This is a genomic window from Paenibacillus zeisoli, from assembly GCF_003994465.1.
GTDB classification, from domain to species: domain Bacteria; phylum Bacillota; class Bacilli; order Paenibacillales; family Paenibacillaceae; genus Fontibacillus; species Fontibacillus zeisoli.
Genome location: NZ_RZNX01000007.1, coordinates 1 through 57671 on the forward strand (window position 1 = coordinate 1; position 57671 = coordinate 57671).

Sequence of the window (57671 nt, forward strand, 5' to 3'; positions counted from 1 at the left end):
CGCACCGGTCTGTGGCTCCGGCATTCGTGGGTTCAAGTCCCATCGATCGCCCCATTTTACTTTAAATTGTTATGATTAATGTTGGGGGTTAGCCAAGCGGTAAGGCAACGGACTTTGACTCCGTCACGCATAGGTTCAAATCCTATACCCCCAGCCATTAATATGCGGACGTGGCTCAGCGGTAGAGCATCGCCTTGCCAAGGCGAGGGTCGCGGGTTCGATTCCCGTCGTCCGCTCCATCTTATGGCGCCATAGCCAAGTGGTAAGGCACAGCTCTGCAAAAGCTTTATCCCCAGTTCAAATCTGGGTGGCGCCTCCATCTTTTAAATTAGGTAGACAGCAACACAGTATTAATACTTGCGCCCTTAGCTCAGCTGGATAGAGCGTTTGACTACGAATCAAAAGGTCAGGAGTTCGAATCTCTTAGGGCGCGCCATAATTTCCTCTGTTATAGCGGAAGAATTATCACACCATGCCGGTGTGGCGGAACTGGCAGACGCGCGCGACTCAAAATCGTGAGGGAAACCGTGGGGGTTCGAGTCCCTTCACCGGCATAGAAGTTATAGAAACCATGAACATTATGTTCATGGTTTTTTTATTTTATTTATTCAAAACGACCAAACTTTTCCATTTCCAAATTGTTCTTTATTATATGATTCATTTATCACCTGGAGGGAAAGGGGAAGTACTAATGAATGAAAAGCACAACAGCAACGACGGCCTAACTCAGAAATCAGAAGAGAACACATATGGAGGTAAGAATAGACCTCTTGTATTTGCGGCGTGTACTCTAGTACTGCTTATGTTAAGTGGTCCCACCGCTGCGTGGGCAGATAGCAATGTAACTGTAACTGCGAACGGCGATACGAAGCCTATAAGCAGCACAGTAGTTGCCCCTACTGCTGTTAGTATAACAGGAGACAAACTTCCAAAAGGGGCTAAGATCTCTTCCGCCCAAGCTGAAAAAATACTTAAGGAAATGTTTCCTCTGCTGTCTAAGGCGACGTTGAACTCAGCGGGCTTTGGAATACAGAATAGTTACCCTGAGGATTATGATAAGAAATGGGAGCTTCAGTATAATTTCCAAGTAGGAAATTGGGGGACCTCGTTCGGCGCTCAAGTGGATGGTGTGACTGGTGAAGTAATATCTATTAATCTGCCGGATCGTCTGGTTCAACTGTATACCAAAGAAGGAGCTGCCAAAGTTGATCAAGACAAGGCCAAGAAGATTGCCTTAGAATGGTTAAGTTCTAAAGTTAAGGGTCTTGATGTAACGAGCTTGAAAGATAGCTATGAGTTTAAAGGGCAGAACGGACCCTTATTGGTAGCTCAAGATTATTATTTTAACTTCAAGGTGCCTATTAATGGCCTTTATTCCGATTCGGAGACGGTTCAAGTCGGGGTTAATAATTACGGTGAGGTGACGGCATACAGCCGGAATAAGGCATACACTGAGTATCCTTCCTCTAAACCAGCTATTACGCTGGAAACTGCGGAACAGAAGTTCAAGGATGGCTTTGATGTGGAGCTGGCTTATATCCCTGAGAGACTTAACCCCAGAGAATCACCCAAGTATTTCTTGGGATATGCACCGGTTGATAGCAGCATGTACAGCATTGATGCTGGTACGGGGAAGAAGACCGATCCTCAAGCAGGGATGGTTCAGAGCGTCCAAAAAGTTGAAGTAATTCCTTCGGGAGGTAGCAACTTCACTCCATCCAAGGAAACAATCCAGAATGGCGATGAAGCTGTAGAGCGAGTTAAATCGTTGATCTCTATTCCTTCTGAGTTCACAGTTGAGTATAAGCAGTTATCTAGAAACTGGAACAATCCTACCCAGAAAGCATGGAATATTTCATTAAGAAGCAAACAAGCAAACGGCGCCCCGGATGAGGGCCTTAATGCAGAAGTAGAGGCAAGATCAGGTCGAATTCTTTCATTCAGTTATAATACTTACTATCCTTCAGTGAAGGAAGAATACAAGCCAAAAGGTAAAGTTTTAAGCTCCAAAGAAGCTAAAGAAAAGGCTTTTCAGATCGTGAAAAAATTAGTCCCTAACGCAGCAAGTGAATATAGACTTACCTCTGTTCGTGATAGGGATATGAAGATCTCCTCATCGACATATCAATACAGCTTCAAGAGATACATGAATGGAATTCCTGTTATGAATGACTCTGTTGATCTGAGCCTTAGCTCTGATGGTGTGATTCGTTCATTTTATGCTTGGGGGTATACGGACGGTTCCGTTCTCCCGGAGAACAAGCCTGTGATTTCTAAAGAGCAGGCCAAAAGTCTTTACCTGAAAGATTTGAAATTGGAGCTGAAATATGAGCGCTTTGGCGGCATGTACCAGCCTGATGGAAGAACGGTCCCTGTAAATGTTAAACTGGTATATTCGCCAGTACCTGATCCAGTACTTGGCAGTATTTATCAATCATTTAGTCCCATTGATGCTATAACGGGGAAAAATCGTGAAATTTATGCTCCATATGGAGTTGGAACTACTAAAGAAGCTACTGATATTAAAGGTCATCCCTTAGAAAAAGCTTTAGCCGAAGCTGTTCAATATCGGGTACTTCTCCCGGATAACAATGGGCTTGTCCTTCCTAATGAGCAAATAACCCAAGGTGAGTGGATTAACATGGCGGCTAGAGCTGTGAATCCGGATCTCGGAAATTTCTATGGTAGTCTCGACGATAGTTCAATTGCTGGAGTTAGCGAGGATAGTCCGTATTATCAAGGGTTGCAGACCTTTATTAGTAACAATTGGATCACTGTGAATCCAGAACGCACGTTAGCACTGGATGCTAAGTTAACCCGTGATCAGCTAGCCAAATATTTAGTGGAAATGCTGCAGTATAATAAGCTGGCTCAGTATTACAATCAACCGGCAGACCTTTCTGGAGCAGCAGATGCAAGCAGTGTTACCAATAAAGGAGCAGCAGCAATTGTGCTGAAGCTGAAGCTGCTTGATCTGAAGAATGGTATGTTCGCACCTGATGCGGTGGTTACACGGGCCGAAGCCGCAGATGTTCTGGTTCGCCTCAAAGATTTAAATGGTCAAACAGATAATTTCCTCAAGCAGTACGGCTTTTAATTCATTTAGAAGAAAATGAAGATTTAGCATCCCTGGTCCTCGCTGATCAGGGATTTTTTGATTACGCCGGACTCGGTATCAATGAAAGAAAAAGTTATGAGAGATATGACTGTTATGAGAGGCATGAGAGTAGGGGGAGTTATGAGGGGGACTGTTTATCAACGTTAGAAAAGATTCGATGACGAACTTTATATTTGGAGGCCGCCGCAATACAAGAAGTGGTCATGCAGGGTGCCTATAGTATGCAGTGGTGGTCACGCAAGATGCCTGCAGCAAGCGACTGGTGTCAGAAGACGGCAGTCGGAGATATCGAATACTTATATCAGATTACCAGGCACGGGTAACCCCGAGTTGTCACCTGAAGGTTAAGCTAGCCACAGAGTCCCCTTCGTAGCTGCAGAGCACGGCCAGTGCGCGCTCTATCTGAAGCCCCGGCTTATCCTCGACCTAAGTCCAGTATGAAAAACCGTCCACGGTCCGTTTTGGGAAATCGCGTTAAGGCCTAGAATAAAGACATAAGGTTGAACTTAAAGAGAGGCGGTGAAAGAAATGAGAACAAATAACAAACCAAGCGGATTTGCAATTGTACTTATTGCACTTGGGGTACTGATCTTGTTAGGCAAGCTGACGCCTTTCTTCGGCAGTCTGTTCGGTATTCTGATAGCCATCGTAATGATTGCCCTTGGATATTATGGTATTCGTAGAGGTAACGCATTCTTCGGATGGATCGTATTGTTTATCGGTGTGGTTTCCCTGATCTCCAAGCTGGCTTGGATCATCGTGCCACTGCTCGGTATCGGGCTGATTGTATACGGTATTTCCTCACTTAGAAATAAACGGAGTTACTAATACACAGTACTATTAAGGTTAGGAGGGAATTGAACAATCATGAGTGTATTTAGACGGGTAAGAGATATTACGGTAGCTACTTTGAATGAACGTCTGGAGCAAGCACAAAATCCTGTTCAGCTTATCGATCAATTCCTGGTTGAGACCCGGCAGGAGATTGCAGAGGCTGAGAAGCTGCATCATCAATACTCCGGGCATACCAGACAATTGAAGCAGCAGGTCGATCATGCAAGCACCATGCTCAGCAAGAGAGAAGAGCAGGCATTACTGGCTCTGAAAGCAGGCGAGGAGCACTTAGCCAAGCTAGCTCTTCAGGAGAAACTGCTGTATGAAGAAAAGCTTGAGCAGTACTCGGATCTTTACAGCCAAAGTCTTGAAGCACTTAACCAGCTTGAAGCTCAAATGAATGAGCTTAAGACAGAATATCAAGCTGTATATAACAAAAGACAGTATTACTATGCGAGAATGGAAACCCTTCGTCTCCAGCAAAGAATGAATCAGCGCATGGGCAGCTATGGCACACAGGATGTACCTAAGATGTTCAATCGTCTAGAAGATCGGGTCTCCGATATGGAATGGGAAGCCCGCAGCCTGCGAGATCTTCGCAAGGCAGGGCAGGATCTGTTCAATCAGGCGGGAACAGCGATTCAATCTACTCTGGAACAGGAGCTGGCGCGTCTTAAACAGAAGCTGAACAAACGAGGAGAGGAGTAATTGCGATGGGCACATTATATCGTTCCCGGCGCGACCGATGGATTACGGGTCTGTGCGGGGGACTTGCAGAGACCTTTGGCGTAAACGTCGGTGTGCTTAGACTGCTGACAGTCGTAAGTATTCCTTTTTCCGGTGGCACCACGATTCTGATCTACTTGATCGCGTCGCTTGTTATATCTAAAGAGCCGTATGTTCCTTATGATCCTTACCACCAGGGTGGATGGCCGGGCGGCGGACAATATGGACCAGGGCCTGGCGGCTATGATCCCAGAGATCCACGCTACAATCAGCGGCCTCCTTACGGAAATGGCCAATATGGTGGTAACGGACAGTATGGGAATAACCCGTTCGGCGGAAATCCATTTGGAGGTAACCCTTTTGGGGGCAACCCGTTTCAAGGGAACCCTTCTCATGGGGGGCGGCCAGCCAGCTCTTCTTTTAAAGGACAGGATGAGGCTTCAAATTTAGATTCCATGATGGATGACATCGAGAAAAAGGCACTGAAAAAAGAATTGGATGAGCTTCGCCGTAAGCTTTCCAAATATGAGAAGGGAGATTTGTAATTATGGGAGTATTTAAAAGAATTAAAGACATCACTAAAGCGTCGGTTAATGAAATGCTCGATAAAGTGGAAGATCCAATTGTTATGCTTAACCAATATCTTCGGGATATGGAAGCCGAGATTCGTGATGCTGAGGTAACGGTTGCGAAACAAATGGCGAATGAGCGCCGCATGAAACAGCGCCTGGAAGAAGCTTATCGTGTATCTTCACAGCGTGAAGCCCAAGCTGAAGCTGCTCTCAAGAACGGCCAGGAAGAGATTGCCCGCCGTCTGCTCGAAGAGAAAATTCATTTTGATCAAAAACAAACTGAATTCAGAGATCTTCACGCTCAAGCGGAAATTCATGCATCGGATCTGCAGCAGCAGCTCCATGATATGAAGGATGAGTTCTACAAGCTGCGCAACAAGCGTAATGAGCTTGTAGCCCGTGCACAAATGGCTAAAGCCAAAAAGCAGTTGTCCCAGGCTAACCCGCTGAACACCATTGAAAGTGGAGGTGCAGCACTAGGCTTCAGTCGCATGGAAGAGAAAATTCTTCAAATGGAAGCCGAAGCAGATGTACTGGGTACGCCTTACCGTCCATCGGCGAGTGCTGGTTCTTATATCAGCCCTGCGGATGCAGAGAAGCAGCTTCGGGTAGAAGAGCAGTTGAATGCACTTAAATCCAAGCTGAATCCAACTGCCAAGACAGAAACAACAACATCTAAAGAATAACTACCGTCCATTAGTGGAATATGATATTCTAGTTGAGGTGAAGCCATACGGTATGCAGATACCGTCATGGCTTTTCCGAGCTTTTGGAGCCTAGACCCTATATGTGGACGGATGGATCTTTTATACTTAGACAGGAGGTGCAGCATGGATAAAAGGAAATCTTTTGTGGCCATTATGCTTATCGGATTCGGACTTCTTCTGTTCTTTGGTCAAGGCATCAACTTCCTTACCATTGCAGCCCTGCTATTTCTTGTCTACGGAGTCTACAAAATCCGTCAGGGAGAAGAGGTCAAGACCGGCTATATACTGCTGGCCATAGGCAGTGGACTTATTTTACTTGAACATTTGATGCTCGTTGTAGCTGTAATTTTGATATCGCTTGGGTTGTTCTATGCCAAAGTTAAAAAGATGCTCCCCCGGGGAGACCATATTCAGAAGCAGAATTTCATTGCAGGTGTTCACTGGGACAGCGACCCTTGGGCGCTTCGGAGTATCAGTATGTGGCATGTGCTTGGTGAGCATGACATTGATCTGTCCCTGGCCATAGTGGAAGAGCCTGAGAATATCATCATGTTTCAGGGAGTAGTTGGAGACATTGATCTCGTGATCTCGGAGGATTACGGGGTTGAAATCGAGGCCTTTGTCATGTTCGGGCAGATTGAGTTCGGACCAGATAAAGAGACCGGCATGGTGAACCGATTGTACTGGCGTTCGCCTAATTACGAATTGCGGGAGAAAAAAGTGAAAATTATGATTTCTTACCTCGTAGGAGATATTGATATACGTTTATCATAGAGAGGAGGGGAGTCCCTGATGAGACGAAAAAAACCAGTGAACATGATTTCTCGCAGTATGCGTGACGGGATTCTCCTGTCTTTCTTTTTATGCGGCGCTATTCTGTACCTGCTTAATACATATGGTTATTTAAGTCCTACCTCCTCATGGACCAAAGTCATCCAGGCATCTTTAACAGGAGGTTTGTTGTTGGTTGGTACCGGAGCAGCTTATGGACTCTATCAAATCTATAGCGTGAAAAGAAGGATGGATCTGCTCCGAGATTCTCTGCTGCAATGGGAGAAGGGGAATCTGTCCAGGTCAGTACCGGAGCTTGGCGAAGACGAGATCGGGCGGCTGGGAGAGCAATTAGAACGTATCGGTAAAAGATGGGAAGAGCAGGTCAATTCCCTGCAGCGGCTGTCCACCCATAATGCCCAACTGGCGGAGCAGGCTAGAATATCCGCGATTGTGGAGGAACGCCAGAGGCTTGCACGGGAACTCCATGATGCGGTATCCCAGCAGCTGTTCGCGATTTCGATGACGGCAACCGCGGTGGGGCGAACGCTAGAGAAGGATTTTGACAAGGCACAGAGACAAGTGGAGTTGATTGAGGAGATGTCGTCTGTGGCTCAGTCGGAGATGAGGGCACTGCTGCTGCATTTACGGCCGGTATACCTGGAAGGTAAGGCGCTATCGGAAGGGGTAGCGGAGTTGGTTAGAGAGCTGAAGAGTAAAGTGCCTATGGATATTACACTGGAAATGGATCCTGATATCAAGCTTGTCAAAGGGATTGAGAATCACTTGTTCCGGATCATTCAAGAGGCGCTCTCCAATACGCTTCGGCATTCCAAGGCCGACAAGATGGAGATTCGTATCCACCAGCGTCCTGAAGCTGTTAAAGTTATTCTCAGAGACAATGGAATCGGCTTTCAAATGGATGAGAAGAAGCAGACATCTTACGGGTTATCGACGATGCAGGAGCGCATCCATGAAATTGGCGGCTCCATTCAATTCATTACTTCACCGGGAGCTGGAACCCGAATTGAAATTACAGTACCTTTAATGATAGAGGAAGGCGGGTGGAATGAGAACGATGGAGACGGAGATTCCAATTAAAGTACTGCTGGTCGATGATCACGAAATGGTGCGCATTGGCCTAGCCGCTGTCCTGGGAACTGAGGATGGCATTGAAGTAGTTGGTGAAGCCAGCAGCGGGCAGGAAGGCATTCGCTTGGCCCAGGAATACAGACCCGATGTGGTTCTGATGGACCTGGTGATGGAAGGGATGGATGGGATTGAGACCACGCGTCAGCTTCTCAAGCTGTATCCGGAATGCAAAGTAATTGTACTTACCAGTTATTTGGACGATGAGAAAATGTATCCTGTTATCGAAGCCGGGGCGTTTAGCTACCTTCTTAAGACTTCAAGAGCATCTGAGGTGGCAGATGCTATACGTGCAGCGGCCAGAGGCCAGTCGGTATTGGAGTCTCAAGTAGCCTCTAAGATGATGAACCGATTCCGTCAACCTAAGGCGGAAGCGGCGGCGCATGAGGAGCTCACGGAGCGGGAGATGGATGTTCTTCGTTTAGTGGCACAAGGGAAATCCAATCAGGATATTGCTGATGAACTTATTATTGGCGTCAAAACCGTGAAATTTCACGTGACCAACATCCTCGCCAAATTGCATGTGGAAGATCGTACACAGGCAGCCATCTATGCCTACAAGAATGGATTGGCCGAGTAAGATATAGAGGCAGAAGCTAACCGGAGACGGAGGTCTCCGGTTTTTTTGTGATCCTATAAGAAGTATAAAGTGAGCGGCGGAAGGACATCCTGATTCATAGATTGATAGATTTGATGCGGAAGGGTGTCATAGGAAATGATTAAACGGTGGGGACTGATCTTTATTGTTATACTGCTCACATTGGGCGTTCTGGGCTTCAAAAACGAGGAGGAGGCCTCCAGCAGCGTAAGCTCGGATTACATAAGAGATGCAGAGAAGCAGCTGGATGCAGTATTAGCGGCAGGAAATTCCATTACCCGTGAGCCGCTAAATATCATCATAAAATGGCAGGGTGTATGGAATACTGCATATGAGCCCAAGGAAGGGGCCAAACTTATTGCGGCAGAATTGAAATTAGCTAAGCCGTCAGCTGCCCGGGTACAGGATCACCTTGTGTATCGTTCTGCGGGGCAAGTCGGACGGGTACCGGTGAAGTTCTCTGTGACGAATAGGGAAGAGGGCTTATATGTAGTGGCACAGATCGAAGGAATCTACCAAGGGGATACTGCAGAGCTGAAGCAGGCCCAGACCGATGTTGGGCGGAAGCTGGGCGGACTTGGTGTGGATATTCAGTGGAATGCGGCGGCGCAAGGGAATGCTAAGGCACTAGGAGCGGGTACAGCGGGTCATCAAGATAAAGATGTCATGAAGCTTCTTGGTGAGGCAGAAAGTAAAGCTGGAGCTTTCTTCAAGCTTCACCGGGTAGAAGGCTTTCAGGATCAGTACACCGCCTCGGAGTCCTATGAAGTTCCAAGCTTTCCGATATCCGTACGAAGCGGGAACACGGAGATCGGGCTGCAAATGGCCATTCATCTGAACACGGGAACAGGGGTAAATGAGTTGTCGATCGGATCGCCCGTTCTGACTGTGGAATATTAATCTATATAAGTTGAATTTAAGAATTACTTATAGGCAAGAGTGTGAAATGATTCTGGAGAAGCGGAGCGTTCGCCTGCAAGCTTTCTGAAAGAAAGCTACATCGGAAGCCTATGCTTTGTGATTAGACTTCTACCTATAATAATTCAATTCAGAAGTCTGAGAACAACAGCGATCGTAGGAACATTTCATACGGCTGACCAGGATGTAAGTCTTTATATAATATCTTTTTATTGAATAGGTAAGTAAGAGTTATCTGATCGCAATGGTTGTGGATAGCATCCTCGACATGAATATGCTAAAATTAATCAACACAAATGAAATTTATGGATGCGAAATACATTATGCCTCGTGCATAAATATACAACTATACTACATAGAAAGAAATGAGGAGCCATGGTAGATCAACAAAATTTAAATGCACTAAAGACCCCTGGAGCAGTATTTTTTATTTTTGGAGCAACTGGTGACCTGGCACGGCGTAAGCTGTTCCCTGCAATCTATTCTTTGTATCGCGAAGGCAAGCTGGCTGAGGATTTCGCAGTTATTGGCGTAGCTCGCAGACCGCGTTCTAGAGAAGAATTCCACGACGATCTATACAACTCGATTCAGGAGTTCTGCCGGTACAAAGTTCTGGACACAGCACACTGGAACAGATTCGCTGAGCACTTCGAGTACAAATCCCTCGATATTAACAATATCGATGGATATCATGAGCTTAGAGAACAAACGGAAGTTCTGGAGAAGCGTTATGGAATTCCTGGCAACCGATTGTTCTATCTAGCACTTGCTCCGGAATTGTTCGGCAGCGTGTCGGTTAATTTGCAAAAAGGTGGCATGCTGGACAGCGCCGGCTGGCACCGTCTCGTGATTGAGAAGCCGTTCGGCTACGATCTCTTGTCCGCTCAAAAGCTGAATGAAGAGCTCAGTCACGTGTTCAAAGAAGAAGAGATCTACCGTATTGACCACTACCTCGGTAAGGAAATGGTGCAGAACATCGAAGTTATCCGGTTCGGTAATGCTTTCTTCGAGCCGCTTTGGAACAACAAGCACATCGCGAATGTGCAAATTACGCTGAGTGAGACTGTCGGTGTAGAAGAGCGTGGAGGCTATTACGACCATGCTGGTGCCCTGCGTGATATGGGTCAGAACCACATGCTGCAAATGCTGACCATGATCGCTATGGAGCCGCCAAGCCGTCTGCTGCCTGAGGATATCCGTGATGAGAAAGTGAAGGTTCTTCGCTCGCTTCGTCCTTATGCTTCCGCAGCGGAAGTTGAGGAGAATGTGGTGCGGGCTCAATATACACAAGGCGAGAGCGGGAATCAGAAGCTTCCTGCTTACCGTGAGGAAGATAAAGTGGATCCTAACTCGAACACCGAGACTTACTTCTCTGCAAAAGTACTTGTGGACAACTTCCGGTGGGCTGGTGTTCCTTTCTACATCCGTACCGGCAAACGCCTACCTGTTAAGACAACCGAGGTTGTAGTTGAATTCAAAAATATGCCTACGAATGTATACCTAGGGCAAAAGCATACATTGGAACCCAACCTGCTCGTCATTCGGGTTAACCCAATGGAAGGTATTTATATCAAAATCAATGCCAAGAAGCCGGGTACCGAATCCCAGATCGAGCCTCTGGCTATGGAATTCTGCCAAAGCTGCCAAGTGGGGATTAACTCACCGGAGGCTTATGAGCGCCTGATTCATGACGCTGCCGAAGGAGACTCTACTTACTTTACTCGCTGGGATGAAGTGGCTACGGCTTGGTCATTTATCGATCGGATCGCACAGGCCTGGAAGCAGAATCCTGGGGATATTAAGCATTATCCGGCCGGGTCATGGGGACCGCAGGAAGCACATGATCTTCTGGCCAAAGACGGCTTCCACTGGTGGCCGGTCAATGGACAGGATGAAGACAATGTAATCTGGATCAAGAACCAGGGATAACCTGCCTAGGCCTTGGGAAATTCCAGTTTGAGCTAACTATAATTTAAGAGAACCAAGCACGTTGTCCTCATGTATGATATGCATGAGGATGATTTGCGTACAGGCGGATAAAATATGTTACAATATAAAACATGACTTGTGGAACGAAGGGATAAGTGAGAAATGAGCAAAGCATTGTCAGAAGTGCTGCAGCAGGAAGTAGACAAACGTAGAACGTTTGCAATTATTTCCCACCCGGATGCCGGGAAAACGACATTGACGGAGAAGCTTCTGCTGTTCGGGGGAGCGATTCGGGCTGCGGGATCTGTAAAGGCCCGTAAAGCAAGCAAGCATGCAACAAGTGACTGGATGGAAATTGAGAAAACGCGGGGGATTTCTGTAACCTCCTCGGTAATGCAATTCGATTATAACGGACACCGCATTAATATATTGGATACGCCCGGTCACCAAGATTTCAGTGAAGACACCTACCGGACGCTTACAGCTGCTGACAGTGCCGTCATGTTGATTGACGTAGCGAAGGGCGTGGAAGCCCAAACGGTAAAGCTGTTCCAGGTCTGCGCCAAACGGGGAATTCCGATCTTCACCTTCATTAATAAGCTGGACCGCGAAGGACGCAGTCCATTTGACTTGATGGAAGAAATCGAAGAAGTGCTGGGAATCCGTTCGGTTCCCATGAACTGGCCGATCGGATCAGGACGTGAGCTCTGCGGCGTATACGATCGGATGAAGAACCAGGTCGAGCTGTTCCAAGGAGACGACCATTCTTCGATTGAAGTCAAGAAGGTTGAAGATTACAATGACCCTGCTATTCGTGAAATGGCGGGAGAGTATCTCCATGATCAGTTGTGCCAGGATATCGAGCTGCTTGATGTGGCAGGAGATCCTTTTGATTACGAGAAAGTAAGACGGGGGGAATTGACACCGGTATTCTTCGGCAGTGCTGTCAATAACTTTGGGGTACAGACCTTCCTTGAGAACTTCCTGGAGCTTGCACCGAAGCCGGAACCGCGTCAAAGCACGGCGGGAATTATCCAACCGACGAACGAGAAATTCAGCGGTTATGTGTTCAAGATTCAGGCTAACATGAATCCGGCACACCGCGACCGGATCGCGTTCCTGCGGATTTGCTCGGGCAAATTTGAGCGGGGAATGTCCGTTAAGCATGTGCGGGCGGGCAAAGAAATTAAGCTTTCCCAGCCGCAGCAGTTCCTGGCTCAAGACCGAGACATTGTATCTGAGGCCTATCCGGGTGATATTATCGGTCTGTTCGATCCGGGTATCTTCCGGATTGGGGACTCACTCAGTCAAGGCAGCGAGGTTGTGTTTGATGAGCTTCCTACGTTCTCGCCGGAGATTTTTGCCAAGGTAACGGTTAAGAATGCACTCAAGCACAAGCAGTACCAGAAGGGAATCGATCAGCTCACCGAGGAAGGTACGATTCAAGTATTTAACACGGTTAGCTTCGACGACACGATTCTGGGCGTAGTTGGACAGCTCCAGTTCGAGGTGTTCGAGTACCGGATGAAAGGGGAATACGGGGTAGATGTGCAGCTTCAGCGCGTCCCTTATCAGTTCGCCCGCTGGATTATTGATGATAAGATCGATCCATCCAAATTCCGGATTAACTCCACTCTTGTGAGAGACAAGAAGGATAACTATGTAGTCCTGTTCGAAAATGAATATGCGATGAGAACCGCGATGGAGAAAAATCCGACAGCTAAGTTCCTGGAGACTGCTCCATAATCGATATTCTATGGGTTAAGTAGCCCCTCCCCTTGTGTGAGCAAGGAGAGGGGTTTTTTTGCAGCTTTGAGAGTTGGAGCCTGGTGGGCTCCGGTTGTCTTTTACTAACGCAGCGGTTTGAGTTCGGTGGTCTTCAGCTGCTGACTAACGAGGCTGATTAGCTCGTCCTGTCTGCTTCTGTCCATCTGTTTCCAGATCATCTCGAACATGACACCAAGACCGGGAAGAGCAGCTTCCGGTCCATCCACAGAACCTTCGATCATGCTTCTAAGGCCGTTCTCATCCTGACCATGAACTTTATGAACGACTGCTTGTCTCAGATCCAGCATGATTCCCACTCGAATTCCTCCTTTAATGTAGACGATGGTGTAAAAGGGCCGCATCTTACTGTTCCCGAACTGGCCTTTGCAAATTCAAGTTCACTTTAGAGTATGGTATACTAATTGCATTATAATTACCGGGCAGGTGGAGATTAAATCGTGGCTAAGAAGCAGTTTGCAGTGATCGGAATGGGCCGATTTGGATATAGTGTAGCGAATTCATTAAGTACGATGGGGTTTGATGTGCTGGCCATTGATTCGGACGAGCAGCGTACCCAGGCAGTGTCTCACATTGTTACGCATGCGGTGTCGGCGGACTCAACTGAGGAAGAGGCGCTACGGGCGCTTGGAATCCGTAATTTCGATGTGGTAGTCGTCGCGATTGGTGAGGATATTCAGGCCAGTATTTTGACCACCTTAATCTTGAAGGACTTGGGTGGACCTGTCATTGTAGTCAAAGCTCAGAATGAACTGCATGGCAAAGTACTTCAGAAGATCGGTGCCGACAAAGTCATCTATCCGGAGAGGGATATGGGACAGCGGGTTGCGCACCATTTGGCTTCGCCTAATATTCTGGATTATATTGAGCTGTCTGATGATTACAGCATACTGGAGATTAGAGCAAATTCGGCTATGATTGGTCAGAATCTTAAGGAACTTAATATTCGTGCCCGGTTCGGCTGCAACGTCATGGCCATAAAGAACGGGACAAAAATGAATATTTCGCCGGATGCGCTATACCGGTTAATTGAAGGCGATATTCTCGTCATCGTCGGTGAGAAGAGTGACTTGACCAAGCTTGAGCTTGCTTATTCCCAAATTTAGAGGCTAGGATGAAGAATATGGACATTATATCGCCGCAGAATGCGCGTGTTAAAGAGTGGGCACAGCTATTAGAGAAGAAGCATCGGGACCGGCAGCAGCGTTATCTCGTGGAAGGAATCCACCTCGTGCAGGAAGCACTCAAAGCGGAAGCCGAGATTGAAGTCATCGCTTACTCGGTAGATCACGGCATCCCTTCAGAGCTGGCTCAGGCCGGGGCTGGAAAGCTGTCAGTAGAGTGGGTTGGGGTGTCTGAAGCCGTTATCGCAAAGTGCAGCGATACCAAATCACCGCAGCCTGTGTTTGCCGTAATCCGCAAGCATCGCAGTTCATGGGAAGCCCTGATTGAGCAGGATAACGGCCTGGTCGTGGTGCTGGATGGAGTGCAGGACCCGGGCAATGTAGGCACGATTATCCGCACCGCGGATGCGGCCGGGGCAAGTGCGGTGATTGTGGGTCCAGGGTGTGCGGATATCTACAACCCGAAGACGCTCAGATCGACTATGGGATCTATATTTCACCTTCCGGTGATTGAAGTGGACTTAACCGAGATCCTTCCCAAGGCGAAGGAGAAGGGGATCCGCCTGGCAGGAACGAGCCTTCAGGCAGCTCGGATATGTTACGAGTATGATTTTAGGGGTCCGACCTGGCTGCTGTTCGGCAGTGAGGCCAGCGGTCTGTCGGCCCCGGTTCAGGCTGAGCTTGACGATGCCTTGATCATCCCGATGAAGGGCCATGCCGAGTCGCTGAATGTGGCCATGGCGGCCTCGATTCTGTTGTATGAGGCGCTCAGGCAGCGGGAGTTCTCGGGGCGGTAGAGGGCTGGAGTTCAGGGAAGAAGCCGATGGGTTGTCGGCTTCTATTTTGTTTTTACTTGTAGAATCAGGCTATTTACATAAGTACGAAAGTAGTTGGGCTTGGCGGAAAACATATTAAATATACCAAAGCAGATCGTAAATATATATTGGGAGTGAATTTTCTAATTGAGGAAAGATCGTAGGTTCTATATGAATGTTGTTTTATGAACATTGGTTGTTTTTGCGCTTATCGCATTTATCTTATTAGTTTTGTTTGTTATGTTTCTTCTAGCAGATCCTAAAGGAATTTAAGGAAATACACACGGAAATTAAAGATAGTTTTCAAATTAATTATAAACAGGCAAAAGAGCAATGGCAGGATTCGATAAAGCTACCTTGTTCAATCCGAGCGGTATGGCGGTTTAATTCCCCATCTGAATCCATACGTGAAGAGGGGCTTATCTCGAACAAGCATCTTATTAAACCCGAAAATTCCAACAAAGAATTGGTTAAAGTAAAGAAGAGGATAGAACACATTTCTCTCCTTCACTTTCACACATAACCAACATGCCAAGTTGATGGCATCAAGAGAAGGAGTCCATCCAGATGCTCCAAGACAAAATCTTTTATCTCATCGCACATTATGGTTATATCGGAATCTTCGGAACACTGGTGCTCGGGATTATTGGTCTGCCCGTACCCGACGAAGTCCTGATGACGTATTCGGGATATCTCATCTCCCAGGGGAGACTGTCGTATATTCTGACCCTGCTGGTCGCGGTGGTGGGCAGCTTTGCGGGAATGAGTGTCAGTTACTTCATTGGACGGAAGTTCGGGTATCCGCTGCTTGAGAAGCATGGCCGGAAAATTCGGATTACCAAGGAGAAGCTTGATCATACCCGGCGCTGGTTCAAGAAATTTGGCAAAATCGGCCTAACTTTGGGCTATTTCATACCTGGTGTTCGGCATCTCACGGCTTATTTTGCCGGGATCAGCGGATGGCGTTACCGTACATTTCTCTCTTATGCTGCACCGGGGGCGATATTATGGGCGTTCACTTTTATCACACTTGGAACTTATCTTGGCAAGCATTGGCTGGCGGTGACCGAAGCCATTCATAAGTATGTGCTGCTTGGCTTTGTGCTGCTTGTTCTGGTTCTCATCCTGATCTGGTATCTGAAAAGAAAACCAAAAACGAACCAAGCCTAAGGCTGTCAGCAGCCTAGTCATCGCATAGGATCACCTTGATCCCATAGGGATATTTTGGTAAAATCAACCTTGTATACAAGACTGTTACCATGTGCTACTGGCGATGAAACGTGGGTCACCACGGGGGAGCTCATGGATATATAAGCCGTTCGCCTGGGCAAAGTGTTTGATCTAATCAAACACTTTTTTTTATTTGCTATGAAAGGGTGAAGGACAAATGGAAGAAATCAAAATGCGGTATGGGATTAACCCGAATCAAGGGAACGCAAGAGTCACATCGCCGGGGAAGCTGCCTTTCAGGATTCTTAATGGTGACCCAAGCTACATTAACTTACTCGATGCACTTAATGCTTATCAGCTTGTAAGAGAGCTCAGATCAGCCATAGGGCAACCTGCGGCAGCCTCCTTTAAGCACGTAAGCCCTGCTGGAGCGGCTGTGTATAGTCCCTTAAATGATGAACTGGCTGAGGCTTATGGGGTTGCTGGTATAGAGCTGTCACCTCTGGCTGTCGCCTATGCGAGGGCAAGGGGAACGGATCGCATCTCCTCCTTCGGGGATTGTGCGGCTCTAAGTGATCCAGTGGATCTTTCTACTGCCAAATTGCTGAAAAAGGAAATTTCCGACATGATTGTGGCGCCTGCGTATGATGATGATGCCCTAGAAATTCTCAAGGCCAAGAAAAAGGGCAAATACCTGATTATTGAGATCGATCCCGATTATGAGCCGGGACTGATAGAGGAGAGGACTTTATTCGGGGTTAACCTGGTTCAAGACAGAAACAATAAGGTAATCACCGAGAAGACTTTAGACAATATAGTAACTGAGAACAGGGACCTTCCAGACTCCGCGAAGAGAGATCTGTTAATTGCTGCAATCACACTGAAATACACACAGTCCAATTCGGTATGTTTTGCGAAGGATGGGCAGACGATTGGCGTGGGAGCAGGGCAGCAATCCCGTATCCACTGCACAAGACTCGCTGCATCGAAGGCAGAGAACTGGTATCTGAGGCAGCATCCAGCTGCTCTAACCATGAAATTTCGCGCGGGGATCTCACCTACGGAGAGAAATAACGCCATAGATAAGTGGCTTTGTGACGATCTTACCGTACCTGAGCGAAAAGCTTGGGAAGAGTGTTACGAGGAAGTACCTCATAGGCTTACTCCTAATGAAAAAAGAGAGTATTTGACTGGACTGCAGGAGGTATCGTTTGCATCAGATGCTTTCCTGCCTTTTCGGGACAATATTGACCGGGCTGCACTAAGTGGGGCCAAATACATTCTGCAGACGGGTGGGTCGTCACGGGATAAGGAAGTTATTGAAGCGGCCAATGAATACAGTATGGTTATGGCTTTCTCAGGAGTGCGGTTATTCCATCATTAAGTTAATCTATCAAGACAATTTCTATCATTAAGCAGTCTTATTTAAAAAATTAACAAGCAACCCCCATCCAATCCCGGATGGGGGTTGCTTGTTACATGTAAGCTATCTCAACAAATACTTATTGTAGTCCTGACAATGCAATCCACTAAGAGGAGAGGAGGGATCTCTTAACCTCGCCTAATTAGCTTGCCTTCGCCAAGATTTTCACTTCTTTTGGTCCCAAGGTTACGTTAATCGAACCGTTATTAACCTGTACCGAATCCGAACCTAATTGATTCTTCAGGCTGGTTCCGTTACCCAGGTTGTCAATCCCTGAAACCGTGCGGGACGCCGTGCTCCAGGAGTTGTTGATGATGACAACCACTTCATCTCCGTTGTTGGAGCGCTGGTAGCTGTAGAATGCACCATCAGCCAGCTTCTCCTTCTGGGAGCCGTTTTGCAGAGCCGGATGGCTGTTGCGAACTGCATTAATCTTGGCAATGTATTTGTACAGATCATGATTTGGATTCTGCACAATATCCTTACGGTTATCCGGATCTTCTCCGCCTTCATATCCAAGTTCAGTTCCCTGGTAGACAATTGGAATTCCACGTGAAGTCAACAGGAAGCCGAGTGCCGCCTTCAGTTGTGGCCATTTATCCGAACGGTTGCTAGGATTGCCGGAAGCCTCATTCAGGAATCGCTTCACGTCATGGTTATCCAGGAATATGCCGTTAAGCTTAGCGTCACGGTAGCTGCCGTCTTGATTGTAACGGTCTCTGATCTTGGTTGTAGAATCATCATGACCGAACACATCTCTAATCGTGTAGTACATAGGGAAGTCGACTACCGCATCCAGATAGTTGGTGTAATCGCCAATTTTATTGGGATCACCGTCCATAACTTCACCCATGGTAAAGGTGTTGGCAGCTGTATCAAAATCCTTCAGGAACCATTTTGGTACGTGCTTGGCCGTGTCTACACGCAGGCCATCGACTTTTGTCTCGCCAATCATCCATTTAATCCAGTTCTTCAGTTCATTCGCGGCAGCTGGGTTCTCTTGGTTAATATCGTCAAGACCAGCAACGTCACCGTTCTCGATTTTCCATTGATTGTTAGTATCGTAATCTGACTTAGTAATTGTTCCGTTGTGGTGATACCAATCAGGATTATTGAATGGAGCCTTAGCTATCCCGTCATACGGTTGGAAGTCACCCGTGTGGTTCGGAACCACATCGAGCATAACCGAGATTTGCTTGCTGTGAGCCGTGTTCACAAGTTCCTTCAGCTTATCCATCGTTCCCAAATGTCCATCTACAGAGTAGAAGTCATAAGTATGGTAGCCGTGGTAGGCATAGGCGCTCTTCTGTGCGGTTACCGGTGTAATCCAGATCGCTGTAAAGCCCATGTTCTTGATGTAATCCAGCTGATTAATAATCCCCTGGAAGTCCCCGCCATGCCATTTCGTAAGATCGTTCTTGTCAGATGCAAAGCCGTCAGCGTTATCGTTCGACGTATCTCCATTACTGAACCGGTCGGTCATGATAAAGTAAATGCTTTGTTTGCTCCAGTCGGTGGTGCCTGTGTTACCGCCCAGATCTGGTGTCCCGGATGTTATTGTGCCTGCGGCCCCGTTAGAGCCTGGTGTGTAGGTGGAGATTCCTTGGCTGAAGAAGTAATTGTTCGTGTTGTTGCTGTCCCAAGTACCGCTGCCGTTATTAAAGGCGGCTTCGATACGGGAAGCTGATCCGAGAGGAAGTGTGATCTTAGCGTAGCCAGGGTAAGCCGCTTCGGCGTCTGCCATTGCGGAACCTGGAGCTGTAGTCCAGGTTCCCCCTTCTTGGCGATAGTGGATGTACGGAGTAGTGAAGCCTTTTTTGTAGTAGATTGTAGCGGTGGTCTTACCATCTGGCGCACCAGGAGTAATTGTTCCAGCGGCTCCGTTAGCACCCGGCGTGTAAGTAGAAGTTCCTTGGCTGAAAAAGTAGTTCTTGGTGTTGTTGCTGTCCCAAGTCCCACTGCCGTTATTAAAGGCAGCCTCGATACGAGTAGCTGATCCGAGAGGAAGTGTGATCTTGGCGTAGCCAGCTACTTCGGAATCCGCCATAGCGGAACCTGGAGCTGTAGTCCAGGTTCCTCCTTCCTGACGGTAGTGGATGTATGGAGTGGTAAAGCCTTTTTTGTAGTAAATAGTAACGCTTGCGTTATCAAGTTTGCCCGGCGCGCCAGGAGTAATAGTTCCAGCGGCTCCATTAGCACCCGGCGTGTAAGTAGAAATTCCCTTGCTGAAGAAGTAATTCTTCGTATTGTTGCTGTCCCATGAACCGCTGCCGTTGTTGAAAGCGGCTTCGATGCGGGTTGCGCTTCCCAGCGGCAGAGTAATCTTGGCATAGCCAGGATAATCCGACTCGGCATCTGCCATTGCAACGCCTGGTGCCGTAGTCCACGTTCCGCCTTCCTGACGGTAATGGATGTATGGAGTAGTGAAGCCTTTCTTATAGTAAATAGTAACGGATGCATCACCTGGATTTATAACAGGTGCCCCAGGAGTAATGGTTCCAGCGGCTCCGTTAGCGCCTGGCGTATACGTGGAAGTACCTGTACCGAAGAAATAATTCTTCGTATTGTTGCTGTCCCATGAACCGCTGCCATTATTGAAAGCGGCTTCCAATTGGGTAGCTGAACCGATATCCACTGTGATCTTACCGTATCCAGGGTAATCTGCTTCAGCATTTGGAATGGCTACGCCCGGAGCCGTAGTCCAAGTTCCGCCAGCTGGGCGGTAGTGCAGGTAAGGCGTAGTGAAGCCTTTTTTGTAATAGATCGTTACTTTATTTCCATTCGGATCAACGATAGGCTTGGCATGACTAATTACGTATTGCTTGAAGCCCGCCATATTGCTTGTAGGAGAACCATCCTGGTTCACGAGATTTGCGAAACGCAGCAGAGTAAAGCCATTGTAATTCCATCTCGTAATCTGTTGTTCGATTTTCTGGAAGTCGCTTGTAGGCAGCGCATTCTCTCCGTTAAGACGAACGCCCTTGGCATTGGCTATGGAAGAGATGGTGTCCACGAGCGTGGATGGCTGTGAGTAATCTGGTGCTATACCGCTATCGTGCATTTCCAGAGCAGTGAAAGTGAGATCGAGATCGCTGTCTTTGAATTTCTGAACAATTTTATTGTAATCGTAGTACCCTGCGGCATGCTCGGCACTGTGCGGAGCCGATGCATTATTCATTTGCCAATGGATACCGGAGATCTTCGCACCGATACGTACACCGAATACAGAATCGAAATTCGTGTGTGCAGCTTTGGCAATCACACCAAGATGATTTTCCAGAACTCCTTGATACCAGGACAGGAAGTCTTTACCGTAAGCCGTGTTATAACCGCCAGTTGAATAGAATGAATCCCCGTCACTTGGAGGGTTAATTTGGCTTGTACTTGTCAATTGAAGACCCCATGCTTGGTTAACTCCACTTAACGAACCGTACTTGCTAATCATTGCGGTTCTGAAAGCATTCTTGGCAGTATCCGTATAGACCTGGAATTTCCCACGTGCCGGATAGCTCCAGCCTGCTGCCTGATAGTAGGACGGGAAGCGAAGCTCACCGGATGGTCCGCCGCTCAGGTAGATCTTGGCGATCAGCCCCTTGTAGCTTGAGAAGTTGGAGGCGAAGGAAGCGTACAGTTCGTTGTACTGCTGGCTGAGTCCGCTCCAGAAAGGGGAGAGGGCTTCGTTGTTCACATAGCCGGTCTCGCTCTTGAATTTCATTTCATCTGCAGTGCCCTTGCTCCAGAGCCAGGATGGAATCGGAATATTGCAATCATCCCCTGGATTTCCGCCGCAAGCATGTGTGGAGAGGATAGGAACCCATTTGAGGCCCGAAGCACTCACCGCATCCGCATACTGCTTGTAGTAGCTCCAATCAAATTGATTGTCGCCAGCAGCTTCTACGTCTCCCCACCATACATCGGTTGTAAGGGCGTAGACGCCGTTGTCCTTAAGTGTCTTGAGCTGGTTCTTGAACGCATTCCAGTCCGTGATCTTAGTTAGCGGAGCCATGACAGAAGCCTGAAAGTCATTCGCTACTTCAGCTCTCGCTGTGTTCGTGAATGGAGTCAGGAAAGTTGAGAAGATCAGTGAGAAGATTAAAGTAAATAAATAGCCTCTTTTCATTGTAGCCTTGGTAACGTGCAAATAGATCATCCTCCTCTTGATATGAATCAGGCTTGGAACAAGGTTTCAAAGAATTTGGAGTGACGGGCAGAGCAGCCAGCCATTCGATGACAAAGGGACGGGAGACTCACACGTGTGTTCAAGCTCCGTGTGCAAACGTTTACACTAATAGTCTAAGGGGTTCGCAATCGATAAACAACGTAATAAATTGTTGAAAAAGGAGGATTATATTGACGGCAATAAAAAAGACCCTATATAGGGTCAAGGGTTTATAGCTCAATTTGAAGGCTTGCTGCGGTCTCGCGGATAAAGGCTGCGGCCTTGCGGTACTGCACCTCATCCGGAAGATGCTCAATGATCAGCGGCGTATCAGGATCCAAGCGGCTTAACTCGCTTAGGAATACCTTATAATCCAGTGCGCCTGTACCCGGCAATACCTCTTCAAGATGAACCGTTAAATTGCCGCCAAGGCGAATATCTTTCGCATGTGCGCTTTTGATATAAGGTCTCAACTTAGTGAAGAAATCCGTGATCATCTCGGCATTTCTGTAGTAGATTCTAGGACTTGCAATCATATTTACCGGATCAAGATGAACGGCGAACTGCTCACGGTCAATAGCTTTGACCAGAGCAAGATACGTATCCGCCGAGTCTGGAAGAACCCAAGGCATGGTCTCCAGAGCGTAATAGGCTGACTTTGGCTTTACCGCATCAATAATCTCTCTTACCGTGTCCACAATGAGTGAGAAGGTGTCGTCAGAGAAATTGTCCGGGTGGGGACCATCCCACTGCGCTCCCCGAGAACCGGCAATGTTGACGCAGACTCTGGCTCCGATGCGCTCAGCAAGATCCAACTGGGCCTTGCAGTATTCCAGGGCCTTACAGCGTACTTCATGATCCGGGCTGATCGGATTGCTCCATGCACCGACTTCGGCAATAAGAAGGCCGTGATGCTCAGCGGCTGCACGATATTCCTGAATAGTGGTATCGTTCTCATTGCTTTGAACCGGGCAGACCGCTGCGCGGTACCCTTCCTGCCTAATCGCCGCAGCCCAGCTTTGCGGGTCCGTATTCTGAATAAAGACTTGTCCTCCTAGTCTCAATGCCGATCACTCCTTTTAATATAATCCTCACACCTGAAAGATCAGCGGACCACAACCGCTTTAAGCAGCCCATCACTGCATTCGATAACCTGGCCAAATGTTGAAGGAAGCTCCTTCAATTGAAATGTATGTGTAACAAATGCCATAGGATCAATCGATCCCTGCAGCATTAAATTCTGAACATCGGCTCCATCCTGCATGGTGGAGTACAGCGAAGCTGACAACGTCAGATGTTTATGAATAAGCTCGCTTGAGCTAATCTCAACCTGGGCACCTTCACCGATCACGACCAGAGTACCGGCCATTCCCAGAACCGAGAAGGCGAGTTCATATGAGGATGGCTTGCCTGAGCATTCCAGGACATAGTCGGCACCTTCAGGCCCTATCCATTCTAGCAAGGAATTAGGCGCCCCTTCAGGGAGAAGTGCAAGATCAGCTCCCTGCCGGATAGCCGCATCCAGTCTTGTCTGGACCGGATCTACTGCTGCCACTCTGGTCCCCCGAAGCTTGGCTAGTGTGATGGCAGCAAGACCGATCGGTCCACAGCCCGTAACCACAACACAGTCACCTTCGCCCATCCCTGTCCGCTGCAGGGCAGAATAGGGGGTTCCCCAATTGTCGAAGATCAAACTGCCTGCCTCATAGCTTATAGCGTCATCCAGCACCAGGCAATTTCGTTCTGGAACCGCTATCATTTCTGAAAATCCAAATCCCATATGCGTAATTCCATGAGCACAGCGAACAAATTGTCCCTGCCGGCAGGCCGGGCACTCCCCGCATCCCCGGACATTATTGACAGCTACCCGATCTCCGGGGCGAAGATGCTGCACCCCTTCACCAATCGAGACCACAATCCCGGCTGCTTCGTGTCCTGCTACATAGTCTGAAGGCTCCTGCACATGCCAGAACCATTTGTCCGAACCGCAGATTCCGCACGCCTTGACTTCAACGACAACCTCACCGGTACCGGCCAAAGGCTGCTCCGCATCTACCACTCTCAGATCCTGGGGCCCAAACGCCTTAACCTGCTTCATGCTGATTAACCTCCTTGATGTAATAGGTTCTCATCTTAAATATATAGGATTTGTACAGATAAATATAGATTAGCCAAATGGACCCTATCCGCCGGGTAGAGGTCTTGTTCTTCTTTTTCAGAGCTGTCCCGCATAACTTATATGAGATGAATCATTCCGTACAGTTAGTGAAGATTGACCGCTAGTAGGGGGGCCTGTCAGTGTGGAGAAGACGGCGGAGATGGCACAGTCGTAGGCAGAGAAAGAAGTTCAGCAGACGAAAGGTCTGGCTGATCTCAGTAATTATTGTCATTGTGTGCGTGATGCAGTTCTTCTTGTATGTCGAAAGTCAGATGAAAGAGCCTATCAGCAATTTGGCCAAAGTCCGGGTCAAGCAGATTGCTACAGAATCTATCAATGAGGCCATCACGGCCCAAGTGAAGGACCAGAAGCAGTTCGATGACTTAATTGAGTGGAAGACCGATGATACGGGCAAAATAAAAGGTTTTGTCCTCAACTATTCGGCTCATATGAAAATCACCTCGGATACCATTCACACGGTTCAGTCCACCTTGGACCGAATCTCCAAGCTGTCCGAGAACATCCCGCTCGGTCAAGCGCTGGGGAGTCCGATTCTTGCTTCCTTTGGTCCCAAAATTCCGTTCCGTATTGAACCCAAGAGTGATGTGAAGGTCGATCTGAATACCCGAAGACAAAATGCGGGGATTAATATGATTCTGGTCGAGGTGTATTTGCGGGTGAAGACCGAGGTATCGGTCGTGGTTCCATTTGATATGGTTCCTCAATCTGTAGAGACCGAGATTCCTGTCTCCTATCTGCTGGTTGTTGGCGATGTGCCGACTTATTATTATGATAATAACGGCAATCCGGTTGGAGAGAACAGCCCGAATGCGCCGAATATTACGCTTCCAGCGAATCCTTCGGGATAAGAGGGAAGGGAGCCGGCGCTCGTCAGAGATCCTTATACCGCCCACTGGACTTTAGCCGCAAAACAAGGGCCGCCCCAACTAAGGGACGGCCCTTGTTTTACTTTTTACGAAGGCGGGCTCTTTCAGCATACTCCCATTTCTTTAATAGAGGGTATGGATCGAAAGCCCACTCGCTCCGGCCATTATCGCGGTATATGCCGAAATGAAGATGCGGCGGGAATTTGCCTTGAGTACCTGGAGGGCCGTAGCCGCTGCTGCCTACCCAGCCCACGACTTGGCCTGGTGTCATCATATCACCTACATTTATATTCTTCGCATATCCGCTTAGATGAGCATAGTAGTGGTAGCGGTTGTTGAGGTCCCGGATTCCAATCCGCCATCCGCCGAATGGATTCCAGCCCTTAATCTCCACAATACCGTAGCAGACGCTTCGAACAGGAACTCCATAGGGAGCGAACAAGTCGTTGCCCTCATGAATTCGAAAGCCTCCCCAATGCCTTGAGTTGCCCCAGGTATCATTGTAGCTGTACATACTGGAGATTGGCAGCGGGAATGCATTCTCGAACAGATCCAGCCGATCGAAAGCTTTGTATATTCGGGCAAATTGGCTGATCCGCTGAACAGCCCGGTCATTCTGGTAGTATTTCCATAAAGCAATGCGGAAATCGTCCTCGGCATAACCAAAGCTGTTGATATACCGCCCCATAGTAAAAAGCGCATCCCTGTCGTTCTTCGGATCTGCAATCCCGTCGCCGTCTGCGTCTTTCCCCATCCCTCCGAACAAAGCAATGGATAGGGGATTCGTATCCTCAGGCTGCGGGTTCACCCAGCCCGACCAGACAGGAGGGAGAAAAGATATCCGGGTCAATCGATTCTCGGACTTAGCCTCTTTGGAGTTAGGTGTAAGAGTCCTTTCATACTGGTCTACTGCAGCAAGCCTATACCAAGGTATATGCAAGAGGCTGCCCATCTCTTCGTAGAGCTGTCGCCGGGCGAGGAAAGAGTCCTGCTTCGCAGTATCTTTAGTCTTGTCCTTGGCTTCTGCTGCCATAGCCCGGGGAGATGGAGCGATCCAGACCAGGGCAAGAATCAACAAACCCAGAAGAATAGAGCGGACCTGACTCCCTAATGAACTTCTGTTATTCACGCTGTATGTCCTCCTCCTGCTGCCTGAGGGGTAATAATTCAGGCCGTAAGTCTGATTCCTTTAATGTGGAACAAGTTACGTTATTTTATTCTGAGAAGTATTTCAATTACTTTCATGGTATAATAATGGGCAGAAATATGGATTGAACTATAAAAGAAGGAAGGTCAGACCCTTGTCTAAACAAGTGAAAGAGCCAAAACCGGATTGGATTCGGATTAAGCTGACTACCGGAGAGAACTACCAGGACATCAAAAACATGATGCGTTCCAAAACACTACATACGGTGTGCGAGGAAGCGCGCTGTCCAAATATATATGAATGTTGGGCTAACCGTACCGCTACCTTTATGATTCTGGGTGACATTTGTACACGCGCCTGCCGTTTCTGCGCTGTCAATACAGGGATGCCGACAGAGCTTGATCTTCAAGAGCCTGAGCGCGTAGCCGAAGCTGCGGAGAATATGAACCTGCAGCACTGCGTAATTACCAGCGTGGCCCGTGACGATCTTAAGGATGGGGGAGCGCAAATTTTTGCAGGCTCCATTCATGCGATCCGCCGCCGTCTGCCCCTGTGCAGTGTGGAAGTTCTGATTCCCGATTTCCTTGGGGATACGGAATCCTTGAAGATTGTTATGGATGCGAAGCCGGATATCCTGAATCATAATATCGAGACGGTGGAACGGATGTCTGACCGGGTTCGGGCGAAAGCGAAATACCGCCGCTCACTCGAGCTTCTGAAGAAAGCGAAGGAAATGCAGCCGGAGATTCCAACGAAGTCCAGCATCATGCTGGGTGTGGGTGAAGAGTGGGATGAGATTCTTCAGGCTATGGACGATTTGCGCGAGGTGAATGTCGATATCCTTACGATCGGTCAATATCTGCAGCCTTCTCCGAAGCATTTGGATGTGGAGAAGTATTACCGTCCTGAAGAATTTGTGAAGCTTAAGGAAGAAGGATTGAAGCGGGGCTTCAGCCATGTGGAATCCGGACCTCTTGTCCGCAGTTCTTATCATGCCCATGAGCAGGTGAAATCTGCCAAGAGCAATAAGGAAGGCATTCACACGACAGCTTAAGGGGAATAGAGGGGGAACGTTCTTTTGATCCAGGTTAATGGCAAAAGCTACGAAGTTATTCAGGAGAACCGAAATGGCTGGGATCCTGAGGCGTTTAAACAAAGATACAGCGATGTACTTGAGCGATATGACTATATTATCGGGGACTGGGGCTATAATCAGCTGCGTCTGAAGGGATTCTACCGGGATAATCATCCCAAAGTGAACAAGGACTCTTCGATTTCCGGGATCATGGATTATATTAATGAGTACTGCAATTTTGGATGTCCTTATTTTGTGCTTCAAAGAGTCAAGGATGTTCCCCGTGAACCGCAAGCGGTGATCAAAGATTCATCCGAACCGAGAGAACAGTCCGCGGACAAGCTCGGGAATGAGCCCGAGCAGCCGAAGACAGCCCCGAAACCTGCACAGGTTCAGGGCCGTGTTAAAGAGCAGGTTGATCCGCCGGCACAAGCAGCTGAGCCATCGGCACAGGCTGTTGAACCACCAGCACAGGCAGTTGAGCCACCGGCCAAGAGTCAGACCGTGCAGGACGGCGCGGTGCAAGCACCAGACCCATCCAAGGATGCGCAGCCGAATAACAAAAAGGTTCCCGAATAATCGGGAACCTTTTTTTTGTGGTTGATTTATGGGGTGCTAAGCGTTAGCTTGTTCTGGCTATAGCTCCATTTTAACGAAGGGTACTTCTTCACAAAGGCATGAATCTCAATATAGCTCTCTTGATTCTGGAACACTACTTGATTGGATGCCACGGTGAAGCCATTACGCTGTCCTCTACCGTCAGTTACGATGATCTTCTTGTCCTTCGCGTTCCAAGCCACTTCTCCTAGTACCAGCGATGTCAGCACACGTGCCGGAACATAGATGGAGCTGCCTTTCTTAATCGTGTCCAGTGTCCCGCTAAAGGACTTTCCGTTCACGCTTAGTGAATGGTTATCTCCGCTGATTTTCATGGTCTTCATCCCGGCAAGAGAGAAGGCGGTAATCAGCTGAGCCGTACTGTTCTTCACTTCAAAGTCGGGCTTAAGGCCGATTTTGTTGAAATCTTCCTTGCTTGGGGTCAAGTATTTCTCTGTAGTCAGCTTGAGCGCATCTCCGTTGGACAGGGAGATCACATTCTGAATGCGGGCTTTACCGTAAGTAGTTGTTCCTACCGTGGTAGCTACGTGGTTATCCCGCAGGGCGCCCGTTAGAATCTCGGAGGCACTGGCACTGTTCTCATTCGTAACCACCACTACGGGTACTCCGATCTTTACGCCATCTGTGATGGTCTGGGGAACTAATAATCCACTTTGATCCTGGGTGTACATTAGGATACCTTTGTCTATAAAATGCTTCGCAATATTATTAGCGGTATCAATATAACCGCCCCCATTATCACGAAGATCCAGAACCAGTGACTTCATGCCAGAGGCTTGAAGCTTGCTTAGGGCATCGGCAAAATCCTCATCCGCATTCTCTGCAAAGCTGGTCAATTGGATATAGCCGATCTTGCTGTCCGTGATTGCCGCATTCACGGTAGGCAGGAAGATTTCGGCACGGGTCACTGAGAAGCTTAAGGTTTTGCCGCTGCGCTGTACGGTAACTGTAACCTGGGTGTTCTCCTCGCCGGCCAGACCCGCTGCGGTATCGGGTCCCGTCACTGCCTCGCCGTTAATCCGGGTGATCACATCCCCGGCTTTGAGACCGCTCTTCTCCGCAGGTGAGCCGGATATTACACTGTCTACATACAGCTTGTTGTTATCAAAGTACAAAGTGACACCGATGCCTACATAATCCTGGTTGATGGAATCCTGGAACTGCTTCAGTTCATCTGCGGTGAAGTAGGAGGTGTAGGGATCATCCAGCTGGTAGATCATACCTTCAATGGCTGCCCGAATGAGCTCTTCCCGCTTAACGCCTGATACGTTGTGAGCACTAATGTAGTCAAGCACTTCCTGAATAAGCTGGGTATCGGAAGCCTGGGTGGCTTCCGTAGTCCCGGTAGTGGCTGTCTGCTGGCTATCGGCGGCAAATGCAGCTCCTGGAAGCAGTAGAAGAGAGAGGGTAAGAGTTGTACTGATAAGTGCATTTCGGATTGATAATTTAATCATAGATTATTGACTTCCTTTACTAATTATTCAGCCAATGTAAAAGTATCTGTAATCAGCCAGCTGCCTGATTTGGATTTGCCCATAACATAGACGTACTTATAAGTCTGCTGATAAGTTTCGTTATCTGCCTTAACGGTCTCATTCTCCTCTACATATACGGCGGCTTCTTCTGCCGTGTAGTTGATGATTTTGACGGTAGGAGTGGTAGATTTGAATTCATACTCTTTGAAGTAAGAGGTGATATCGCTCTTGAAATCATCGGTCGCAAGACTTGGATCGAGTGTTGAGAGCATACCGTCCAGATTCTTGTCATTAAAGCTCTTGATGTAGGTATCAATGAGCTGCTTAAGGCTGGTCTCATCACTGGATGGGACAGTAATGGATTTGGCCAAGGTATCTTGTGAGACAAAGTAGTCTACACGCTGGGAACTGAAATCATAAATCTTCCACGAACCCTCTTCCTTCACCAAGGTGTACACATAAGTAACCCGGGTGTCCGGGATATAGATGCCTCCGGTGCGGGTAGCTTCTTCGGTGGTCTGGACAACGGCCTCTCCCATTCTTTGATCGAGATTCACGATCTTGAGGTCCGCTAGTTTGCTGAATTGAGGATAATCCTCTGCCTCCTGCCGAAGGGAGTCTACACTATCCTTGATTGGGGAATCCGAAGAAGCGAGATCAGCTACTTTGGCAATGTCTTTATTGTTAAAGTAGGCGATGCTTTGGTTCAGCACGGTTCGAATCTGCTGCTCATCGAGTGCAACGGATGCGGCCGTATGAATGTAGATGGAACTCGAGTCACTGTCCCACTCCACATCAGCGCCGGATGCTTCTCCAATGAACCGGAGGGGAATGTAGGTAGTACCTTTAACGGTGACTGGGGTGGTAGAAAGCTTCTTGACGACTCCGTTAACGGTGGCCCGGTTGCTGCCGATCGTCAGGCCGATTGCAAGACCGTTCTTCTTTCCTGTTACCGTCTGTGTTTTGGCATTCCAATCCACTTTAAGTCCGAGCTTCTCGAAGAGGGCCCGAAATGGGACAAGGGTCGTGCCTTGTTGGGTATAAGGTGCTCCAGCGGAGAAGCTGATGGGGCTGCCATCAATATAGACTTTGATCGTCTTGGAAGCAGCAGAGGCCGGTAAAGATAGGGCCAGAGATAGAGTAAGGACAGTTAGTGCGGAAGTAATACGTTTCACGAAATTAAGCACTCCTTGAGGTCAAATGAAAGCAGATAGACTCGTTATACCACTGCTACGCGCTAAAGTCTACGATTATTTTTGTATATATTTCCATACTCAGCAAATAGAGATTAATATAGGCTATGCTCAGAAATTCCGGAATAAAACAATCACCTTAAGATCGTTTCACACCGCCGTATTACGTGTAATTCAATAGTCCAACTCATGCCACTTTGGAATAACAAAAAGCCAATGATCACAGGATCATTGGCACAGCATGTACATGCTCTAAACCTATTTAGCCGAGAAACGCGTTGCGAACCCGGTTCCAGAAAGGAAAAGGCCGATAACGGATAAAGCTAACTTTCTGCTTGGCAACCTGGCAGCGAACCGATATCAGATCATCGACAGGGTGGTTGATATGATCAATGGTCAGCAGCAGCCGCTGATCTTTCCGGGAATAAATATCGCAGTGATGATGCTTGGGCAGCACCAGCGGCGATCCGGCAGTCCGGAATACCCGGTTGTTAATTGAGGCGATTTCGGTAATCTGCAGTGCTTCGATAGAAGGATGAATAATGGCCCCACCGAGGCTCTTGTTATAGGCTGTGCTTCCGGCAGGGGTCGAGATACATATTCCGTCACCCCGGAACATCTCGAACTGCTGGTCATTAATATCCACCTGTGCAACGACCGTACCATCGACTCCTTTGAGAGTGAACTCATTCACGCAAATATATGACGAAGTCCCCGACTTCTTCTGTACCTGTATATCGATCAGAGGATAGTTCACAATTCGGGGTCTTGGCTGTTCGGGAGTCTTGTGACCTACCATAAGCTGAATCAGCTCAGGGATTTCATTGGCCTTCCAGTCGGCATAAAAGCCGAGATGACCCGTATGAATCCCGACAAATGCGATGGAGGGAATCCGGTCAATAAAAGTATGGAAGGCATGCAGCATCGTTCCGTCTCCACCAATAGAAATCACAATTTCGGGGGATTCGGCATCCATTTTAAATCCATTTTCGGCCGCCAGCTTATGAAATTGCTCACTTAACTCGACAGATAATTGATCTCCGCGGTCAAGAACGTAATATCTCAAGATGAAAGCTCCTTTGCCTTATGTCTTGTACCGATCATAATCAATTACAGGACAGAAAACAATGTTTCATTTCCATTTCCAGGCCTTTCTTTTGTTCCGTAGATGCTGAATGATCCGGATGATAACGGACAAAATAAGCAGTAGAGATAAGGCTTGCAGGGTAAGAAGAATAGCTGAGGGCAGTCCGCTCCAGCCTGACTGGAAGATGGACGAATCCTCGAAGCTTTGAAACACCTCGGTATCAGGACCTGTGAGCGGCCACAGGAATAGGACCATCAGCGAGGCAAGCACCCCGTGAACCAATCTTGCCAGCAAAAAGGGGAAGTAGCGCAATCCGGTTCCGTTAAGTATGCTCGCAATTTGGGCATGAACTGATAAGCCGGCCCAGGACAGGATGAATGCGGCGGCGGCTGCCTTGAAGGCCAGTGGAACAGAGGCGGGAACCGCAGCGGCAGATTTGGCGCCAAGTGTAACCTCAAAGCCTCCTCCTACAAGAGGTTCCGCAAGAGCGGGAGGTAGGTGGAGAATAGAAAGGACCTGCCGAATCAGCTCATACAGCTGAGTCATAAGACCGGATGCACTGAGAACCTCCAGCAGTACGGAGAAGACGACTACAAGTCCTCCTACGACGGTCATAAGCTGCAGTGCAGAGACCACGGACTGCTTTAGCTGCTCGCCAAAGGTACGGTCATCACTAAGCCGTGCTTCATGCATGGCTTTCACAGCCAGGCGGAAGCTGAAGCCGGACCGGGCTGCAGCTGCCGCAGGGCTGGGGGTGGCTCTGGGTGCATGGAAGCGCATGAGAAGTCCTACAATGAAGGAGCTTCCATAATGAGCCGCAGCAAGAGTTCCGGCGAGCTGCGGATTATGAAAGAATCCTACAGATACAGCTCCGATCAGGAAGATCGGATCGGATGTGGTCGTAAAGGCGACCAGCCGCTCCCCTTCTTCGCGGGTAATCAGCTGTTGTTCACGGAGCTTGGAGGTTAGCTTGGCGCTGACCGGATAACCGGAAGCCAGGCTCATGGCCGCCACAAATCCACCGCTGCCAGGGATACGGAATAGGGGCTTCATCAGAGGATCCAGGAGCATTCCTATGAAATGTACGATACCGAAACCGAGCATCATCTCTGAAATTACAAAAAAAGGAAAGAGGGACGGGAACAGCACGTCCCACCAGATAGCGAGCCCGCGGACTGCCGCATTCCAGGATGAATCCGGAAACGCGAGCATAAGCCCGAATAACAGGGTTAAGCCTATTAACAGGAGCAGAACGCTCCATTTTTTTAGAAACATGCGCATAGGGCCCCCTCAATAATTGCCTCAGCTTATAAATTAGACATATGAGATCCTATGGACAAACAGTACAAAAAACCTGAGAAAGCGATTTCAGAATGGGCTGTTTTTTTTGCAGGGTTATGATAAAATACAAATACAAGAAGCGCCCGACCTTTCGGCCTGAATTTAATTCATATGGATGGAGTGATGGATATGAGTTTTGTTGCCGGTGTTCTCGTATGCGCCTTTGTGTATGTTATACGCGCCTCTCTTGTCCATTCCGGTGAAGAGGACTGGCGAAGCTACTAACCAACTGATCGTCATCAGGACGCTAATCCCTATTAGCGTCTTTTTTTGCATATTGGGATGGGCGCACATCAAGGCCCGTTTTTTGGTATAATGGTACTGTGCAACTAGGGGAATGAACATGAGGATTCAGTTCTTTGTTCATGCCCTACAGATCTTAGAGGGAAGTTGGCGAGAATTAGATGAATTTCAACCCAAGTCTGTCTATATATGAGAATCTTGGCGGTGAAAGCACCCTGCGTAAGCTGGTTGAGGCTTTCTACCCGAGAGTACAGGCGGAGCCTCTGCTGGGACCTTTGTTTCCCGAGGATATTACACCTGTTATGGACAAGCAGTTTATGTTCCTGTCCCAATTCTTCGGTGGACCATCACTGTACTCTGATCAATATGGACATCCGATGATGCGTGCAAGGCACCTGCCTTTTCCAGTTACTGAAGAACGTGCGGAGGCGTGGCTTTCCTGTATGGCTGCTGCACTGCATGAGATCGGGGTAGAGGATCCGCTTCAGGCTGTTATACTACAGCGTCTGTCGGGACCTGCTCACCATTTTATAAATACTCCTAGTTAAATGGAATAAATGAAGGGGAGAATGGCACATTGGAATTAGAGCCGCTCTATACAATTAAGGTAACCTGTATTCAATGCGAACATGAATTTACAACATCAAGGGTTAGACCAAGCTTCAAGCGAGCTGTTAAGACGGATACTGATTTCTGCCGGTATTATGCCAAGGAGAACCCTGATTTTTATGTAGTACGAGTGTGTCCCTCATGCGGATTTGCTTTTTCCGAGAATTTTGACGAGCGTCTGAAGGATGCCCAGCGGGCCGAATTTAAGAAGCAGATTGGCAACCGGATTGTGCTCCGTGATTTCGGTGGTTCAAGGGACTGGGATACCGCGCTTGAGACTTATAAGCTCGCGCTTCTCTGTGCCCAGGCCATTCAGGAGAAGGAACGGATTATTTCCAGTCTGCTTCATCATATTGCTTGGCTTTATCGTTACAAAGACCTTAAGGATCAGGAGAACCGTTTCCTCCGCTTTAGCCTTGAATCTTATATTCGCGTGTATGAGCTGGAAGGAGCCGGAGCCAATGATGCCAGACTCATGTACCTTATTGGGGAGCTGAACAGGCGTCTAGGCCAGTATTCAGAGGCAGTACGCTGGTTCTCACGTGTAATTAATGACAAGAAAATTATGGATGCAGCCATGATCCGGGCTTCTCGTGAACAGTGGCAAGTGCTGAGAGAAGATATGCTGGCTGCCAAAATGGAAATTCCCGAGGAAATGCAAGGCTAACCTCACACTCATAACAACAGGGGAACCGCCGCACCTTGCGGCGATTCCCCTGTTATTCAATAATTTTGTAGTAGTAGGAACTATTTACGAACGACCGTGTTCGTCAGAAGATAGTCCGAGTCACTATCGAGGATGGTGAGCCGGGTATGGCAGCATGGGAAGACAAGAAGCTTCTTCTTGCCTTCGCGGACGCTTAGAATTTCGTGTGGTTTCATGGGTAACAGAACATGCTCACTGCCGCAGAAAGGACACTCCTGTACATAAATGTCACCCATCACAATATCATAGGGAAGTGCCTTCTCGAAGGGAATCATGATTTCGGTTTATCCGCTGAACCTGCATCTTCTTTCGCAAGCTCGCCAATTTTTTGCAGTAAAATATGCTGCGGCATATGCATAAGGTTCTCCAAAGGTACTCCGAGTTTCTCGGCTAATTTAACAGCGGTTTCGGCTGAGATTTGTAGTGGTTTCATTTGGCTCCTCCTTGTGTGCCCTGGGGGCTAATATAATAGTTATACACTTTTGGCCTCTAATCAATCAACAGATATAGAAGGGATGAATAGCATGACACAACTTAAACAGCCTGTCTCCTTGACTTGGGATCTGGAGTCCTTGTTCCCCGGGGGGTCTTCTTCAGCAGAATTCCAAGCCTTTCTCAGCAAGCTGGAGCAGGATATTGAGGAGCTTAAGCAGCAAGTGAAGGGGTTTGAAGCTCCCAAGACCGTCCAGGATACGGAATCTCTGGACGGCTTCATTGACTCTCTTCAGAGCGCCTACTCCCGAATCACTGAAGCAGGAAGCTATGTGGGATGCTTGACTGCCCAAGATACAACGGACAAGAAGGCAGTACAGCTCTCAGGTAAGGTAACCTCCCTCAAGGCTGAGTTACAGGGCCTTACTACGGTATTTGAGAGCCTTCTTCGTGCAACAGAGGACGAGGTGTTCTCAGAGTGGATCAAGCGTCCCCAAATTGCACCTATCGCCTTCTCGCTGAATGAGAGCCGCGAAAGAACCCGCGAGAAGCTGCCTCCCGAGCAGGAAAGTCTCATTCTTGACCTGGCTGTAGACGGATACCATGGCTGGGGAGAGCATTACGATACGATCGTCAGCAAGGTAAGCATTCCTTTTACAGAGGACAATGGGGAAGAGGTTGTTCTGTCCGCTGGTCAGGCCCATAACAAGCTGCATAATCCAAGCCGTGAGATTCGTGAAGAAACCTTTGTGAAATGGGAGAATGCTTGGGAACAAGTCAGTGATTACTGCGCAGATACGCTCAATCGTCTTGCAGGCTTCAGATTGAAGCTGTATGAGAGACGCGGATGGGACGATGTCCTTAAGGAGCCGCTCAGTATTAACCGGATGTCCCAAGAGACGCTCGATACCATGTGGTCTGTAATCGCACAGAACAAACAGATATTTGTGAAATACCTTGAGCGCAAAGCCAAGCTGCTGGGTGTAGAACGTCTTAGCTGGGCTGATGTAGAAGCTCCACTCGGAAAGACGGATACCAAGATCGAATATAATGATGCGGCTGAGGAGATCGTAAAAGAATTTAGGACCTTCAGTCCGAAATTGGCGGACTTCACGGTAGATGCTTTCAATAAGAACTGGATTGAAGCCGAAGACCGGAAGGGCAAACGTCCGGGCGGCTTTTGTACCTCTATGATTGAAAGCAAGCAGACACGAATCTTCATGACCTACAGCGGAACGGCATCCAATGTATCCACACTCGCTCACGAGCTGGGTCATGCTTACCATCAATATGTTATGGATGACCTGCCGCCCTTCAACCAGAGTTATGCCATGAACGTGGCCGAGACGGCTTCCACATTTGCCGAGATGATTCTGTCGGATGCCCAGGTGAAGAATGCCGCTAGCAAGGAAGAGAAGATTACGCTACTTGAAGACAAAATCCAGCGCAGTGTTGCTTTCTTCATGAACATACATGCCCGCTTCCTGTTCGAGACCCGGTTCTACGAGAAGCGCAAGGAAGGTCTGCTGAATGCGGAAGAAATCTCTGCACTCATGGTTGAAGCCCAACAAGAAGCCTATAATGGTGCGCTGGCTTCTTATCACCCGCATTTCTGGGCTTCCAAGCTTCATTTCTACATCACAGATGTGCCGTTCTACAATTTCCCGTATACCTTTGGCTACCTGTTCAGTACAGGCATATTTGCCCGGGCGCAGCGTGAAGGTGATTCTTTTGCCGAGAAATACGATGCACTGCTGCAGGATACCGGCCGGATGACGGTGGAAGATCTGGCCAAGAAGCACTTGAATGTGGACCTGACCCAGCCGGATTTCTGGCAGGAAGCGGTATCTTTGGCTGTTGCGGATGTCGAGCAATTCCTTGAAATGACCGAATAAATAATCAGCAAAATGCAAACTTTAACCGCTCAATTCAGTGAGACTGTGTCTGACTGGCTGAGCGGTTTTTTGTCGTAATTTAAGGAGTAGTGACGAAAGCTGAAAGAAGATAAATTGAAAATTATATTTATATAGGCATAATTACCCAATTTTGTAGGTTATTGTTGATGGGTATATTAGAATGGAATATAATGAGACGTAAGCCCTATATTAGGGAAACATAAAGGGGAAGGGAGGGTGGATATTTTGAAGACAGAACAATTTTCATTAGCAAGACAACTGGATATAGTATTTAGAGAGTTAGAGGGAGAGTTAACAGGACTTACGTCAGGGACTGTATTTGTACAGATCCGCAACAACGTTATCGGCAAGTTCGGTATCCGCCAGAATCCGATTAGTGGGAGAAACGGACATTTATCAGGGGAGGATCTAGGATTAACTACAGTTCAACAAGCTTCATTTAGAAAAATGGCTCTGGAATCGCTCAATTTCAAGCGTCACTGGACACATGGTGAAATCAGCTATGAATTTGCACTTCGCAAGGACATCGTTATTGTTGATGCCACGCTTGAATCTAACTATAATATGGCCAACCTAATGATTCGGTATCCAAGGAAAGAAACTACCCATACATATCAAGAGCATTCTTAATTCATGATCATGAATAGCTAACTGCAAGTGAACAGCAGCAGAGAAGCAGCAGGACTTAATTGATACGCATGATGCGGATCAGGGAAGCCCTGCTTTTACTAATAATCGAAGTTAGTGTCACAATCAGGTGTGCTGCTGTCTAATCCCCTTAGGCAGAACTCCGCTGGTGGTGAATAGAACAAGAAATAGAATGAAGCTGATACAAGTTAATGCTGCGATAGAGAGAAAACTCTCCCGAGCGGTATCAGTTCTTAGCTCTAAAACATTATCAGGAACCAGCCCAGACAGCTGCTGATTCATTTTCCATTCGTTGTCAATAGGAATGCAGGAATCACACAAAAACAAGCGGCCTGCTCAGAGCAGACCGCTTGTTCGTATATCATTGTAGGATAGAACGCAAATTATAGGTTAGAACGACCCGATAATTGCTGTTCTGCCAATTGCACGAGACGTTTTGTGATGTAGCCCCCAAGGGAACCATTCTCACGGGAAGTGTTATCTCCAAGGTAACCATCTTGAGGGATAGTTACACCAAGCTCTTGAGCTGCTTCAAATTTCAATTGTTGCAATGCTTGGTTCGCTTGGGGAACGATAAGGTTGTTACTGCGACGACTTCCGCCACGGTTGTTTGAACCTGCCATGTTTGTCACCTCCTTCGACCTTAGTGATGTTAGTATGGTTTCAGACTCATAAAATATGCACAGGAAATCAGAGTATAAGAGGTGGTAAATATTAGAGCAATACGGGGGATTTCATTAAGGAGATAATAAAAAAACGGTAACCGCAGTAATAGCGGTACCGTCTTAACGTAGATAGCTTAGGAAGGGTATACAATGTCTAGATTCACCTGAAGGGTAAGCTGCTGTTCAGGTTGAAGATCAATAAGCCCAGTGACCTCGTTAGTCAGATTCAGGTTCGGTGCATTGGGAAGCCAAGTATACGGTTCAATGCAGAAGAATTGATCGGCCTCCCCTTTGGTGTAGAGAACCCAATGCTTGAAATATTCAGGATCAGCCGAGTAACGAATAGCATATCCGTCTTCACGCTGCAGCAGCGCTTCGGCAGGCTTGCCGCCGACACTGAACATGGTATCAAAATTCGTGCCTTTCAGATTCAGGCCTGTATTCAGACGATCTAATTCGCCTAAAGGAGCCGTTTCACCGGTAGAGACATTCTCTTCATCTAGCAAGTAGGTCTCCGTTACCGGAAGACGTAAGGTCCAGGCATCGGGCTGTCCATCAAGCAGGAACCATGTATGCAGTCCTAGACCGAATGGGGCGGGCTTATCACCCATATGTGTGATTTTGAAAGTTTGGGATAATGAAGCACCCTGCAGTCTCAGGGTCATTTCAAGCTTCAGTGGAACAGGATACTGCCGAATCCATTCCGGATCATCAGAGGTCAGGAATTCAGTTGTAATTGCGCAGCCCTCTTCATCTTCTTCAATATCACTGACCCGCCAGCACTGGGTGCGATGGAGTCCGTGAATATGGTTGTCATTAGCGGTATTACGATCGAATTGATAATGTTGTCCGGCATATTCGAAATGTCCTCTGCGGATTCTACCTGGTGGAATCAGAAGAGGAATGCCGAAGTGGTAAGGTTTCTGCAGATAAAAATCGAGTTCGTTCTCCTCGGGCCGCCGCAGCACTTCACGCTGCTGCACTTTATCGGTAAGCGCGATAACATTATTCCCGAGCCGTGGCAACAGTGTGACTTCAAGTTCGCGGCTATGTAAAATATAGGTGTCGTAGCCGTTCCATTGCCCTTTGGTCACTTTTTTCATATCGTTGCTCCTTTTCCCACTATAATCAAAATTCAAAGCTAGACCTATCATAACACTTTTGCTGAGGGACGGAAAATCTGATTTGACAGATTTGGTTAGGCACATTTAATATGGAAACATAAACTTGAAAGATATGCAACGCGTTGATGGGGATAAGTAGTCAGGAGATGCCTCCTGCAGAAAGCCGGTGGATGATGCGAACCGGTGAGGCGGCTTTATGAGGAATGGACCCCGGAGTGACGAAAGGAACGGAGTACGCCTAGTAGGGGCGAATCCCAGTATGTTCGGACGGCATTCCCCGTTACAGGAATCTAAGGCTGAAGTCCGCTGCAAGGACTTATAGCGAATTAGGGTGGCACCACGGTCTCACGTCCCTTACGGATGTGGGTTTTTTTGTGTTTGAATACATGATAAAGGGGATTTACAGATGAAGAAAAAAATCGTGCTCTCCGGCATTCAACCGAGCGGCAAGCTCACGCTTGGCAACTACATTGGTGCAATGCAGAACTTCGTTCAGCTTCAGCACGAATATGATTGTAACTTCATGGTCGTCGACCTTCATGCCATAACAGTGACCCAGGAGCCGGAGGCCCTTCGTGAGCAGTCCGAGGCTGTGGCTGCTTTGTTCATTGCGGCCGGCATTGATCCGAATAAAGCAAATGTATATATGCAGTCCCATGTTCCGCAGCACGCTCAGCTCGGCTGGATTATGACCACACTGACTTCAATGGGCGAGCTTGAGCGGATGACCCAGTTCAAGGATAAGTCTTCGGGAAAAGATTCCGTAGGCGCCGGATTGTTCGTATACCCATCTCTGATGGCTGCGGATATTCTGCTGTATAACGCTGATCTGGTACCTGTTGGCGAGGATCAGAAGCAGCATTTGGAACTTACGCGTGATCTGGCAGGCCGGTTCAATCATAGATATGGTGATTTCTTTACCATTCCTGAGCCTTATATCCCTAAAGTGGGCGCACGGGTCATGTCGCTGGACGATGCATCTAATAAGATGAGCAAAAGCAATCCGAATGCGGGCAGCTATATCGCGCTGCTGGATTCCCCAGCCGAGATCCGCAAGAAGATCAGCCGGGCTACTACAGACTCCGGCCGTGAAGTGAAGTATGACCCGGCAAGCAAGCCAGAGGTCAGTAATCTGATCAGCATTTACAGCCAGTGCTCGGGCTTGTCAATAGAAGAGGTTGAGAAACGCTATGAAGGGCAAATGTATGGACCGTTCAAGAAGGATCTTGCCGAGGTGGTCGTCGCCAAGCTTGAGCCCATTCAAGAACGCTACCGTCAAATTCGGGAATCCGGTGAAATTACGGATATTCTGCGTCAGGGCGCAGAGCGGGCGGAAGAGTTGGCTGCTAGAACTCTTGCCGAAGTGCAGAAGAGAATGGGCTTCCTGCCGAAAGCCTAGGCCTTTGTGTTTTAAGACAGGCAAGAAATTCAGATGGGCAGCGGCTGAAAGTGCAAGCTTTCCGCGACTGTCTAGCCGTTCTCCATTCATACTTGAACAGGTTAACTGTCTAAGCCGGACTATATGTCCGGCTTCGTCTTTGTTCCTGTATCGGTGTCACTGAATTGTCATACAATGACTTGGATTGTTGGCTAATTGTCAAACACTTGAGCAATTTGATATGATAAAGTTTATAGCAGAGGATGAAACGTTGTCCCGCTATGACCAAATAAGGAGGAACAATCCGCGTGGGTAAACAATATAGCTACACCGCTCCTTCGGATTCCCCAGCAATTGCTATGAGACCATCACCGACCGGCGATACTGCCACATGGAGAGATTTTGTAGCGCTGACCAAGCCCGGAATCCTTCGCTCCAATCTGATTGCCGCTTTTGCAGGATTTTGGCTCGCATCCGGTTGGGATTTACAATATGGAAAGCTTCTTTTGACACTTCTGGGTACAGTTCTTATTATGGCTTCAGCTTGCGTATTCAACAACTATTACGACCGTGAGCTTGATAGCAAGATGGAACGGACTAAGGGTCGTGCACTTCCTACGGGCAAGCTTGCGCCGGCCGTTGTGCTTTGGTATTCAATTATTTTGGGGATTGCCGGATTTGGCGTACTGTTCGCATTCTCCGGACTTCTCGCCGGACTTTGCGGCATTGTTGGTTTTGTCGTATATGCAGGGATCTACACCATGTGGCTGAAACGTACTTCGACCTGGAGTACTTCAGTCGGCGCCGTGTCGGGTGCTGCAGTTCCTGTTATCGGTTACGTTGCCGTGACTGGAAAGATTGACCTGGGAGCGATTCTGTTATTCGCTTTGCTGTTTCTGTGGCAGCCACCGCACTTCTGGGCCCTTGGCATTCGCCGGGTTGAGGAGTACCGGGCAGCTGGGTTCCCGCTGCTTCCTGTTGTTAAGGGAATTGCAAGAACGAAAGTTCAAATGATTCCTTACCTTGCTCTGCTGCTGCCTATTCCGCCGCTTATGTATGCCTATGGATATACAGGCATGTGGTTCTTGATCATCGGCGAGGCTGTAGCTGTCATGTGGCTGTACATGGCTTTGATGGGCTTCAGCAAGAAGGCGGAGACTGATACCTGGGCAAAGAAAGTATTTCTTTTCTCCATCAGCTATCTAATGATTACCCTGCTTGTTATGATTCTGGATACAGTTCATCATTAAGCCGGATATCCGAAGTACCAAGAGAATCCCATGGCAGCATGGGGTTCTTTTTTTAAGATAATCATCCAAGGAGGAGTGGCTTTAACAATGCTTAGAAAGTACAAATGGACCTGGATCCTGCTTGCCATATGCGTGATTCTGGCAGGATATCTTCTAGTTGATACATACAGTAAACCCAAAATTCCAATGATCCGTCCCGTCCAGAATTTCTCCATGGAGAACGTGGACGGGAAGACGGTTACCCTGCAGGATACGAACGGAAAGGTACGGCTATTTTATTTCTTCTTCGCGCAGTGCACGGATGTATGCCCGCTGACCACCTTCAAGATGTCGCAGATCCAGAATCTGCTCAAGAAAGACGGCGTGTTCGGCAAGGACGCCAGCTTTGTATCGATTTCCTTCGATCCCATAAGGGACACCCGTGAGGAGATTAAGAAGTTCGGGGATAAATTCGGTGCCGATTACAGCGGCTGGTACTTCCTGCGCGGAGACGAGAAGAAGACGGCCGAATTTGCAATGAATACGTTCCAGTTCATCATTAATAAAGACAGGGACGGCAACTTCGCGCACTCCGATCTGATTGCACTTGTAGACCGGGAAGGGAATTACCGCAAATTTTATAAAAGTGACGTGAGCGCCGAGGAAATAGCGGCCGAGGTAGAACGATTAGCTAAAGAATAGGGCAAAGAGACAAGTCTCTGGACTTGTCCGCTAGAAGCCGGGTGGAGGATATAGAATGTATTCCTCCAGGCCGGCTTTTTCTAATTGCTGAATGACATATTCATCAGGTGTACCTTCAACGCCGGCGTAGCCCCGGCGGGTGTAGATATGTCCGGCATCCGGAAAGGTGTCTCTGAGTATGCCGCGGATTCTTTTGCCTGAAGCGTCATTGTCCATGAAAAGATAGGTTTCTTCATCCTTGATCTTCTTGCGGAGTGTCTCGAGCTTCTGGCTGTTCAGGGTTCCAAAGGTGCATAGAATTTCAACTTCTTCATTCAGCACCCGGCGCAGCTTGCTGCGGTCGTTCTTGCCTTCAACAATGATGTATACAGGAATGATGGCTCACCTCACAGGCTTGGCTTTCCTCTATAGTGTAAACCTAACTTGGTTTTCCATGCAAAATTCAAAGAGACCTGCCTTGAACAGGCAAGTCTCCTACTGTATAGCAGATCTTAATCTTAGAAGAACGGAGTGCGAAGGATGATGACGAGCAAGATGTAGAGAACAAGGATGGTACCTGTAGAAGTCCACAATCCCATTCCTGGTCCGACTGGTCCAGGACCGCAGTTACCCGCGTAACTCATGATTCATTCACCTGCCTTCAAGTGGTTGTTAGTACATAAACAGAGTATGATCCTTGCCCTGTAGGGTCTTGTGCATCAGCCTAAACAGAATAAATTTATCTGCCGTCATACTACCGTAGTTGGCGTCTTGCCGGTTCCGGTCGGAGACTCTGGTTTGGTGCGAAGCGGGGGGACGGTGACGAGTAGAACCATAAGTAAGAGAAAGGCAAGAAAGTAAGGAGAGAAGACGTGACGAATTTGTCCCGCCACCACCGGACCAAGAAAAGCGCCGAGTGACATGGAGATCGATTGCAGGGAAAAGACAGTCCCCAGTCGCTTGCCGCCGCTTAACTCGATGAAGAGAGAAGCCATTGCCGGAAAGAGCACACCTTTGGACATGCCAAGAAAGAATAGGGATGCCGCCAGGGGCACATTCCAGGCAGAAGCCATGGAATAGAAAGCCAGCGCCATTCCAAGCACTCCCGCTGTAGCTCTCACGTAAGGCGAGTATCGGTGCAGAAAGAGCATGCTGAGAGTTACCAGAGCACCTAAACTGAGCAAAGAGAAGTAAATTCCGGTGTCGAGGATTCCGGAGAGTCCACCGGCCTGCAGGGGAAGCTCGAAGAACAGGATTCCCTGCGCACAGGCAACAAAGAGCGGCAGAAGATAAAACCTCATGGGAATAACCCTAAAGCCGGCGTATTCCCTGCCTGCCTCCGGTAATGCCGAGTGTGCTAGCTCTGGACTGCTTCCCTGGCGGTCATGAACAATGAAGACCGCAATAATTCCGGTTCCGATCAGGAGCCAACCCAGGGACTGAAAGGTTAAGCCAAAGCCCGCTTTGGCGACCAGGAAAGCACCTGCTGCCGGGGACACGACTGATGCGAGCGTGTGCATTACGCCATGTCCGGCCATAAGTTTACCCTGCTTGATCCGGTCTTCAGACAGGGAAGCAAGTAGGGCCAGGCAGGCCGGGGCCAGAAAGGCAAGCACGAAACCGCTCAGTGAGCGAAGCACGAGCAGCTGCCAGGGGGCAGTGACATGAGCCTGAATCAGCAGGATGATCCCGGCTGAGATCAAGCTGAAGATGAGATAGCGGCGGCTGCCATGTTTGTCCACACCTCGGCCTGCAAGCAGATTGCCCGGCAGATGGGTGATGGAGTAGATCCCCATCATCCACCCGATGAAAGTGGGGGCGGCCCCTAGTGACAGAGCGAACGGTGTGAGAATCGGATACTGGGCGTGCAGGTCAAAAAAAGCGATGAACATAAAAAAATAGAGCCAAAATGCGATCTTCATACCGTCCCTCCTCAAAGTTTTACGAAGTAAAACTACTTCGAAAGCACAAGCTTAAGTTTTTACGAAGTAAAACTACTTCGAAAGCATAAGCTTAAGTTTTACGAAGTAAAACTCGCTTCGAAAGCATATATAAGTTGAATTTAAGATTACTTATAGGCAAGAGTGTGAAATGATTCTGGAGAAGCGCAGCGTTCGCCTTTGTTCTCAGACTTCTACCTATAAAATTCAATTAAGAAGTCTGAGAACAACAGCGATCGTAAGAACATTTCATACGGCTGGCTAGTACGTAACTCAATATTTGAACTTATATAGCTTAAGTTTTACGAAGTAAAACTATTTCGAAAGCATAAGCTTAAGTTTTGCGAAGTAAAACTCGCTTCGGAAGCATATAAGTTGAATTTAAGAATTACTTATAGGCAAGAGTGTGAAATGATTAGTTCAGTCCCTATACTTGTACGTTCAGCGGGACGAACTTATGCTATTTTTAACATATTTCCTTAAATTCACTGGGTAGAACCCCCTCAGGGGGTTAGGCTGACATCCCATATGGCCATCATGTATAATAAATAGAGCAACTTGGCGTTTGCCGGTAAGGCTCCACAAAATGACGAAATTAGGAGTGTATAAATAGGATGGACGTGCAAGTGTGGATTGATTTTTTTAAGCAAAATTGGCTCGTGTTCGTAATTGCACTGGTCGCTTTGCTGCTGATTGTGAATTTAGTCAAGACTGTGGTCAAGTGGGGGCTGATTCTGGTTATCGTGGCCTTCCTGGTCATTTACAGTGGAATCTCGCTTAAGGATCTGGGACAGGTGGCTTCTACACTTACCACGCAAACTACGGATGCGGTGAAGAGTGAAGCTATCAAGATGATGACAACTGAAGCCAAGGAAGCCAAGTTCACGAACAATCCGGATGGATCGTATGTGATCAAGTCGCCCAATCTGGAAGTCACCGGGAAGCCGGACAGCGATAAAGTAAAAGTTACATTCCGGGACGTATCTCTCGGCGAATGGAGCCGAAGTGATGCACTTAATGCTTTCATTCAAGAAGCTAAAAGGAACTCAAAATAGCACCCACCATTTTGAGTCCTAGCGATCGATCAAGAGAGGGGTTTGCGGAACGTGCAAGGCTGGGTTCAAAATGTGCAGAACTATAATTTTGTCAATTTACTGTTAATACTGATTATGGCTGTCTCTGTTCTACAGGGACTCTTTCGGGGCGGTTCCAGATCCGCAGGACGTCTATTCTCTCTGATTAGCGGAGGGATCTTGTCCTTGGTGGGAATCGCCTTATCCGTTCCTTTTGCGATGTGGCTGTCGCCCCTTGTTCAGAAGTGGTTGTCCGGGGTTGCTCTGCCGGCACGGGATTTAAGCAAATGGGAACAAATTTACTATACCCTCATTACAGCCATCCGTGAGTTCCCGCTTATGCGATTCGCTGTGGTCTTCATAATTGGATACTGGATCATCCGTTCCATTCTTGGGATTACGGCAGCGCTGGTGTTCGGAGGAACGGCCCTGTTCAGCCGTTGGGGTGGAAGAGACAGGGAAAGACCCTCTTCCCTATTAAGCAGACTTGCGGGTGCCGGAATTGGTGCTGTGATTGGCGGGGCGCGCTGCATCGTGGTCATTGCTGCCTTATTTATCATTGTAACTTTGTATCCGAACAGCCAATTCAGCCATTATGTTGAGGCATCACCGGTATATCGTGAAGGCGCACAGACTATTATCGAGCCTTTATCCGGAAGTCTGATCAAAGACAAGCTTCCTGTGTTCACACGCAGCGTGGAAGAAGAGCTTAACGGGATTATGCAGCGCAGATACGAGGTTCTTGACGCTCAAGTGCCGGACAATATTACCTTAGCTGCTGCAGCCGTGGTCAAGGGAGCCTCAACCGATGAAGAGAAGGCCCGGAAGCTCTATGATTGGGTAGGAACTCGTGTTAACTATGACTATAACAAAGTGAAGGATTACGAGGAAAAGCAAATTTGGCATGAACAGACTCCACAGATGACATTCGATACCAAGCTTGGAGTCTGTATTGATTATGCTCGCCTGTATGCCGTCATGGCTCGTTCGCAAGGGCTAAAAGTGAAGGTGATCACAGGACTTGGTTACAACGGTCAGGGCGGCTATGGCCCCCATGCCTGGAATGAGGTCTATCTAAGTGAGTCCAAGAAATGGGTACCTCTTGATCCAACCTGGGCTCAAAGTGGAGACTGGTTCAATCCAAAGGCTTTTAATGAGACGCACATTGCTGACAAGGCTGTCTAACGAACCGATCTATAGAAATTCGCGGGGCGAGGCAGGGCTATGTTAAAATACAGAGAACACCAAGCTTGTCAAAGTAAGTAGGAGGAACCGATGAAAAAGAATTACCAGGACGATCCGAGAGAGAAGGAAGCGGCGCAGCAGCGGCATTTCAATATTCGGCTTAATCTGTTTTTTTTCACTGCATTTGCTATTTTTACAGTTATTATTGTGCGTCTTGCTATTCTTCAATTTGTAGAAGGGCCGAGTCTGATTAAGCAGGGAGGTAATCTGGCCGTCAAGGATATCCCGCTTCCGCCTACACGGGGAACGATCTATGACCGGAAGAATATCAAATTAGCCTACTCCACACCTGTTCAATCGCTTTACATGACATTGACGAATGAATACACCGGAAAGAATGAAGCGAATGCGAAGGAGCTGGCGAAGAAATTGGTCGCCAAGTTCAATGAACTGGGGGACCAGAGCGGTGAGAAGCTGACCGTGGACCAGGTTGTGGAAGCGATGGATCTCAAGTCGCGTCTAAGCGGTGGCTTTACACCTCGTCGTCTAAAGGTGGGACTGTCCAATAAGGAAATTGCTTATTTCATGGAGCATAAGTCGGAGTATCCCGGCATTGATGTGGTTGAGGAGAGTATTCGAAATTACTATACCGATCCGAAGGATGGCGTGAATGGACTTGCTGTTCAGACTGTCGGCTATATTAAGAAGTTTAAAGGCGCATCCACCAGCTTGAATTTCTATAAACTGAAGACTGGTAGGGCGGATGATCCGGCTCTGCAGTATACCGATACAGAGGATGTCGGCTTTGACGGCTTGGAGTATCAATATCAAGACGAACTGCGCGGGAAAAACGGATTCAAGAGCGTCTCGGTAGACCCGCGGAACATGGCCAGCGGCATTGCGGATGTGACTCCGCCAGAGAAAGGCCATGATCTCTACCTGAATATCGACAGCGATGTTCAGTTGGCTGCGCAGAAAGCGATTATGGATCAGCTGAGCTGGCTGCACACACATCCGGTCAGCGGTAAATATCACCCGAATGCCAGAACAGGGTTCGCGGTGGCCATGGAAGTGAGCACTGGAAATGTGGTTGCCATGGCGAGTATGCCCGATTATGATCCGAATGTATGGCGAACCGGGGGAATCTCCGGTGACAACTATGACAAGATCAAGAATGTGTACCAGAACGGAACAATTCGCTCCTTCGGTTCAGGACAGAAAGGGCAGCATCCCGAATCTGTAGTTCTGCTGGGATCTACGATTAAGCCGCTGTCCGTCTTAATTGGTCTGAATGACGGATTGTTCACGACCAGTACGCCTTATTATGACAAGGGCTACGCGACTTTTGGTAAGAATGACTCTTCGAGAGTTCAGAACTCCCAGGGTCACGTATACGGGTATCTGAACAGCCCGGCAGATGCGATCCGCCACTCTTCCAATACGTTTATGGTAGACATGGTCGGGGAGAGACTTTATAAGAAACATGGGGAGAAAGGGATCGACCTGTGGGATGAATACATGAAGAAGTTCGGTCTAGGTGTATCTACAGGTGTCGATCTGCCTAATGAATATCTCGGATTCCGGGAGTATACGAATGAGAAAGAAACTGCATTATCCCGGCTTGCCTATGCATCCTTCGGACAGCAGGGGAAATATACCACGATGCAGCTTGCCCAGTACGCAACCATGCTGGCTACCCGCGGCAAAAGAATGGAACCGCATCTGGTCAATATGATCAAGGATGCCCAAGGGAACATTGTGAAGAAATTCGAACCCAAGGTTCTTGGTGAAGCGAAATTCAAGAACTCTTATTGGAATGAAGTTCTGAAAGGGATGGCTACGGATGTCAGCGCCTTTGACAACTTCCCGTATGACTTTGCCCGTAAGACAGGGACCTCGACCCAAAGTGTTGGCGGAAGGCTTGTCGATAACGGGGTGTTTATCGCCTTTGCACCGCGTAACAATCCAAAGCTTGCAGTAGCGGTAGTGATTCCTGAAGGGGGATTCGGTGCGCAAAGTGCTGCGCCAATTGCCCGGAAAATCTTCGATGCTTATGATATGGAATATGGCCTGGATGGTATTCCTAAGAAAACGCTGAAGAAGGCTGAGGATGCAGCAGCGGGTACAGCCGCTGGCACAACAGGAACAGGACAAACAGACCAAACTGGCCAAACAACAGGTACCACTAGATAAATAGGATAAGACGATCATGATAAGACTTATGCAGTCTGTCAGGATCGTCTTTTTTATTTGCTTTGGCGGTAGGGAAATGTATATGATAATAAGGAAAATAATTCCTTTTATGACAAGGCAGGTGTCCCCGAGTCCTATGCGTGTACATGCTAATCCCAATGAGCAGGAACAGGAAGCATTTAAGAAGAGAGATCTGATTAAGCGTCTGAATCTGTTTTTCTTTGGTTCCTTTGTTATTTTCACGATTATTATTATCCGTCTAGCTGTTCTGGAATTTGTAGAAGGTCCTGAGATTGTTAAGCAGCAGGGAGGAGACCCCAATATTATTAATGTTCCGCTGCCTCCAATCCGGGGAACGATCTACGACCGGAAGAGTATCAAATTAGCTTACTCCACACCCGTTCAATCGCTGTATATGACTCTGACGAATGAGTACACGGGGAATAATGAAGCGAATGCGAAGGTGCTGGCGAAGAAGCTGGTCGCCAAGTTCAACGAACTGGGGGACCAGGGCGGCGAGAAGCTGACCGTGGATCAGGTTGTGGAGGCGATGGATCTCAAGTCACGCCTAAGCGGTGGTTTTACACCCCGTCGTCTGAAGGTGGGCTTGTCCAATAAAGAAATCGCTTATTTCATGGAACATAAGTCTGAATATCCTAGGATCGACGTGGTAGAGGAGAGTATTCGTAATTACTATACCGATCCGAAGGATGGCGTGAATGGACTTGCGGTTCAGGCTGTCGGTTATATCAAGAAATTCAAAGGGGCTTCGACCAGCTTGGATTTCTATAAGCAGAAGACCGGCAGGGCCGATGATCCAGCTCTTCAGTACACCGATACGGAGGATGTCGGCTTTGACGGGCTGGAGTATCGGTATCAAGACGAGCTGCGGGGGAGAAACGGATTCAAGAGCGTCTCGGTTGATCCGCGGAACATGGCCAGCGGCGTGGCTGACGTAACCCCACCAGAGAAAGGGCATGACCTCTACCTGAACATCGACAGCGATGTTCAATTGGCTGCGCAGAAGGCGATTATGGATCAGCTGAGCTGGCTGCACACGCATCCGGTCAGTGGTGATTATCACCAAAATGCCAGAACGGGATTCGCGGTAGCCATGGAAGTGAACACGGGCAATGTAGTCGCCATGGCGAGTATGCCGGACTATGATCCGAATGTATGGCGTACCGGGGGAATTTCAAGTGACGACTATGACAAGATCAAGAATGTGTACCAGAACGGGACGATCCGCTCCTTCGGCTCCGGTCAGAAGAAGGGACATCACCCCGAATCGGTTGTTCTGCTTGGTTCTACAGTGAAGCCGCTCTCGGTCTTGATCGGTCTGACCGAAGGATTGTTCACGACCAGTACACCTTATTATGATAAAGGTTACGCGACTTTCGGTAAGAACGATTCGTCAAGGGTTCAGAACTCCCAGGGACATGTATATGAAAATCTACGCAGCCCGGCAGATGCGATCCGCCATTCTTCCAATGCATTTATGGTTGATATGGTCGGGAAGCGGCTCTATCGGAAATTTGGGGAGGAAGGGATCAATCTGTGGGACAAATACATGAAGAAGTTCGGACTTGGTGTATCCACAGGTGTCGATCTGCCTAATGAATATCTCGGATTCCGGGAATATACGAATAAAAAAGAGACCGTACTATCCCGGCTTGCCTTCGCTTCATTTGGACAGCAAGGGAAGTATACAACAATGCAGCTTGCCCAGTATACAGCCATGCTGGCCTCCCGCGGCAAACGAATGGAGCCGCATCTGGTCAACATGATCAAGGATGCCAAAGGGAAAATTGTGAAGAAGTTCGAACCGAAGGTTCTTAATGAAGAGAAATTCAAGAACTCTTACTGGGATGAAATTATAAAAGGGATGGCAACCGAAGTCGACGCCTTTGACAACTTCCCGTATGACTTTGCCCGTAAGACAGGGACCTCGACCCAAAGCGTCGGTGGAAAGAACGTCGACAACGGGGTGTTCATCGCCTTTGCTCCCCGGAAGAATCCGAAGCTGGCGGTAGCGGTTGTGATTCCAGAAGGCGGGTTCGGAGCGCATAGTGCGGCGCCGGTCGCCCGGAAGATCTTCGACGCTTACGACATGGAGTATGGCCTGGACGGGATCCCGAAGAAAACGCTGAAGAAAGCTGAGGATGGAGCAGCAGGCAAAGCGGCCGAGACAACGGGCCAAGCAGGGCAAGCAGCAGGATCGGCTCGGTAAATTTTAATGTGAGGACGATCCTGATAAGACTTTAGCGGTCTGTCGGGATCGTCTTATTTATGATTTGAGTTTTTCCTTTCAAAATTTGGGCTGAATATTTATGAAGCAGGGGGAGTATTCCCCTTGCTTATTATCCTTCTTTTGGATAAAATTTGCATTAAGGAAACATTATTTACTGATTGCAAATGTTCTGTTGGCTGAAGTCACATCCACCATTTACTAAGGAGGGTAACCCATGGAGATTAAAGTGAAGAAGAGTCCGCTACAGCGGGCCAAAATCACGCTCGGTGTTCTGGCGTTCATTGTACTGGCAGGATGAACAGAGGCATGAATAGTATAGATCCAAATCTCAAATAACCGGGTTTCAGCCTTCAAGGCCGTAGCGCGGTTATTTGGTTGTGGCTGGAGTTCTTTGTTGGTCAGTTGGACCTGTGGTAGAATGACTAAGATATGTGTAAGAGTTAATACAGAGAATTATATAGTGTACTTTAAAAATAACATACAGGAGGGCGTGACGAAGTGGAAGCTTGGAACTGCAGGAGCGCAAGCGACCGCCTATGTCTCCAGAATTTCACCGCTAAGAGTGGTATGAATCAAGAATGCTGGAGATAACAGCGGCCGGAAGTCCAAGCATCCCGTGTAGATATACCCATTCAAATGTTAAAATTTAAGTGTATCTATATATAGATTGAAGATGGAGGATGAACGGATGAGATACCGACTGCTTGCACTTGATATGGATGGGACTTTACTGACGGACAATCACGAGATTTCGCCGCTAACAGCGGAGTGGATCGGCAAGGCGACGGCTGCTGGCGTTCATGTCTGTTTGTCCACAGGACGATCTTTTGACGAGGCTGTTCCCTTTGGAGATCAGCTTGGGCTGCAGACGCCGATGGTGACTGTAAATGGAAGTGAGGTCTGGAAGACACCCCACGAATTATATCGCAGAGAGCTGTTTGATAAAGAACTCATTGCCAAGATGCATGCGATTGCTGCAGAATATGGTGTCTGGTTCTGGGCGTACGCCGTTGAGGGTACATATAATGAGAAGAACTGGGACCCTGCTCTGCTGGAGACGAACCAGTGGATTAAGTTCGGTTATCATACCGAAGATGCGGAGCTGCGCCACAAGATTCTAATGAGGCTTCAGGAGATGGGCGGTCTTGAGATCACGAACTCCTCGCCTTACAATTACGAGATTAACCCGCAGGGTGTGAACAAGGCCACGGGAATTAAGACGGTATGCGAATTGCTAGGACTGGAAATGTCACAGGTGATTGCCGTAGGCGACAGCCTGAATGATCTGGCGGCTATTCAGGCCGCTGGGCTCGGCGTAGCCATGGGGAACGCGCAGATTGCGGTTCAGGAGAACGCGGATTACGTAACCTCATCTAACAATGATGATGGGATTGCCGAGGTTATTCAGAAGTTTATATTTGCAGAGGAGTGATGCCCGGATGGACATCCTAGGCTGGATTCTGGTTATTGGTCTGTTCATCGTCGGGCTGGCGGGAGCGGTAGTTCCCGTCCTGCCTGGCGTTATTGCAGTCTATGCCGCTTTCCTGGTGTACGGGTGGTTCTTCACCTTCGAGCATTTCGGGTGGGGATTCTGGACGATTCAGACACTGATCGTCGTCGTTCTGCTGGCTGCCGACTATGCGGTTGGCGCATGGGGCGTTCAGCGGTTTGGCGGCAGCAAAGCATCCGTCTGGCTGAGTACCATTGGTGCGATCATAGGACCTTTTGTGATTCCCGCGTTTGGGCTGATTATTGGACCGTTTGTCGGTGCAGTGGCAGGAGAGTTGCTGGCAGGCTCCTCTTTTCAAAAATCACTTAAGGTCGGAGTAGGCTCAGTTGTGGGGCTATTCAGCAGTATGGTCGTAAAGATTATTCTTGAGATTGTGATGATTGTCCTGTTCTTTATCTGGATTGCGTAGGAATGTTAATGCTGTGACTTGGATCATGAGAAAGAAGGGAAATGGGTTTGGCTAAGAAAGAATCTTTTATCAAAGGCACGCTGATCCTGGCAGCCGCCGCATTGGTGGCAAGGGTCCTCGGCCTGGTGCAGCGGGTTCCGCTTGAGCATATTTTTGGAGCGGTCGGCAACGCGTCCTACACCGTGGCGAATACTGTATATCTAATGCTGCTGACCGTCGCAACGGCAGGAATTCCAAGCACTCTAAGTAAAATGGTCTCGGAACGCTATGCCCTCAAGCGCCCGGGAGAGGCCAACAGAGTCTACAAAGCGGCACTGATCTTCGCCGTATTTATTGGTGTAGTTATGACGGTACTACTTTACGTACTGGCACCCGTTTATGCGAACTACACCAAGCAGCCCGAGGCTACTCCTGCGATTCGGGCAATAGCTCCAGCTCTGCTGCTATTCCCGGCAATAGCCATGATGAGGGGCTACTTCCAGGGGAGAGGGAATATGGCCGCTAACGGCATATCCCAGATTATGGAGCAGGTGCTGCGGGTCATCACCGGGATTGGACTTGCCTTCTTCCTTCTTCATGCTAACTATACAGATGAATGGGTGGCCGCAGGGGCCTCCTTCGGCGGAGTGCTCGGAAGCATTTCTGCCTTTGGAATTATGATCTGGTATTCCATTAAGATGCGCAGAGATGACCGAAAGCTGCAGCTGGAGGATCTGTCCGCAGGGGATGAGCAAATCCCGCTGATGCTGATCTACCGGGATATTTTCAAGCTCTCAATTCCGATTGTTCTCTCATCTCTGGCTGTGCCAGCTATTAACTTTATTGACTCAACCTTGGTCAAGCCGCTTCTGATCGATCAGATGGGCAACCTGGCTGCCACGAATACGCTGGGTATCCTGGGGAGCCGGGCTCAGAGTATCGCAGGGATCCCGCCGATTCTGTCAATTGCGCTCAGCGCATCGCTCCTGCCGGTTATCGCAGCCGCCTTTGCTCGTGGAGACCGCCCGCATCTGGAGCGCCAGATCACACTGGCTATGCGCGTGTCTATCCTTACCGGTATGCCCATTGTGATCATTCTGTGTTCAGCGGCGTATTCCGTGAACGGTCTGCTGTTCAGCAGCCTGGAAGGCAGCGGAATTATTGGCCTGCTGACACTGGGAACCATCTTTCAGATTACGATGTCCATCACAAGCTCCATCCTGATCGGGCTTGGCAAGGTGAATTTATCGATGGGTCACGTCATTGTCGGCATTATCGTCAAGCTGATCGCAAGCTTTGCGCTGGCACCCGTCTTCGGGATTTACGGGATTATTGGTGCTACCGGGATCTGCTTCCTGGTCATTACCCTTCTTAATCTGCGTTCCATGAAACAAATGGTCTCATTCGAAATAATGCGCGGACGCTGGACTGGCTTCCTGCTGACCGTGGTGATCCTGTTCGGTGTCGGTTACGGACTGAATTATGTGGGAGATCTAACTACTTCATTCCTGCCTCCAAGAGTCGGCTTCTTCCTGGCCTGCTGCCTGGTCGGTGTGGCTGTTCTGGTTCTATACCCTGTGATGCTGGTTCTCCTGCGTGTTGTACGCAGAGACGAGCTGGGCAGTTACCCACGAGTTCTGCAAAAAGTACTCCGGCCGCTGATGAGACTCCAGCGAGGCTCCGGTACTTCGGCTAACTAATGCACGCTATCCGCAGCATCGTGGGCAAAGGCCGTCTTGATAATGCCGAGCCGATGCTCAAAGCTGATATCACACAAATAAGGCTGCTGCGGCTTACTCAGCCCGTCCAGAGCGCTGTGATCCTGCATCCAGTCCTCACGGGAGATCGGCTCGTAGCTCGTGTCACCCCAGGCATCAAGCAATTGGGGCGCATACAGGCGCTTGCCTGCTGGAAGATTCCCTTGTTCAAGAAGCTCTGTCCCCTCTAATCCGGTGGACAGGGCTTCTTCTTTGTTCGGCGTGAAGAGCCCCGGCCAATAATCGGCCCTTGAGCCGGTATGGGGAATACGCGAAGCGAAGGCTTCCGTCCCACTGCGCAGGGAGGTTAAGCCGAAGAGCAGGGCATACAAGCTTTTTCCGAAAGTGATTCGTGCATTCAGGCTTGAGAAATCCCCAAGAATCCGGCCCGCAAGCCGGGGGATTCGGCCTTCTGGACACCGTGACTCAAAGCTGGATCGTTCCCCGCTGGGTGTAATCATCGCATCTTCCTCATCAAGCAAGGGGAAAATAATCTGATTAAGCCCTGCCCAGCTGTGAAGGTGGAAATTGGCTTTGTCCGTCACCCGGTTCTGGAAGTAGGGGTGTCTAACGACCCTTGTCTCAATATAATTCTGTTCATTGATGATCAGTCCAACAGCAAGCAGGGCGCTGCCGCGTTCCAGCCAGAAGCGTTCCCAGAAAGGCTGCATGAAGCGGGAGACGTGGAAATGGGGCAGCAGGTAAAAGAGACTTGAGCCAACCTCGCGGCTCTTCATATACAGTAGAAGCTGTGGATATGCGTCCTGAAAAATAAGCGCGTTGCACCTTTCCAGGAACCGGTACGTGTTCTCCTTGCTGGCTTCGCTGAGCAGAGGGTACATTTGTCCGCCTCGTAGATCACTCATATTCCAGCCCGCGTTGCGGGACACCATATGAGCCAGGAAGGACCAATGAAGCTCGGGATACGCCTGGTAACATTTAAGGTAGGCTTCCGTCCTTGTCAGGTTGCTGACATTGCTGCGGCTGACCGCATCCTCAATCTCTCGGATAATGACTTCGTCGGCTGAGCTAAGTCCATCAGGGAATTGGGACGCAGCAAGATGCTCGTCTAAATTTCTGCCTTGGCTGCTGCGGCGCAGCAGGTCCTCGATTTCAGTATAGACGGTTCGGGCAGAAGCCTCATTCCAATCCAGGCTCACCCGCTCTTCGCGAAGACGTGAGGAAGCTGCAATTCCCGCCGTCTTGCTCTTCACGACCTCACTCACCATGGAAGGCAATGAGAACAGCATTTCTTTGAGTACAGCACCAAGGCCGGGGGATTTGGGTCCATCTGGTTGAAGAGGCTCGCTCATCATAATTCCTCTCTTTCGTCAAAAAGAAGATTTTAGTTCAATTATGGCCTAAAAGTTTGACTTCCACTCTTCATTTTGATTGACTAAGAGAGATAACTAGAGGAAAGGAATGAAGCTCATGAAAGAAGTAACATCTGCAGGTGCGTTCACGGTTGAAACACAGTCCAGTAATTTGGTCGTCGCCGTCTTCAAAGCTGAATGGTGTGGAGATTGCAAATTTATCGATCCGTTCATGCCTGAAGTTGAGGAGAAATACGGGGATCGCCTCACGTTCCTTCAAGTGGATGTAGACAAGGTTGGAGACGTAAGCCAAGAGCAGAACATCCTGGGTATTCCGAGCTTCGTTGCCTATACCGATGGACGCGAACTGGTCCGATTCGTCAACAAAGCACGTAAATCCCGCGAAGAAATTGAAGACTTCCTGAACAAAGCCATTGATGTATACCGTACACTCCACGATACAGCGGAACGTAAGGAAAATTAAAAGCAATAATCAAAGTCACAGGCGTCATCCTTAAAAGGGGTGGCGCCGTCCTTATGATTTGAACATTTTGTCACAAGTGACTTATGTTATGTACATACCCATCGGTTATAATGAAAGAGCCGATCCGAATGGCTCAAATTAAATTAATATATAGCAGGTGAGGAAATCTTGAATACCAAACGTCTAAAATGGCTCAGTTATGCCTCAAGCTTTGTGATGCTGATGGCTACTCTGGGCGGTACCGCAGTAACGAAGCTCGATGCGGGCCTTGGCTGCGGCCGTGAATGGCCGCTGTGTAACGGCAAGTTCGTACCCGCTCATACGCTGTCTTCGCTGATTGAATGGTCGCACAGAGCGGTAAGCGGGGCCGCGGGACTTTTTGCCCTGGCTGCATTCGTTGCTTTTATGCTTTACCGCAAGGAACGGCGTGACTTGAAGCTGTACGCTCTGTTTGCCTTGATCTTTGTTATCGTACAAGCGATCATGGGTGCTTTTGCGGTTGTGTTCTCTCAATCTTCTGCCGTTATGGCTCTTCATTTCGGGTTCTCCCTGATTGCTTTTGCCAGCTCCTTGATGCTTGCTCTCGGCATGCGGGAGCAGGAACGGGAAGAGGCCAATATGCCTAAGCTTCCATCGGGCCGCGTAACCAAGGCATTTCGCAACCTGGTGTGGTTCGCCACGTGTTATACTTACATCGTTGTCTATTTAGGCGCTTATGTCAGTCATACGAATTCAGCCGGGGGCTGCAGCGGCTGGCCGCTGTGTAACGGAGAAGTAATTCCCGAGCTCACGGGCGGTGTAGCTATCGCGTTCATTCACCGTCTGGGCGCGATGACCCTGTTCATCGTGATCGGGATTCTGGGTCACTTTGCCTACCGGAAGCATCCAGGTAACAAGGAGATCAGATCGCTTGGCGTAGCGGCAACCGTGCTCGTTATCGTTCAAATTTTCACAGGTGCTTTTCTCGTCTTGAACCTTACGAATCCGCGTATGTATATCTTCGCCTCCTTGTCACACATTTTCGTGCTGGCGTGTCTATTCGGCGTACTGAGCTACACTAGCGTCAGAACCTGGCTGCTCAGCAGAACGAAGGCATAACGGATATACGAAGACAGACGGATAAGCTGTAAATAATCTATAGCAACTCAAGTAAAGTAATATGCCTTG

At 48.5% G+C, this 57671-nt stretch carries 51 protein-coding genes, 5 tRNA genes and 1 riboswitch; of the genes, 39 read left to right on the forward strand and 17 right to left on the reverse strand.

The features are described from left to right. The first annotated feature begins 82 nt into the window (after positions 1 to 82). The 16 genes from EJP77_RS15035 to EJP77_RS15110 all read left to right on the forward strand — a co-directional run bounded on the left by EJP77_RS15035 (position 83) and on the right by EJP77_RS15110 (position 13068). Positions 83 to 157: transfer RNA gene (locus tag EJP77_RS15035), tRNA-Gln, on the forward strand. Positions 158 to 164: 7 nt separating this feature from the next. Then, a tRNA-Gly gene (locus tag EJP77_RS15040) sits at positions 165 to 239 on the forward strand. Between the two features lie 6 nt (positions 240 to 245). Continuing rightward, positions 246 to 319: transfer RNA gene (locus tag EJP77_RS15045), tRNA-Cys, on the forward strand. Between the two features lie 40 nt (positions 320 to 359). Beyond that, positions 360 to 436, forward strand: a tRNA-Arg gene (locus tag EJP77_RS15050). Positions 437 to 474: 38 nt separating this feature from the next. Next, a tRNA-Leu gene (locus tag EJP77_RS15055) sits at positions 475 to 554 on the forward strand. Positions 555 to 691: 137 nt separating this feature from the next. After that, positions 692 to 3097 (forward strand): YcdB/YcdC domain-containing protein, encoded by a 2406-nt coding sequence (locus tag EJP77_RS15060; RefSeq protein ID WP_185897366.1) that lies wholly within the window; start codon positions 692 to 694, stop codon positions 3095 to 3097. Positions 3098 to 3646: 549 nt separating this feature from the next. Beyond that, positions 3647 to 3946 (forward strand): LiaF transmembrane domain-containing protein, encoded by a 300-nt coding sequence (locus tag EJP77_RS15065; RefSeq protein WP_127200079.1) that lies wholly within the window; start codon positions 3647 to 3649, stop codon positions 3944 to 3946. Between the two features lie 39 nt (positions 3947 to 3985). Continuing rightward, positions 3986 to 4660 (forward strand): PspA/IM30 family protein, encoded by a 675-nt coding sequence (locus EJP77_RS15070; RefSeq protein WP_127200080.1) that lies wholly within the window; start codon positions 3986 to 3988, stop codon positions 4658 to 4660. Between the two features lie 5 nt (positions 4661 to 4665). Next, entirely contained in the window at positions 4666 to 5223 is a 558-nt protein-coding gene (locus EJP77_RS15075) for a PspC domain-containing protein (protein ID WP_127200081.1), read from the forward strand. Positions 5224 to 5225: 2 nt separating this feature from the next. Continuing rightward, complete coding sequence (locus EJP77_RS15080) at positions 5226 to 5936, forward strand: PspA/IM30 family protein (protein ID WP_127200082.1); 711 nt, start codon at positions 5226 to 5228, stop codon at positions 5934 to 5936. Between the two features lie 144 nt (positions 5937 to 6080). Then, complete coding sequence (liaF, locus tag EJP77_RS15085) at positions 6081 to 6731, forward strand: cell wall-active antibiotics response protein LiaF (protein WP_127200083.1); 651 nt, start codon at positions 6081 to 6083, stop codon at positions 6729 to 6731. Positions 6732 to 6749: 18 nt separating this feature from the next. Beyond that, a complete protein-coding gene (locus EJP77_RS15090; RefSeq protein WP_127200084.1) occupies positions 6750 to 7829 on the forward strand; it encodes a sensor histidine kinase in 1080 nt (359 codons plus the stop codon). Beyond that, positions 7807 to 8457, forward strand: coding sequence for a response regulator (locus EJP77_RS15095; protein ID WP_127200236.1), 651 nt, complete (start codon positions 7807 to 7809; stop codon positions 8455 to 8457). The genes EJP77_RS15090 and EJP77_RS15095 overlap by 23 nt, the downstream gene beginning before the upstream one ends. A 135-nt stretch (positions 8458 to 8592) precedes the next feature. Then, a complete protein-coding gene (locus tag EJP77_RS15100) occupies positions 8593 to 9375 on the forward strand; it encodes a hypothetical protein (protein ID WP_127200085.1) in 783 nt (260 codons plus the stop codon). 393 nt (positions 9376 to 9768) lie between these two features. Next, positions 9769 to 11322 carry a glucose-6-phosphate dehydrogenase gene (gene zwf, locus EJP77_RS15105; RefSeq protein WP_127200086.1) on the forward strand — a complete coding sequence of 518 codons (1554 nt, stop codon included), beginning with the start codon at positions 9769 to 9771 and terminating at the stop codon, positions 11320 to 11322. Between the two features lie 162 nt (positions 11323 to 11484). Beyond that, complete coding sequence (locus EJP77_RS15110; RefSeq protein ID WP_127200087.1) at positions 11485 to 13068, forward strand: peptide chain release factor 3; 1584 nt, start codon at positions 11485 to 11487, stop codon at positions 13066 to 13068. A 104-nt stretch (positions 13069 to 13172) separates the two neighbouring features. On the opposite strand, the gene sspI is transcribed toward EJP77_RS15110, so the two are convergent. After that, a complete protein-coding gene (gene sspI, locus EJP77_RS15115; protein WP_127200088.1) occupies positions 13173 to 13406 on the reverse strand; it encodes a small acid-soluble spore protein SspI in 234 nt (77 codons plus the stop codon). 141 nt (positions 13407 to 13547) lie between these two features. Here sspI and EJP77_RS15120 point away from each other — a divergent pair, with 141 nt between their 5' ends. The 4 genes from EJP77_RS15120 (at position 13548) to EJP77_RS15135 (ending at position 17600) form a co-directional block, all read left to right on the forward strand. Next, positions 13548 to 14213 carry a potassium channel family protein gene (locus tag EJP77_RS15120; RefSeq protein WP_127200089.1) on the forward strand — a complete coding sequence of 222 codons (666 nt, stop codon included), beginning with the start codon at positions 13548 to 13550 and terminating at the stop codon, positions 14211 to 14213. 17 nt (positions 14214 to 14230) lie between these two features. After that, entirely contained in the window at positions 14231 to 15028 is a 798-nt protein-coding gene (locus EJP77_RS15125) for a TrmH family RNA methyltransferase (protein ID WP_127200090.1), read from the forward strand. A 585-nt stretch (positions 15029 to 15613) separates the two neighbouring features. Next, complete coding sequence (locus EJP77_RS15130) at positions 15614 to 16216, forward strand: DedA family protein (protein WP_127200091.1); 603 nt, start codon at positions 15614 to 15616, stop codon at positions 16214 to 16216. A gap of 83 nt (positions 16217 to 16299) precedes the next feature. Further along, positions 16300 to 16382, forward strand: a riboswitch (ZMP/ZTP riboswitch). 51 nt (positions 16383 to 16433) lie between these two features. Continuing rightward, positions 16434 to 17600: a phosphoribosylaminoimidazolecarboxamide formyltransferase gene (locus EJP77_RS15135; protein WP_127200092.1), complete on the forward strand. Its 1167-nt coding sequence runs from the start codon at positions 16434 to 16436 to the stop codon at positions 17598 to 17600. A 181-nt stretch (positions 17601 to 17781) separates the two neighbouring features. Here EJP77_RS15135 and EJP77_RS20945 read toward each other — a convergent pair whose 3' ends face one another. The 3 genes from EJP77_RS20945 to EJP77_RS15155 form a co-directional block, all read right to left on the reverse strand. Next, positions 17782 to 21780, reverse strand: coding sequence for a family 14 glycosylhydrolase (locus tag EJP77_RS20945; RefSeq protein WP_246021903.1), 3999 nt, complete (start codon positions 21778 to 21780; stop codon positions 17782 to 17784). 248 nt (positions 21781 to 22028) lie between these two features. Beyond that, positions 22029 to 22862, reverse strand: coding sequence for a sugar phosphate isomerase/epimerase family protein (locus EJP77_RS15150; protein WP_127200093.1), 834 nt, complete (start codon positions 22860 to 22862; stop codon positions 22029 to 22031). A 41-nt stretch (positions 22863 to 22903) separates the two neighbouring features. Continuing rightward, on the reverse strand, positions 22904 to 23896 hold the full coding sequence (locus tag EJP77_RS15155; RefSeq protein WP_127200094.1) for a zinc-dependent alcohol dehydrogenase: 993 nt from the start codon (positions 23894 to 23896) through the stop codon (positions 22904 to 22906). 200 nt (positions 23897 to 24096) lie between these two features. Here EJP77_RS15155 and yunB point away from each other — a divergent pair, with 200 nt between their 5' ends. Then, the gene (gene yunB, locus EJP77_RS15160; RefSeq protein WP_127200095.1) at positions 24097 to 24825 is read left to right on the forward strand and encodes a sporulation protein YunB; all 729 of its coding nucleotides are present in this window, start codon (positions 24097 to 24099) and stop codon (positions 24823 to 24825) included. A 97-nt stretch (positions 24826 to 24922) separates the two neighbouring features. On the opposite strand, the gene EJP77_RS15165 is transcribed toward yunB, so the two are convergent. Continuing rightward, entirely contained in the window at positions 24923 to 25972 is a 1050-nt protein-coding gene (locus EJP77_RS15165; RefSeq protein ID WP_425464254.1) for a M23 family metallopeptidase, read from the reverse strand. Positions 25973 to 26114: 142 nt separating this feature from the next. Between EJP77_RS15165 and lipA the strand changes: the two genes are divergently transcribed. Beyond that, the gene (gene lipA, locus EJP77_RS15170; RefSeq protein WP_127200096.1) at positions 26115 to 27044 is read left to right on the forward strand and encodes a lipoyl synthase; all 930 of its coding nucleotides are present in this window, start codon (positions 26115 to 26117) and stop codon (positions 27042 to 27044) included. A gap of 24 nt (positions 27045 to 27068) precedes the next feature. Continuing rightward, on the forward strand, positions 27069 to 27644 hold the full coding sequence (locus EJP77_RS15175) for a YutD-like domain-containing protein (RefSeq protein WP_127200097.1): 576 nt from the start codon (positions 27069 to 27071) through the stop codon (positions 27642 to 27644). Positions 27645 to 27670: 26 nt separating this feature from the next. On the opposite strand, the gene EJP77_RS15180 is transcribed toward EJP77_RS15175, so the two are convergent. The 4 genes from EJP77_RS15180 to ylbJ all read right to left on the reverse strand — a co-directional run bounded on the left by EJP77_RS15180 (position 27671) and on the right by ylbJ (position 32713). Beyond that, a complete protein-coding gene (locus tag EJP77_RS15180) occupies positions 27671 to 29137 on the reverse strand; it encodes a S41 family peptidase (RefSeq protein ID WP_127200098.1) in 1467 nt (488 codons plus the stop codon). Between the two features lie 23 nt (positions 29138 to 29160). Then, the gene (locus EJP77_RS15185) at positions 29161 to 30333 is read right to left on the reverse strand and encodes a stalk domain-containing protein (RefSeq protein ID WP_185897367.1); all 1173 of its coding nucleotides are present in this window, start codon (positions 30331 to 30333) and stop codon (positions 29161 to 29163) included. Between the two features lie 280 nt (positions 30334 to 30613). Then, a complete protein-coding gene (locus EJP77_RS15190; RefSeq protein ID WP_127200100.1) occupies positions 30614 to 31417 on the reverse strand; it encodes an NAD kinase in 804 nt (267 codons plus the stop codon). Between the two features lie 66 nt (positions 31418 to 31483). Further along, entirely contained in the window at positions 31484 to 32713 is a 1230-nt protein-coding gene (gene ylbJ, locus EJP77_RS15195; RefSeq protein WP_425464255.1) for a sporulation integral membrane protein YlbJ, read from the reverse strand. Positions 32714 to 33183: 470 nt separating this feature from the next. Between ylbJ and EJP77_RS15200 the strand changes: the two genes are divergently transcribed. Together EJP77_RS15200 and EJP77_RS15205 are read left to right on the forward strand one after the other, a co-directional pair. Next, positions 33184 to 33570, forward strand: a complete 387-nt coding sequence (locus EJP77_RS15200) for a globin domain-containing protein (protein WP_127200102.1) — start codon at positions 33184 to 33186, stop codon at positions 33568 to 33570. Between the two features lie 29 nt (positions 33571 to 33599). Then, positions 33600 to 34298 (forward strand): DUF2225 domain-containing protein, encoded by a 699-nt coding sequence (locus tag EJP77_RS15205; RefSeq protein WP_127200103.1) that lies wholly within the window; start codon positions 33600 to 33602, stop codon positions 34296 to 34298. An 80-nt stretch (positions 34299 to 34378) separates the two neighbouring features. On the opposite strand, the gene EJP77_RS15210 is transcribed toward EJP77_RS15205, so the two are convergent. Both EJP77_RS15210 and EJP77_RS15215 read right to left on the reverse strand, forming a co-directional pair. Further along, complete coding sequence (locus EJP77_RS15210; protein WP_127200104.1) at positions 34379 to 34612, reverse strand: hypothetical protein; 234 nt, start codon at positions 34610 to 34612, stop codon at positions 34379 to 34381. Next, on the reverse strand, positions 34609 to 34770 hold the full coding sequence (locus EJP77_RS15215) for a YycC family protein (protein WP_127200105.1): 162 nt from the start codon (positions 34768 to 34770) through the stop codon (positions 34609 to 34611). The genes EJP77_RS15210 and EJP77_RS15215 overlap by 4 nt, the downstream gene beginning before the upstream one ends. A gap of 91 nt (positions 34771 to 34861) precedes the next feature. On the opposite strand from EJP77_RS15215, the gene EJP77_RS15220 reads away from it, so the two are divergent. Both EJP77_RS15220 and EJP77_RS15225 read left to right on the forward strand, forming a co-directional pair. After that, positions 34862 to 36664: a M3 family oligoendopeptidase gene (locus tag EJP77_RS15220; protein ID WP_127200106.1), complete on the forward strand. Its 1803-nt coding sequence runs from the start codon at positions 34862 to 34864 to the stop codon at positions 36662 to 36664. Between the two features lie 243 nt (positions 36665 to 36907). Beyond that, positions 36908 to 37315 carry an O-methyltransferase gene (locus EJP77_RS15225; RefSeq protein WP_127200238.1) on the forward strand — a complete coding sequence of 136 codons (408 nt, stop codon included), beginning with the start codon at positions 36908 to 36910 and terminating at the stop codon, positions 37313 to 37315. A 401-nt stretch (positions 37316 to 37716) separates the two neighbouring features. On the opposite strand, the gene EJP77_RS15230 is transcribed toward EJP77_RS15225, so the two are convergent. Next, on the reverse strand, positions 37717 to 37956 hold the full coding sequence (locus EJP77_RS15230; protein WP_127200107.1) for an alpha/beta-type small acid-soluble spore protein: 240 nt from the start codon (positions 37954 to 37956) through the stop codon (positions 37717 to 37719). Between the two features lie 176 nt (positions 37957 to 38132). Beyond that, positions 38133 to 39101 carry an aldose 1-epimerase gene (locus EJP77_RS15235; RefSeq protein WP_127200108.1) on the reverse strand — a complete coding sequence of 323 codons (969 nt, stop codon included), beginning with the start codon at positions 39099 to 39101 and terminating at the stop codon, positions 38133 to 38135. Positions 39102 to 39528: 427 nt separating this feature from the next. Here EJP77_RS15235 and trpS point away from each other — a divergent pair, with 427 nt between their 5' ends. The 3 genes from trpS (at position 39529) to EJP77_RS15250 (ending at position 42431) form a co-directional block, all read left to right on the forward strand. Next, a complete protein-coding gene (trpS, locus tag EJP77_RS15240; protein WP_127200109.1) occupies positions 39529 to 40521 on the forward strand; it encodes a tryptophan--tRNA ligase in 993 nt (330 codons plus the stop codon). A 338-nt stretch (positions 40522 to 40859) separates the two neighbouring features. Then, positions 40860 to 41750 (forward strand): heme o synthase, encoded by an 891-nt coding sequence (gene cyoE / locus EJP77_RS15245; RefSeq protein WP_127200239.1) that lies wholly within the window; start codon positions 40860 to 40862, stop codon positions 41748 to 41750. Between the two features lie 87 nt (positions 41751 to 41837). Further along, positions 41838 to 42431 (forward strand): SCO family protein, encoded by a 594-nt coding sequence (locus EJP77_RS15250; protein WP_127200110.1) that lies wholly within the window; start codon positions 41838 to 41840, stop codon positions 42429 to 42431. Between the two features lie 30 nt (positions 42432 to 42461). On the opposite strand, the gene EJP77_RS15255 is transcribed toward EJP77_RS15250, so the two are convergent. The 3 genes from EJP77_RS15255 to EJP77_RS15260 all read right to left on the reverse strand — a co-directional run bounded on the left by EJP77_RS15255 (position 42462) and on the right by EJP77_RS15260 (position 44332). Then, positions 42462 to 42806, reverse strand: a complete 345-nt coding sequence (locus EJP77_RS15255; protein WP_127200111.1) for a toprim domain-containing protein — start codon at positions 42804 to 42806, stop codon at positions 42462 to 42464. A 122-nt stretch (positions 42807 to 42928) separates the two neighbouring features. Continuing rightward, positions 42929 to 43054, reverse strand: a complete 126-nt coding sequence (locus tag EJP77_RS21010; protein ID WP_281278498.1) for a hypothetical protein — start codon at positions 43052 to 43054, stop codon at positions 42929 to 42931. Between the two features lie 105 nt (positions 43055 to 43159). Then, positions 43160 to 44332, reverse strand: a complete 1173-nt coding sequence (locus EJP77_RS15260) for an MFS transporter (protein WP_127200112.1) — start codon at positions 44330 to 44332, stop codon at positions 43160 to 43162. A 632-nt stretch (positions 44333 to 44964) separates the two neighbouring features. On the opposite strand from EJP77_RS15260, the gene EJP77_RS15265 reads away from it, so the two are divergent. From EJP77_RS15265 to EJP77_RS15295, 7 genes are all read left to right on the forward strand, one after another. Next, positions 44965 to 45405: a hypothetical protein gene (locus EJP77_RS15265; RefSeq protein ID WP_127200113.1), complete on the forward strand. Its 441-nt coding sequence runs from the start codon at positions 44965 to 44967 to the stop codon at positions 45403 to 45405. Positions 45406 to 45519: 114 nt separating this feature from the next. Further along, positions 45520 to 46608 (forward strand): transglutaminase domain-containing protein, encoded by a 1089-nt coding sequence (locus EJP77_RS15270; RefSeq protein WP_127200240.1) that lies wholly within the window; start codon positions 45520 to 45522, stop codon positions 46606 to 46608. Positions 46609 to 46698: 90 nt separating this feature from the next. After that, complete coding sequence (locus EJP77_RS15275; protein ID WP_127200114.1) at positions 46699 to 48801, forward strand: peptidoglycan D,D-transpeptidase FtsI family protein; 2103 nt, start codon at positions 46699 to 46701, stop codon at positions 48799 to 48801. A 136-nt stretch (positions 48802 to 48937) separates the two neighbouring features. Further along, on the forward strand, positions 48938 to 51031 hold the full coding sequence (locus EJP77_RS15280) for a peptidoglycan D,D-transpeptidase FtsI family protein (RefSeq protein WP_127200115.1): 2094 nt from the start codon (positions 48938 to 48940) through the stop codon (positions 51029 to 51031). A gap of 694 nt (positions 51032 to 51725) precedes the next feature. Continuing rightward, positions 51726 to 52484 (forward strand): Cof-type HAD-IIB family hydrolase, encoded by a 759-nt coding sequence (locus EJP77_RS15285; protein WP_127200241.1) that lies wholly within the window; start codon positions 51726 to 51728, stop codon positions 52482 to 52484. 7 nt (positions 52485 to 52491) lie between these two features. Then, positions 52492 to 52971: a DUF456 domain-containing protein gene (locus tag EJP77_RS15290; protein WP_127200116.1), complete on the forward strand. Its 480-nt coding sequence runs from the start codon at positions 52492 to 52494 to the stop codon at positions 52969 to 52971. Between the two features lie 47 nt (positions 52972 to 53018). Then, positions 53019 to 54650, forward strand: a complete 1632-nt coding sequence (locus EJP77_RS15295; RefSeq protein ID WP_127200117.1) for a putative polysaccharide biosynthesis protein — start codon at positions 53019 to 53021, stop codon at positions 54648 to 54650. Here the strand turns inward: EJP77_RS15295 and EJP77_RS15300 are convergent. Next, the gene (locus EJP77_RS15300) at positions 54647 to 56020 is read right to left on the reverse strand and encodes a DUF2515 family protein (RefSeq protein ID WP_425464257.1); all 1374 of its coding nucleotides are present in this window, start codon (positions 56018 to 56020) and stop codon (positions 54647 to 54649) included. The genes EJP77_RS15295 and EJP77_RS15300 overlap by 4 nt on opposite strands. 118 nt (positions 56021 to 56138) lie before the next feature. Here EJP77_RS15300 and EJP77_RS15305 point away from each other — a divergent pair, with 118 nt between their 5' ends. Continuing rightward, entirely contained in the window at positions 56139 to 56504 is a 366-nt protein-coding gene (locus tag EJP77_RS15305) for a thioredoxin family protein (protein WP_127200119.1), read from the forward strand. A 168-nt stretch (positions 56505 to 56672) separates the two neighbouring features. Continuing rightward, the gene (locus tag EJP77_RS15310; RefSeq protein WP_127200120.1) at positions 56673 to 57602 is read left to right on the forward strand and encodes a COX15/CtaA family protein; all 930 of its coding nucleotides are present in this window, start codon (positions 56673 to 56675) and stop codon (positions 57600 to 57602) included. The last annotated feature ends 69 nt before the right edge of the window (positions 57603 to 57671 follow it).

What these genes read in the sequence shown, in the direction of transcription:
- EJP77_RS15215 (WP_127200105.1), bottom strand. Translation starts at nt 34,770, where the DNA reads ATGAAACCACTACAAATCTCAGCCGAAACCGCTGTTAAATTAGCCGAG.
- EJP77_RS15250 (WP_127200110.1), top strand. Translation starts at nt 41,838, where the DNA reads ATGCTTAGAAAGTACAAATGGACCTGGATCCTGCTTGCCATATGCGTG.
- EJP77_RS15235 (WP_127200108.1), bottom strand. Translation starts at nt 39,101, where the DNA reads ATGAAAAAAGTGACCAAAGGGCAATGGAACGGCTACGACACCTATATT.
- EJP77_RS15060 (WP_185897366.1), top strand. Translation starts at nt 692, where the DNA reads ATGAATGAAAAGCACAACAGCAACGACGGCCTAACTCAGAAATCAGAA.
- zwf (WP_127200086.1), top strand. Translation starts at nt 9,769, where the DNA reads ATGGTAGATCAACAAAATTTAAATGCACTAAAGACCCCTGGAGCAGTA.
- ylbJ (WP_425464255.1), bottom strand. Translation starts at nt 32,713, where the DNA reads ATGTTTCTAAAAAAATGGAGCGTTCTGCTCCTGTTAATAGGCTTAACC.
- EJP77_RS15265 (WP_127200113.1), top strand. Translation starts at nt 44,965, where the DNA reads ATGGACGTGCAAGTGTGGATTGATTTTTTTAAGCAAAATTGGCTCGTG.
- EJP77_RS15125 (WP_127200090.1), top strand. Translation starts at nt 14,231, where the DNA reads ATGGACATTATATCGCCGCAGAATGCGCGTGTTAAAGAGTGGGCACAG.
- EJP77_RS21010 (WP_281278498.1), bottom strand. Translation starts at nt 43,054, where the DNA reads ATGAGTTACGCGGGTAACTGCGGTCCTGGACCAGTCGGACCAGGAATG.
- EJP77_RS15280 (WP_127200115.1), top strand. Translation starts at nt 48,938, where the DNA reads ATGCGTGTACATGCTAATCCCAATGAGCAGGAACAGGAAGCATTTAAG.
- EJP77_RS15230 (WP_127200107.1), bottom strand. Translation starts at nt 37,956, where the DNA reads ATGGCAGGTTCAAACAACCGTGGCGGAAGTCGTCGCAGTAACAACCTT.
- trpS (WP_127200109.1), top strand. Translation starts at nt 39,529, where the DNA reads ATGAAGAAAAAAATCGTGCTCTCCGGCATTCAACCGAGCGGCAAGCTC.
- cyoE (WP_127200239.1), top strand. Translation starts at nt 40,860, where the DNA reads ATGAGACCATCACCGACCGGCGATACTGCCACATGGAGAGATTTTGTA.
- EJP77_RS15285 (WP_127200241.1), top strand. Translation starts at nt 51,726, where the DNA reads ATGGAGGATGAACGGATGAGATACCGACTGCTTGCACTTGATATGGAT.
- EJP77_RS15065 (WP_127200079.1), top strand. Translation starts at nt 3,647, where the DNA reads ATGAGAACAAATAACAAACCAAGCGGATTTGCAATTGTACTTATTGCA.
- EJP77_RS15260 (WP_127200112.1), bottom strand. Translation starts at nt 44,332, where the DNA reads ATGAAGATCGCATTTTGGCTCTATTTTTTTATGTTCATCGCTTTTTTT.
- EJP77_RS15220 (WP_127200106.1), top strand. Translation starts at nt 34,862, where the DNA reads ATGACACAACTTAAACAGCCTGTCTCCTTGACTTGGGATCTGGAGTCC.
- EJP77_RS15130 (WP_127200091.1), top strand. Translation starts at nt 15,614, where the DNA reads ATGCTCCAAGACAAAATCTTTTATCTCATCGCACATTATGGTTATATC.
- EJP77_RS15210 (WP_127200104.1), bottom strand. Translation starts at nt 34,612, where the DNA reads ATGATTCCCTTCGAGAAGGCACTTCCCTATGATATTGTGATGGGTGAC.
- EJP77_RS15180 (WP_127200098.1), bottom strand. Translation starts at nt 29,137, where the DNA reads ATGATTAAATTATCAATCCGAAATGCACTTATCAGTACAACTCTTACC.
- EJP77_RS15135 (WP_127200092.1), top strand. Translation starts at nt 16,434, where the DNA reads ATGGAAGAAATCAAAATGCGGTATGGGATTAACCCGAATCAAGGGAAC.
- EJP77_RS15155 (WP_127200094.1), bottom strand. Translation starts at nt 23,896, where the DNA reads ATGAAGCAGGTTAAGGCGTTTGGGCCCCAGGATCTGAGAGTGGTAGAT.
- EJP77_RS15090 (WP_127200084.1), top strand. Translation starts at nt 6,750, where the DNA reads ATGAGACGAAAAAAACCAGTGAACATGATTTCTCGCAGTATGCGTGAC.
- EJP77_RS15075 (WP_127200081.1), top strand. Translation starts at nt 4,666, where the DNA reads ATGGGCACATTATATCGTTCCCGGCGCGACCGATGGATTACGGGTCTG.
- EJP77_RS15080 (WP_127200082.1), top strand. Translation starts at nt 5,226, where the DNA reads ATGGGAGTATTTAAAAGAATTAAAGACATCACTAAAGCGTCGGTTAAT.
- liaF (WP_127200083.1), top strand. Translation starts at nt 6,081, where the DNA reads ATGGATAAAAGGAAATCTTTTGTGGCCATTATGCTTATCGGATTCGGA.
- EJP77_RS15290 (WP_127200116.1), top strand. Translation starts at nt 52,492, where the DNA reads ATGGACATCCTAGGCTGGATTCTGGTTATTGGTCTGTTCATCGTCGGG.
- EJP77_RS15275 (WP_127200114.1), top strand. Translation starts at nt 46,699, where the DNA reads ATGAAAAAGAATTACCAGGACGATCCGAGAGAGAAGGAAGCGGCGCAG.
- EJP77_RS15200 (WP_127200102.1), top strand. Translation starts at nt 33,184, where the DNA reads ATGAATTTCAACCCAAGTCTGTCTATATATGAGAATCTTGGCGGTGAA.
- EJP77_RS15110 (WP_127200087.1), top strand. Translation starts at nt 11,485, where the DNA reads ATGAGCAAAGCATTGTCAGAAGTGCTGCAGCAGGAAGTAGACAAACGT.
- EJP77_RS15300 (WP_425464257.1), bottom strand. Translation starts at nt 56,020, where the DNA reads ATGAGCGAGCCTCTTCAACCAGATGGACCCAAATCCCCCGGCCTTGGT.
- EJP77_RS15305 (WP_127200119.1), top strand. Translation starts at nt 56,139, where the DNA reads ATGAAAGAAGTAACATCTGCAGGTGCGTTCACGGTTGAAACACAGTCC.
- EJP77_RS15100 (WP_127200085.1), top strand. Translation starts at nt 8,593, where the DNA reads ATGATTAAACGGTGGGGACTGATCTTTATTGTTATACTGCTCACATTG.
- EJP77_RS15070 (WP_127200080.1), top strand. Translation starts at nt 3,986, where the DNA reads ATGAGTGTATTTAGACGGGTAAGAGATATTACGGTAGCTACTTTGAAT.
- EJP77_RS15095 (WP_127200236.1), top strand. Translation starts at nt 7,807, where the DNA reads ATGGAGACGGAGATTCCAATTAAAGTACTGCTGGTCGATGATCACGAA.
- EJP77_RS15270 (WP_127200240.1), top strand. Translation starts at nt 45,520, where the DNA reads ATGGCTGTCTCTGTTCTACAGGGACTCTTTCGGGGCGGTTCCAGATCC.